The sequence below is a fragment of the Vicingus serpentipes genome (assembly GCF_007993035.1).
Classification (GTDB): Bacteria; Bacteroidota; Bacteroidia; order Flavobacteriales_E; family Vicingaceae; genus Vicingus; species Vicingus serpentipes.
In genome coordinates this window covers 403,699-461,369 of the sequence record NZ_VOOS01000001.1, presented here as the reverse complement: position 1 = coordinate 461,369, position 57,671 = coordinate 403,699, and the positions used below count along the sequence as shown (strand labels likewise).

46 protein-coding genes and 1 pseudogene (2 of these 47 only partly in view) are annotated in these 57,671 nt (G+C 30.9%); 20 read left to right on the top strand and 27 right to left on the bottom strand.

What is annotated here, in order from left to right:
- The 5 genes from FRY74_RS02040 to FRY74_RS02020 form a co-directional block, all read left to right on the top strand.
- Nucleotides 1–1,035: the 3' portion of an SGNH/GDSL hydrolase family protein gene (locus FRY74_RS02040; protein ID WP_147098115.1), read on the top strand. It extends 276 nt beyond the left edge of the window; only the last 1,035 of its 1,311 coding nucleotides appear in the window; its start codon lies beyond the left edge, outside the window; its stop codon occupies nucleotides 1,033–1,035.
- A 22-nt stretch (nucleotides 1,036–1,057) separates the two neighbouring features.
- Complete coding sequence (locus FRY74_RS02035) at nucleotides 1,058–1,825, top strand: T9SS type A sorting domain-containing protein (protein ID WP_147098114.1); 768 nt, start codon at nucleotides 1,058–1,060, stop codon at nucleotides 1,823–1,825.
- Between the two features lie 22 nt (nucleotides 1,826–1,847).
- On the top strand, nucleotides 1,848–3,131 hold the full coding sequence (locus FRY74_RS02030; RefSeq protein WP_147098112.1) for an OmpP1/FadL family transporter: 1,284 nt from the start codon (nucleotides 1,848–1,850) through the stop codon (nucleotides 3,129–3,131).
- A gap of 26 nt (nucleotides 3,132–3,157) precedes the next feature.
- Complete coding sequence (locus FRY74_RS02025) at nucleotides 3,158–4,597, top strand: SGNH/GDSL hydrolase family protein (protein WP_147098111.1); 1,440 nt, start codon at nucleotides 3,158–3,160, stop codon at nucleotides 4,595–4,597.
- A gap of 85 nt (nucleotides 4,598–4,682) precedes the next feature.
- Nucleotides 4,683–6,002: an SGNH/GDSL hydrolase family protein gene (locus FRY74_RS02020; protein WP_147098109.1), complete on the top strand. Its 1,320-nt coding sequence runs from the start codon at nucleotides 4,683–4,685 to the stop codon at nucleotides 6,000–6,002.
- On the opposite strand, the gene FRY74_RS02015 is transcribed toward FRY74_RS02020, so the two are convergent.
- The 4 genes from FRY74_RS02015 to FRY74_RS02000 are packed head-to-tail and all read right to left on the bottom strand — an operon-like array spanning nucleotide 5,999 to nucleotide 9,453.
- Nucleotides 5,999–6,919: a DUF368 domain-containing protein gene (locus tag FRY74_RS02015; RefSeq protein WP_147098108.1), complete on the bottom strand. Its 921-nt coding sequence runs from the start codon at nucleotides 6,917–6,919 to the stop codon at nucleotides 5,999–6,001. The two genes, FRY74_RS02020 and FRY74_RS02015, sit on opposite strands and share 4 nt — an antisense overlap.
- Nucleotides 6,920–6,925: 6 nt before the next feature.
- Nucleotides 6,926–7,228 carry a rhodanese-like domain-containing protein gene (locus FRY74_RS02010; RefSeq protein ID WP_147098106.1) on the bottom strand — a complete coding sequence of 101 codons (303 nt, stop codon included), beginning with the start codon at nucleotides 7,226–7,228 and terminating at the stop codon, nucleotides 6,926–6,928.
- A 25-nt stretch (nucleotides 7,229–7,253) separates the two neighbouring features.
- A complete protein-coding gene (locus FRY74_RS02005; RefSeq protein ID WP_147098105.1) occupies nucleotides 7,254–8,036 on the bottom strand; it encodes a phosphosulfolactate synthase in 783 nt (260 codons plus the stop codon).
- Nucleotide 8,037: 1 nt separating this feature from the next.
- Complete coding sequence (locus FRY74_RS02000) at nucleotides 8,038–9,453, bottom strand: tetratricopeptide repeat protein (protein WP_147098104.1); 1,416 nt, start codon at nucleotides 9,451–9,453, stop codon at nucleotides 8,038–8,040.
- 162 nt (nucleotides 9,454–9,615) lie between these two features.
- On the opposite strand from FRY74_RS02000, the gene glmM reads away from it, so the two are divergent.
- From glmM to FRY74_RS01985, 3 genes are all read left to right on the top strand, one after another.
- A complete protein-coding gene (glmM, locus tag FRY74_RS01995) occupies nucleotides 9,616–11,001 on the top strand; it encodes a phosphoglucosamine mutase (RefSeq protein WP_147098103.1) in 1,386 nt (461 codons plus the stop codon).
- A 90-nt stretch (nucleotides 11,002–11,091) separates the two neighbouring features.
- On the top strand, nucleotides 11,092–12,231 hold the full coding sequence (locus FRY74_RS01990; protein ID WP_147098101.1) for a cysteine desulfurase family protein: 1,140 nt from the start codon (nucleotides 11,092–11,094) through the stop codon (nucleotides 12,229–12,231).
- A 3-nt stretch (nucleotides 12,232–12,234) separates the two neighbouring features.
- Nucleotides 12,235–12,996: an MBL fold metallo-hydrolase gene (locus FRY74_RS01985; RefSeq protein WP_147098099.1), complete on the top strand. Its 762-nt coding sequence runs from the start codon at nucleotides 12,235–12,237 to the stop codon at nucleotides 12,994–12,996.
- 18 nt (nucleotides 12,997–13,014) lie between these two features.
- Here the strand turns inward: FRY74_RS01985 and FRY74_RS01980 are convergent, their stop codons facing one another.
- The 7 genes from FRY74_RS01980 to clpB all read right to left on the bottom strand — a co-directional run bounded on the left by FRY74_RS01980 (nucleotide 13,015) and on the right by clpB (nucleotide 21,799).
- Nucleotides 13,015–14,859, bottom strand: a complete 1,845-nt coding sequence (locus FRY74_RS01980; RefSeq protein ID WP_147098097.1) for a PLP-dependent aminotransferase family protein — start codon at nucleotides 14,857–14,859, stop codon at nucleotides 13,015–13,017.
- 118 nt (nucleotides 14,860–14,977) lie between these two features.
- Nucleotides 14,978–15,616, bottom strand: a complete 639-nt coding sequence (locus FRY74_RS01975; RefSeq protein ID WP_147098094.1) for a hypothetical protein — start codon at nucleotides 15,614–15,616, stop codon at nucleotides 14,978–14,980.
- Nucleotides 15,617–15,662: 46 nt separating this feature from the next.
- The gene (locus tag FRY74_RS01970) at nucleotides 15,663–16,343 is read right to left on the bottom strand and encodes a class I SAM-dependent methyltransferase (protein ID WP_147098092.1); all 681 of its coding nucleotides are present in this window, start codon (nucleotides 16,341–16,343) and stop codon (nucleotides 15,663–15,665) included.
- Nucleotides 16,344–16,407: 64 nt separating this feature from the next.
- The gene (locus tag FRY74_RS01965) at nucleotides 16,408–17,499 is read right to left on the bottom strand and encodes a fatty acid desaturase family protein (protein ID WP_170227920.1); all 1,092 of its coding nucleotides are present in this window, start codon (nucleotides 17,497–17,499) and stop codon (nucleotides 16,408–16,410) included.
- Entirely contained in the window at nucleotides 17,489–18,586 is a 1,098-nt protein-coding gene (locus tag FRY74_RS01960) for a fatty acid desaturase family protein (protein ID WP_147098088.1), read from the bottom strand. The genes FRY74_RS01965 and FRY74_RS01960 overlap by 11 nt, the downstream gene beginning before the upstream one ends.
- 153 nt (nucleotides 18,587–18,739) lie before the next feature.
- Nucleotides 18,740–19,111, bottom strand: a complete 372-nt coding sequence (locus FRY74_RS01955; protein ID WP_147098085.1) for a hypothetical protein — start codon at nucleotides 19,109–19,111, stop codon at nucleotides 18,740–18,742.
- 81 nt (nucleotides 19,112–19,192) lie between these two features.
- Nucleotides 19,193–21,799: an ATP-dependent chaperone ClpB gene (clpB, locus tag FRY74_RS01950; protein WP_147098083.1), complete on the bottom strand. Its 2,607-nt coding sequence runs from the start codon at nucleotides 21,797–21,799 to the stop codon at nucleotides 19,193–19,195.
- A 197-nt stretch (nucleotides 21,800–21,996) separates the two neighbouring features.
- On the opposite strand from clpB, the gene FRY74_RS01945 reads away from it, so the two are divergent.
- A complete protein-coding gene (locus FRY74_RS01945; protein ID WP_147098081.1) occupies nucleotides 21,997–22,836 on the top strand; it encodes a prohibitin family protein in 840 nt (279 codons plus the stop codon).
- A gap of 1 nt (nucleotide 22,837) precedes the next feature.
- Nucleotides 22,838–23,284 (top strand): hypothetical protein, encoded by a 447-nt coding sequence (locus FRY74_RS01940; protein ID WP_147098079.1) that lies wholly within the window; start codon nucleotides 22,838–22,840, stop codon nucleotides 23,282–23,284.
- A 5-nt stretch (nucleotides 23,285–23,289) separates the two neighbouring features.
- On the opposite strand, the gene FRY74_RS01935 is transcribed toward FRY74_RS01940, so the two are convergent.
- The 7 genes from FRY74_RS01935 to FRY74_RS01905 all read right to left on the bottom strand — a co-directional run bounded on the left by FRY74_RS01935 (nucleotide 23,290) and on the right by FRY74_RS01905 (nucleotide 33,545).
- Nucleotides 23,290–23,901 carry a fumarylacetoacetate hydrolase family protein gene (locus FRY74_RS01935; RefSeq protein WP_147098077.1) on the bottom strand — a complete coding sequence of 204 codons (612 nt, stop codon included), beginning with the start codon at nucleotides 23,899–23,901 and terminating at the stop codon, nucleotides 23,290–23,292.
- 6 nt (nucleotides 23,902–23,907) lie between these two features.
- Nucleotides 23,908–25,029, bottom strand: a complete 1,122-nt coding sequence (locus FRY74_RS01930; RefSeq protein ID WP_147098075.1) for an NAD(P)/FAD-dependent oxidoreductase — start codon at nucleotides 25,027–25,029, stop codon at nucleotides 23,908–23,910.
- 4 nt (nucleotides 25,030–25,033) lie between these two features.
- A complete protein-coding gene (locus FRY74_RS01925; protein ID WP_147098073.1) occupies nucleotides 25,034–25,801 on the bottom strand; it encodes a 3'-5' exonuclease in 768 nt (255 codons plus the stop codon).
- 37 nt (nucleotides 25,802–25,838) lie between these two features.
- Nucleotides 25,839–27,374: a PD40 domain-containing protein gene (locus tag FRY74_RS01920; RefSeq protein ID WP_147098070.1), complete on the bottom strand. Its 1,536-nt coding sequence runs from the start codon at nucleotides 27,372–27,374 to the stop codon at nucleotides 25,839–25,841.
- 69 nt (nucleotides 27,375–27,443) lie between these two features.
- Nucleotides 27,444–29,759: an OmpA family protein gene (locus FRY74_RS01915; protein WP_147098068.1), complete on the bottom strand. Its 2,316-nt coding sequence runs from the start codon at nucleotides 29,757–29,759 to the stop codon at nucleotides 27,444–27,446.
- 3 nt (nucleotides 29,760–29,762) lie between these two features.
- A complete protein-coding gene (locus FRY74_RS01910) occupies nucleotides 29,763–32,144 on the bottom strand; it encodes a PD40 domain-containing protein (RefSeq protein WP_147098066.1) in 2,382 nt (793 codons plus the stop codon).
- A gap of 78 nt (nucleotides 32,145–32,222) precedes the next feature.
- Nucleotides 32,223–33,545, bottom strand: coding sequence for a dihydrolipoamide acetyltransferase family protein (locus FRY74_RS01905; RefSeq protein ID WP_147098064.1), 1,323 nt, complete (start codon nucleotides 33,543–33,545; stop codon nucleotides 32,223–32,225).
- A gap of 127 nt (nucleotides 33,546–33,672) precedes the next feature.
- Here FRY74_RS01905 and FRY74_RS01900 point away from each other — a divergent pair, with 127 nt between their 5' ends.
- The gene (locus tag FRY74_RS01900; protein ID WP_147098062.1) at nucleotides 33,673–34,284 is read left to right on the top strand and encodes a DUF6973 domain-containing protein; all 612 of its coding nucleotides are present in this window, start codon (nucleotides 33,673–33,675) and stop codon (nucleotides 34,282–34,284) included.
- Between the two features lie 230 nt (nucleotides 34,285–34,514).
- Here FRY74_RS01900 and FRY74_RS01895 read toward each other — a convergent pair whose 3' ends face one another.
- The 5 genes from FRY74_RS01895 to sppA form a co-directional block, all read right to left on the bottom strand.
- On the bottom strand, nucleotides 34,515–35,177 hold the full coding sequence (locus FRY74_RS01895; RefSeq protein ID WP_223265798.1) for a hypothetical protein: 663 nt from the start codon (nucleotides 35,175–35,177) through the stop codon (nucleotides 34,515–34,517).
- A gap of 103 nt (nucleotides 35,178–35,280) precedes the next feature.
- Complete coding sequence (locus FRY74_RS01890) at nucleotides 35,281–36,456, bottom strand: class I SAM-dependent methyltransferase (RefSeq protein WP_147098061.1); 1,176 nt, start codon at nucleotides 36,454–36,456, stop codon at nucleotides 35,281–35,283.
- Nucleotides 36,457–36,462: 6 nt separating this feature from the next.
- Nucleotides 36,463–37,140, bottom strand: coding sequence for a DUF4159 domain-containing protein (locus FRY74_RS01885; RefSeq protein ID WP_147098059.1), 678 nt, complete (start codon nucleotides 37,138–37,140; stop codon nucleotides 36,463–36,465).
- On the bottom strand, nucleotides 37,133–37,837 hold the full coding sequence (locus tag FRY74_RS01880; protein WP_147098057.1) for a 16S rRNA (uracil(1498)-N(3))-methyltransferase: 705 nt from the start codon (nucleotides 37,835–37,837) through the stop codon (nucleotides 37,133–37,135). The genes FRY74_RS01885 and FRY74_RS01880 overlap by 8 nt, the downstream gene beginning before the upstream one ends.
- A gap of 83 nt (nucleotides 37,838–37,920) precedes the next feature.
- Nucleotides 37,921–39,729 (bottom strand): signal peptide peptidase SppA, encoded by a 1,809-nt coding sequence (sppA, locus tag FRY74_RS01875; protein WP_147098055.1) that lies wholly within the window; start codon nucleotides 39,727–39,729, stop codon nucleotides 37,921–37,923.
- 84 nt (nucleotides 39,730–39,813) lie between these two features.
- On the opposite strand from sppA, the gene folK reads away from it, so the two are divergent.
- Together folK and FRY74_RS01865 are read left to right on the top strand one after the other, a co-directional pair.
- On the top strand, nucleotides 39,814–40,326 hold the full coding sequence (gene folK, locus FRY74_RS01870) for a 2-amino-4-hydroxy-6-hydroxymethyldihydropteridine diphosphokinase (RefSeq protein ID WP_147098053.1): 513 nt from the start codon (nucleotides 39,814–39,816) through the stop codon (nucleotides 40,324–40,326).
- Nucleotides 40,327–40,420: 94 nt separating this feature from the next.
- Nucleotides 40,421–42,139: a TPR end-of-group domain-containing protein gene (locus FRY74_RS01865; protein WP_147098051.1), complete on the top strand. Its 1,719-nt coding sequence runs from the start codon at nucleotides 40,421–40,423 to the stop codon at nucleotides 42,137–42,139.
- Nucleotides 42,140–42,204: 65 nt separating this feature from the next.
- Here the strand turns inward: FRY74_RS01865 and FRY74_RS01860 are convergent, their stop codons facing one another.
- Nucleotides 42,205–42,738 carry an RNA methyltransferase gene (locus FRY74_RS01860; protein ID WP_147098049.1) on the bottom strand — a complete coding sequence of 178 codons (534 nt, stop codon included), beginning with the start codon at nucleotides 42,736–42,738 and terminating at the stop codon, nucleotides 42,205–42,207.
- A gap of 145 nt (nucleotides 42,739–42,883) precedes the next feature.
- Here FRY74_RS01860 and mutS point away from each other — a divergent pair, with 145 nt between their 5' ends.
- The gene (gene mutS, locus FRY74_RS01855; protein ID WP_147098046.1) at nucleotides 42,884–45,493 is read left to right on the top strand and encodes a DNA mismatch repair protein MutS; all 2,610 of its coding nucleotides are present in this window, start codon (nucleotides 42,884–42,886) and stop codon (nucleotides 45,491–45,493) included.
- Here mutS and FRY74_RS01850 read toward each other — a convergent pair.
- The 3 genes from FRY74_RS01850 to tsaD are packed head-to-tail and all read right to left on the bottom strand — an operon-like array spanning nucleotide 45,490 to nucleotide 48,100.
- Nucleotides 45,490–46,116 carry a class I SAM-dependent methyltransferase gene (locus tag FRY74_RS01850; RefSeq protein WP_147098045.1) on the bottom strand — a complete coding sequence of 209 codons (627 nt, stop codon included), beginning with the start codon at nucleotides 46,114–46,116 and terminating at the stop codon, nucleotides 45,490–45,492. The two genes, mutS and FRY74_RS01850, sit on opposite strands and share 4 nt — an antisense overlap.
- Nucleotides 46,113–47,072 carry a pseudouridine synthase gene (locus FRY74_RS01845; RefSeq protein WP_147098043.1) on the bottom strand — a complete coding sequence of 320 codons (960 nt, stop codon included), beginning with the start codon at nucleotides 47,070–47,072 and terminating at the stop codon, nucleotides 46,113–46,115. The genes FRY74_RS01850 and FRY74_RS01845 overlap by 4 nt, the downstream gene beginning before the upstream one ends.
- A 2-nt stretch (nucleotides 47,073–47,074) precedes the next feature.
- Complete coding sequence (gene tsaD, locus FRY74_RS01840; protein WP_147098041.1) at nucleotides 47,075–48,100, bottom strand: tRNA (adenosine(37)-N6)-threonylcarbamoyltransferase complex transferase subunit TsaD; 1,026 nt, start codon at nucleotides 48,098–48,100, stop codon at nucleotides 47,075–47,077.
- 273 nt (nucleotides 48,101–48,373) lie between these two features.
- Here tsaD and FRY74_RS01835 point away from each other — a divergent pair, with 273 nt between their 5' ends.
- The 6 genes and pseudogenes from FRY74_RS01835 to serS form a co-directional block, all read left to right on the top strand.
- Complete coding sequence (locus FRY74_RS01835) at nucleotides 48,374–52,576, top strand: translocation/assembly module TamB domain-containing protein (protein WP_147098039.1); 4,203 nt, start codon at nucleotides 48,374–48,376, stop codon at nucleotides 52,574–52,576.
- Between the two features lie 4 nt (nucleotides 52,577–52,580).
- A complete protein-coding gene (locus tag FRY74_RS01830; protein WP_147098037.1) occupies nucleotides 52,581–53,234 on the top strand; it encodes an HD domain-containing protein in 654 nt (217 codons plus the stop codon).
- 127 nt (nucleotides 53,235–53,361) lie between these two features.
- Entirely contained in the window at nucleotides 53,362–55,707 is a 2,346-nt protein-coding gene (locus FRY74_RS01825; RefSeq protein ID WP_170227919.1) for a TonB-dependent receptor, read from the top strand.
- 80 nt (nucleotides 55,708–55,787) lie between these two features.
- A pseudogene (rplU, locus tag FRY74_RS01820) lies at nucleotides 55,788–56,231 on the top strand (50S ribosomal protein L21); the annotation flags it as partial.
- Nucleotides 56,232–56,279: 48 nt separating this feature from the next.
- The gene (gene rpmA, locus FRY74_RS01815; RefSeq protein WP_147098032.1) at nucleotides 56,280–56,543 is read left to right on the top strand and encodes a 50S ribosomal protein L27; all 264 of its coding nucleotides are present in this window, start codon (nucleotides 56,280–56,282) and stop codon (nucleotides 56,541–56,543) included.
- A gap of 116 nt (nucleotides 56,544–56,659) precedes the next feature.
- Nucleotides 56,660–57,671, top strand: partial view of a serine--tRNA ligase gene (gene serS, locus FRY74_RS01810; protein ID WP_147098030.1) — the 5' portion only. Its footprint extends 260 nt past the window's final position; only the first 1,012 of its 1,272 coding nucleotides appear in the window; it begins with the start codon at nucleotides 56,660–56,662; the stop codon falls past the right edge of the window.

Here is a 57,671-nt window from a genome sequence, read left to right as displayed (position 1 = left end):
TCTGGTCATATCCATTTGGAATTTAGAGATGGTAAAATTGAAATCATTAAAAAATATGATCCAGAAAGCACAACTAATGATCCATCTGCAATAGGACTAGATCCTAGTTGGTTAAACTTTGGAGATCATTCTGTTAGGTATAATAATTTAGGTGTTTCTGGTATTAAGTTAGCACATACTTCTGGAGGAGGAGAAAGTGATGCGGATTTAAATTACTTTTTTACTTATGTAAATGAATTTGCAAGGTTTTTAGATTGGGGGACTGTTGCAAACAAGATAACTTACCTTGACCATGTAAAAGCAAGTAATGCTACTTTTTTCACTAATTGGTTAGGTAATAATGATGTTTTAGGTTGGAGTACTGGTGGAGGTGATGATGGTTATAGAGAAGATTTTAACCGTTATTTTTATAAATTAACAGACCCAACTGAGTTTAGAAATAAATATGATTCTGTATTGACTGCATTTAAAAATATGGGAGCTCAGGGAATTTGTGCAACTATCCCAAATGTTACTACTATTCCATTTTTTAACACTGTAACGCTTGAGTCAGTTGGTGCTGATGTTTGGATTACTGAAGGGCCTTATTCAATCAATCCAGGTCTAGTTCGTAAAGCAACAACTGATGATTTATTATTACTTACGGCTCAAGATTCATTAAAGGTAGGAATAGGGTTAATGGAAGCAAATCCACTTTCTCATACAAATGTATTGGATAAAGATGAAAAGATTTTAGCCCAAAATAGATCAACAGCTTACAATGAACATATTAGAGCTTTAGCTGCAAAACATGGTTTTGCGTTTGTGGATATGTATTCTTATTTAGATGAGTTAAAATCAGGACTTACTTTTGATGGTGTTGATTTTTCAACAAAATACATTGAGGGAGGAGCCTTTTCACTTGATGGTGTGCATCCAAATACAAGAGGCTATGCGATAATTGCAAATAAGTTTATTAAAACTATAAATGAATATTATGGTGCAAAAATTCCACCGGTTATTGTATCTAATTATAATGGGGTAATATTGCCTTAACACTTAACTTAAAAATTTAAATATGAAAAAAACTTTACTTTCTTTAATAAGCACATTTGCTGTGACTTTATTAATGGCTCAAAATTGTACTCCTGACGGAGCATTTACTGCTGTTGGTGTTTACCCTGATAGCGCTACAAATATGGCAGTTGCATACGTTGGACAGGCTTATTCACAAACAATTACAGTTATTGCTCCTGCTGATACATGTGTAGAAATAATACCTGGTTTTCCATGCACAGATGTCCCAATTGATAGTATAGTTGTTGAAAGTGTAACTGGATTACCTCCTGGATTTACAATTATGGCTGAAAACTTTAATAATTTGAATTTTCAATTCCCTGGAGGAACTACAAGCTGTATGATTGTTCAAGGTACTGCTCAGTCAGGAGATGAAGGAACTTACCCAATTTTAGTTTCGGGTACATCATACGCAACTGTTGCTGGATTACAACAAAGTCAACCTTACTCTGTAGATTATTATTTTATTGAAGTTGTTAACCCTGTTGGTATTGATGAAGTTGATGATTTAACTTTTTCAATTTCTCAAAACATACCTAACCCTGTAAAGAATTATACAACTATATCTTACAATATGCCAAATTATGGTAATGTATCAGTTCAAATTAGAAACATATTAGGAGAAATGGTAGTCAATGATGTGATTAGTGCACAAGAAGGTAAAAATACATATAGAATTGATGCTACTAATCTATCAAATGGGCTATACTTTTATCAATTTAGTTTAGATAACAAAGTAGTAACTAAGAAGTTTATAGTAAACAAGTAAAAAATAAAACAAATAAATATTTATGAAACGAATAATTTTATCGGCAATTATTGCTGCTCCGATGCTTTGTTTAGCTGGAGGATTCCAATTAAATGTTCAAGGAGTGAAAGCAATTGCTATGGGTGGAGCTTTTACTGGAATTGGCTCTGATGCAAGTACTGTGTTTTTTAATCCAGGGGGGATGAGCAATTTACAAGGACATAATGTAACTGCAGGATTTAGTTTTATTACTCCATCTGTGTCTTTACAAACACCAGAGACAGCAAACATAAATCAAACATCACCAAACGCAACACCGTTTCATGTTTATTATTCTGGGCAATTAACAGATAAGATTACACTAGGTTTCTTAGTAAACAATCAATTTGGTTCTGTTTCTTCTTTTGAAGATGATTGGCAAGGTAGAAATATTATACAAAACATTTCACTTAAATCATTCATGTTTCAGCCAACAATAGCTTATAAAATACATGATAAAGTAAGTGTTGGAGCTGGTTTTGTATACGGACTAGGAACTTTTTCAACTGAAAAAGCAGTACCGGTAGGTTCTGCTACTACAACTGAAGGACAAGCAAGGTTAGAAGGTAGTGGAGATGGAGTTGGATTTAATGTTGGTGTGTTTTCAAATATTTATTCTATTAAGAAAGAAACATCTACAACAGACTTTAAATTAGGAGTTAGTTATCGTTCAAAAATAGCTATTGATTTAACCAATGGAGAAGCAGTCTTTAAAGATATACCAGTTTCTTTACAAAGTAAATTTCCAGCTAAAACAGGTTTTGTATCTAAGTTAACATTACCTTCTGTTTTTACTGCTGGCTTTAGTGTAAAACATACAAAAAATGAAAAATATTCGATAGAGTTTGCTTATGATTTAAATCTTACAGGATGGTCTTCTTATGATACATTAGCTTTTGATTTTGAAAATAGCGATACACCAGACTCTAAAACTACAAAGGACTGGCAGGATGTATTAACTCATCGTTTTGGTGTAGATTTTACATATAAAGAAAAATATAGTGTTAGATTAGGAGCATATTACGATAATTCTCCGATTAAAGATGGTTATTTAAGTCCAGAATTACCTGATGCAACTCAATTGGCTTATACTGCAGGTTTAGCATATAAAGTAAACGACATGGTTTCTGTTGATTTTGGATATATTCGTCAGAGTGCAGAAAGAGAATCATCTCTTGATGCAGCTGGATTTACTGCAAAATATAGAAGAAAAGTGAATGTTTTTAGTTTAGGTGTTAATTTAAAATTTGGAGCTCCCAAAGCGCCTAAAATTGAAGACGCTAATTAATTACTTAACTTAAAATATTATAAATTATGAAATCATTAAAATATATAGGTTTAGGTATAGTAGCATTAGGACTATTTTCTTGTACTAAAACTGAATATGAAGAGTTTGATGCAACCAATGGAGGTGCTGCTAATTTTACAACTTATATTGCTGTAGGTAATTCACTTACTCAGGGTTATCAAGATGGAGGTTTGCATAACGAGTATAACCAACAAGATAATTCATTTCCTGCTATTATTGCAAAACAAATGGGAACAAGTTTTGTTCAACCAACAGTTAAAAGTGCAGATGGTTCTGGATACAGAAAATTATTAAGTCTAGCTCCAAATATTACAACTGTCGCAGGAGTTTCAGGTTGGAATAATTGGGATAAAAATGCTAAATACAATAATCTTGGTATAGCTGGTGTAAAATTAACAGATTGTGTACCAACAGCTGGAGATCCATTTTCACCAACAATTAATCAGGTAGTTACAAGTGGTAATCCATTTGGAAACTTTTTAGAGTTTGGAGTTCCTCTTTCTACACCTCCTGTTTCTTATTTAGAATATGTAAAACAAAGTTCAGCAACTTTTTTTACTTGTTGGCTAGGAAATAATGATGTGTTGGGTTGGGCTACTGCTGGTGGTGATAATGGAACAACAACTATTCCTGGCTTAGGAACTTTAAACTTATCAGAACTAACTCCAGTGAGTGTTTTTAGAGTTAAATATGATTCTATTTTAGATGCATTTCAAGCAATGGGAGCTAAAGGAGTTTGTGCAACTTTACCAGATGTAACTTCTATTCCTTACTTTACTACAGTACCTCATAATCCTATTCCTATGGATGCAGCTACTGCATCTCAAACAAATAGTGCTTATACTTCATATAATGGAGGTTTAGATAGTTATCAAGCAGGAGGAGCTATTTCTGCAGCTGAAGTGAGTCGTCGTAAAATTAATTTTACCGCTTCTAGTTCAAATGCAATAGTTATCGAAGATGAATCTCTAACAACTTTACCAGGATTACCAAACATTAGACAAGCAACTGCAGCAGATTTAATTATTTTACCTGCATCTTCTGATATTGGAAGACAATTAGACCCTAGTAATCCAGCTTCAATTTATGGTGTAGGAGTTGCATTTGCTGATTCATTGGTTTTAACAGAAGCTGAGGTTGCTGAAGTTCAAAGTCATACTAATATGTTAAATAATGAAATAAGAACTTCTGCTTCAAATCATGGTGTAGCATTAGCTGATATGTATTCTTATATGTTTGAATTACAAGCAGGAATGACATTTGATGGAGTTGAATATGGTGCAAAATATATTGAAGGTGGAGCATTTTCTCTTGATGGAGTTCACCCTAATACTAGAGGGTATGCAATTATTGCAAATAAATTTATTGAAACAATAAATTCATATTACGGCTCTAATTTAAAACCTGTACCAGTTCAAAATTATAGAGGAATAATATTTCCTTAAAAATGATTTTTAAATGATAAAATAAAAAGAGGTGGTTACTGAGTTTTTCTCAATTCTACCTCTTTTTTTATAAATATTTCTAAAAATGAAAAAGCCAATTTACCTTATTCTGTCAGTTGTTATATTAACAGTTACTTCTTGCATGAAAACCGAATTTAATGATTTTGAAACTTCATCTGGTACGGCTGATTTTACAAATTTTATCGCTTTGGGAAATTCATTTACACAAGGGTTTCAAGATGGAGGATTGCATAATGAATTTGGTCAACAACAAAATTCTTACCCATCTATAGTAGCAACTCAAATGGGAACAAGTTTTATTCAACCATTGGTTTCGGGTACAGGATCTGGTTATATGCATTTAGAATATAGAAATGGAGAAATTACTGTGATTAAAAACTATGATCATAATATATCAAATAATGATCCTCAAGCAATAGATTATGACCCTTCCTATTTAACATGGGGAGATAAAACTGTTAAATATAATAATCTTGGTGTAGGAGGTTTAAACGTTAGAAATATAATTTCTAGAAACACAACAGAAGCATTGGAGTATCATATTTATTTAGGTTCCAGTGCTCCTGCTCCATTGGCTTGGAATGGTGTTTCAGGAGAACCTATTAGTTCTTATGGAAGATTTTTAGACTTTGGTACAATTAGTAATCGTATTGAATATATTGAGCATGTTAAAAATAGTAACGCTACATTTTTTACAAATTGGTTAGGAATTAATGATGTTATGGGATGGGCAAAAAGTGGGGGAGATGATAAAAGTGGAGCTGCAGCTTTAACTGATGTTGCTGAGTTTAGAGAAAAATATGATACATTATTAGATGTTTTTCAGAATATGGGAGCAAAAGGAGTTTGTGCCACTATTTTTGATTTTACTGAAAGTCCATTATTTACTACCATAACTTTAGAGGCTTTGGATAAAGATATTTGGATTAAAGAAGGTGCTGATACTACGATAATTAGAAAGGCCTTGCCAGAGGACTTAATTTTATTATCTGCTTTATCCTTAGTGAAAGAAGGTACTGGTTTAACACCTTCAAACCCTTTGCCACATCAACAAGTTTTAGATAAAGATGAAGTGATTATTACTAAAAGCCATATTAACATGTTGAATAATGAAATAGTACTATCCTCAAATGCTCATGGATTTCCTATAGTTGATATGTATAATTTTATGAGTAAATTAACTTCAGGGATGAGTATTGATGGGGTTAACTATACTACTAAATTTATTGAAGGTGGTGCTTATTCTTTAGATGGGTTGCATCCCAATACCAGAGGAAATGCAATTATTGCAAATGAGTTTATACGAGTTATTAATGAAAATTTTAATTCAAGTTTAAGACCAGTTGCAGTAAATAATTATAAAGGAATTATTTTTCCGAATTAGTTATTTTTTGAAGCTACCTTTTCCATTAAAATTATAATTGCTAAACCTACACAAGCCATTAAGATTGCCATTAATAGTTGCGGATTTCCATCGTAATTAAAAGGTAAAATGTTTTCTTGTAAAAAAGGAACCTCTTCACCATGAGAGTTTATTCGAAAACTTGTTGTTAGTTTCCATGGCCAAATCTTATTTAAAGAACCAACCAAGAAACCAGTTAATAAAGCAATTGTTAAATCGTGGTATTTCTTAAACATCCAACTAAGAAGTTTAGAAAACGAAAGTAAACCAACAACACAACCAATTCCAAATACTGCTATCGTAGAAATTTTTAAATCTTTAATCGCAGACAAAACTAGTTCGTAAGATCCAAGTAGTAATAAGATAAAACTACCTGAAATACCTGGCAATATCATTGCGCATATAGCAATTGCTCCAGATAAGAAAACAAACCAGAGTGCATCAGGATTTTCCATAGGAGGTAAAATTGTTATATAATATGCAATAGCACTACCAATAAGTAGTGCTAAAAATTTTATTGTATCCCATTTTTTTATCGTTTTTCCTACTAAATATATACTACTTAATATTAGTCCAAAGAAGAATGACCATAGTAGTATGTCGTGATGTTTAAGGAGGTATGTAATTAATTTTGCTAATGAAGCTATACTAATTCCAATACCTAAAAGTAAAGCGACTAAAAAACTTCCATTTATGTGATTCCAAAAACCTTTAATACCATCATTTTTTAAAACCTTTAGGCTTTCTATATTAACAGAACTAATGGTGGAAAGTAATTCTTCATAAATACCTGTAATAAAAGCTATTGTTCCACCAGATACTCCAGGAACAACATCTGCAGCTCCCATTGCTATGCCTTTAGCACTAATTAATAAATAATCCTTTAAGGAACGTTTCATAGTAAGTTAAGCCTCTATTTCAGTATAATAATTTGTAACTCCTCCAACTAAGGAATAGATATTATCTGAGTTTAATTTTTTGGTAACAGCAATTGTAATTGCTCTAGATTTTTTTCCTGAATTGCAGCAAAAAATTACTGGTTTTGAAGTGTCAATTTTGTCTAAATTATTCATTACTTCACCAAGAGGAATATGTTTTCCATTGATATTGTAATCTTCATATTCATAAATTTCACGAACATCAATTAGTTCAAAATCTTCTTTGTTGTCTATTTTAGCTTTAAGCTCTTGAGGTGTAATTTGTTTCATCCTAAAAATTTAATAAAGCATAAATTTATTTAAATTCTTGAATCAATTCTTCTGGTAAATTATCAAAAAAGGTATCTCCTCGTAATCCTAACCTTAAACATTCTAAAGGAATTACTTCATTGTGAGCAATATTTCCTAAGTTAACGTTTGGTCCAAATTGTTTAATAAACCATACTTGTTGTGATTTTTGAGGAGCTTCCCAAAGGATGTTTTCAACCTTAACGTTTGATATGATTTTGTTTACTAATGCTACATGAGCAGTTCCATTTGGTCTGTAAATTCCAACATTTCCACTTTCTCTAGCTTCTGCAATTACTTTCCATGATCCAGCAGCTAATTCATTTTGCATCATTTTTATCCATTTCGATGGACTAATTAAAATACCAGCCTCTTTTGAACCAACTTCAGAAAAAACAGTGAAGTCTTTAGCTAAGTTAGATATGTATTCACATTTTTTTTCATGAGAGATAACAATAGAACCATCAGAAACTTCACAAGTATCTAATTTAAATTTATCCATTAGTCTTCTATAATCATCAAACATTCCACGAGCTATAAAAGCTTCAAATAAAGTTCCTCCAACATAAACTTTTTGTCCAGCAGCTTTATAAATATCTATTTTCTTTTGTAAATCTTTAGAAACATAAGATGTTCCAAAACCTAGTTTAACAACATCAGTAAGATGTGCAGAACAATCAACAAAATTTTCGGCTTGTCTCCAGCTTAATCCTTTGTCCATCATCATTGTTAATCCAACTTGTCTAGGATTTTGACCTCTTTGAGGGATGTGTGGTAATTCGAAATTCATTTTATTTTTTATAATTTTCTAATGTTTCTACAATTGCAGGAAATAAAATTGCATTAGGGTAGTATTCAATAAGTTCTTGAGCAAGTTCTTTATTTGCTGATAAAGCTATATTTAAATGGTCTACAGCATCATTAGTTTTGCCTAGTTCTAATAATAACGCAGTTAATCGAGTGTATATAGCATAATTTTCAGGCTGTTTTTCTAATCCTTCGTAAAGAAATAAAATAGCTTTATCAATGCTTTCATTTTTCTTTACTACTTCTGATAAATCAAGCCAAACTTCTTCATTATCAGCGTCAAGTTCCATTACTTTATAATAAGCAACAACAGCATCTTCAGTAGCTTCGGTTTTAGCTAAAATATCACCATAGATATACCAAAATTCAGAGTTTGTAATTTCTAAATCTATAGCTTTTTTAATAAATTCAAGTGCAGTTTGATCTTTGTTTTGGTATTCGTTAACTACTGCTAAACCTGCTAAAGCATCAGCACAGTAGTCATCAATTTTAATTGCTTTTAAGTAGTTTTTTTCTGCATTAGGGTAATCTTCTAATTTTTCATAACATTCTCCAATGTAATAATAAGTAGAAGAGTCCGGTTCTTCAATTTTAAATGTTTCTTGAAACATTACAATTGCTTCATTGTATTTTTCAAGTAAAGCTAGTGAGTTTGCTTTATTGAAATAAGCAGCAGCAAAATCTTCTTTTATAGCAATGGCGAAATCATAAGCATCAACAGATTTCTCATATAATTCAGCTTTGTTATATGCTATTCCTAAGTTAAACCAAGCAGTATAACTATATGGATAATCATTAAGAAATTCGTTAAAAAATTTTATGCTACTTTCAGTATCGTTTTTTAAGTTGTAACAAAAAGCTATTTCATAAAGTACGGTTTCATTTTCAGGATTATCTTTCAATAATTCTTTTAAAATGTTAATAGCTTTATTAAACTGATTTAAATTTTCGTATTCAAAAGCGATGTTAATATAAATATTTGCTTTTTCGTTTTTATCATCAATTAACTTAACTGCTTTAAAGTAGTTTTCTATAGCTTTATTATGTTGACGAATCTGACTAAAAATATTTGCCTTTGTTAAATAAATTTCAGAATTATAAGGTTCTAAATTTTCTGCAGCATTTAAAATTTCTAATGCTTTATTAGGTTGGTGTGTCTCAGTATAAAACTGAGCCTGTTTAAGCTTTAAAGCTGAAGAAGACGGGTGTTGAGTTAATGAGAAGTCAATTACTTGTTTTGCCTTTTTAGTATCGTTTTGATCCAAATAATAATCAATCAGATTTTCAAATTCTTCAACATCAAAAAAGTAATGGTCGTTCTTTTCGAGCATACGCTCAAAACGACTAGACAATTCTACATCATCATTGTCATCAAAATATGGGTCAAAATCTTCTTCCATCTCTACTTATACAAAGTTAACCCTTTAGTTGTACCACATTTTTTTTTTAAGAATTATTTTCAACATTTATTTAACAATTAAATCACTTACTAAACTGAGCTTTTGTATTGTAAATTGGGTTAATTTCAACTAAATTTGAATTCTTAAAAAAATATCAAATCAATGACATTAATAAAATCAATTTCAGGTATAAGAGGAACAATTGGAGGTAATCCAAATGAAGGTTTAACTCCTTTGGATATAGTTAAGTTTACTTCTGCTTTTGGTTCATGGATAAAGCAAAGAAACAAAAACGGTAAAACCAAGATTGTGATTGGTAGAGATGCTCGTATTTCTGGAGAAATGGTTCAGCATTTAGTTGTAGGAACTTTACAAGGATTAGGAATTGATGTTGTTGATTTAGATTTTTCAACAACACCAACTGTTGAAGTTGCTGTATCAATGGAAAATGCTAATGGAGGTATTATTCTAACGGCTAGTCATAATCCAAAGCAATGGAATGCCCTAAAACTTTTAAATGAAAAAGGCGAATTTATTTCAGGTGAAGATGGTGAAGAAGTTCTAACAATGGCAGAGCAAAGTGCATTTAGCTATGCTGATGTTGATGATTTAGGAACTTACATAAAAGATGATACCTATTTACAAAAACACATTCAAGCAGTTTTAGACTTGCCTTTAGTAGATGTTGATGCAATTAAAAGTAAAAACTTTAAAGTAGCAATTGATTGTGTAAACTCTACAGGAGGAATCTTTTTACCAGCTTTATTAAAAGCATTGGGTGTTGATAATGTTTTAGAAATTTTTTGCGAACCAAATGGTCAATTTCCTCATAATCCAGAACCATTACCAGAGAATTTAACTGAGATTGCTTCACAAATAAAGGCTCAAAAAGCTGATGTAGGATTTGTTGTTGATCCAGATGTTGATCGACTAGCTATAGTATCTGAAAACGGTTATATGTTTGGAGAAGAATATACATTAGTAGCTGTCGGTGATTATATTATGAAAAACACACCAGGTAATGCAGTATCTAACTTGTCATCTACAAGAGCATTAAGAGATGTAACGGAGAAAAACGGAGGTACTTATTATGCATCAGCAGTAGGAGAGGTAAATGTGGTAAATATGATGAAAGCCCAAAATGCAGTAATTGGAGGAGAAGGAAATGGAGGGATTATTTATCCTGAATTACATTATGGAAGAGATGCTTTAGTTGGAATTGCTTTATTTCTAACACACTTAGCAAAATCAAACATGACTTGTTCGGAATTAAGAAATTCTTACCCAAACTATTTTATTTCTAAAAACAAAATTGAATTAACACCAGAAATTAATGTTGATGATATTTTGGTTAAAATGGAAGAGAAGTACAAGAACGAACAAGTAAATACAATTGACGGGGTAAAAATAGATTTTGCCAGCGAATGGGTTCATTTACGAAAATCAAACACAGAGCCTATTATTAGAATTTATTCTGAAAGTAATTCGATGGAATCAGCAGATGCTTTAGCAAATAAAATTATAGCTGATATTAAAGCGATAATTTAATTTTTGAAATCCAACTTAGGTTTAAAAAAGAGCTCTTTTATTAAGATTAAAAGACTTTTTTTGCAAATAGAAATAAGCAATTAAAAAAGAATGAAAATATATTTAGATAACGCAGCAACTACTCCTATCGATCCTCAAGTTGTACAAGCAATGCTTCCAATTTTAGAAAATAATTATGGGAATCCATCTTCAATTCACTCTTTAGGAAGAGAGAGTAGAGTTATTATTGAGCAAGCGAGGAAAAAAGTAGCATCATTTATAAATGCTGCGCCCTCAGAAATATTTTTTACAGCTGGAGGTACCGAGGCAGATAATATGGTTTTAAGAAGTGCTGTTAACGATTTGGGTGTTAACCATATCATTACTTCACCATTAGAGCACCATGCAGTAATTGATACTGCTGAACATCTAGGCAGTGGAGAAACTGTTAAATTAAGTTTGGTTAAGCATGATGCAAAAGGTCATGTTGATTTAGTTTATTTAGAAGAACTTTTAGCCGATAATAAAGACAAGAAAACATTGGTTTCATTGATGCATGCTAACAATGAAATAGGAAATAAAATATCGCTTGAAAAAGTAAATGCTCTGTGCAAAAAATATGGAGCCTATTTTCATTCTGACACAGTACAAACAATGTGTCATTATAAATTTGATGTAAGAGAGTTGGGTGTAGATTTTTTAACTTGCTCTGCGCATAAATTTCATGGGCCTAAAGGAGTTGGGTTTTTATTTATAAACCAAGATGTACAAATAAAACCAATAATAACAGGAGGAGCCCAGGAAAGAAATATGCGCGCTGGAACTGAAAATATTTATGGTATTGTGGGTTTAACTAAGGCAATGGAAATAGCAAATGAAAACATAGAGGAACATCAAAATCATATACAAGGTCTAAAAACCTATATGATAGAACAACTAGAAAAGCAAGTTCCAGGAATTTCATTTAATGGAGATCCAAAAGGAGAGAGTTTATACACTGTTTTAAATGTAACTTTTCCGAATAGCGAAATGGATGAAATGCTTTTATATAATTTTGATATAGAAGGAATTTGTGTTTCTGGAGGTAGTGCTTGTTCTTCTGGAAGTAATATTGGTTCTCACGTATTAAGAGGAATTAACGCAGATATGACCAAACCAGCTGTTCGTTTTTCGTTCAGTAAATTCAATACAAAAGAAGAGTTGGATATAACATTGAATGTAATAAAGGAATTATTTTCCATAAATGCTTAAATGATGAAAGTTACGTTTTTAGGAACAGGAACATCACAAGGAGTACCAGTTATTGCTTGTGACTGTGATGTGTGCCTTTCTGAAAACGAAAAAGATAAACGATTAAGAAGTTCTATTTTAATCGAAGAAAAAAATCAAACGATTGTTATTGATACTGGACCAGATTTTAGACAGCAAATGCTTCGTGAAAATGTTCAGCAATTAGATGCGGTAGTTTTTACTCATGAGCACAAAGATCATATTGCAGGTTTGGATGATGTTAGGGCATTTAATTTTAAGCAAAAAAAGGATATGCCAATCTATGCAACTGATGAAGTTCAAGAGGGATTAAAAAGAGAATTTTTTTATGCTTTTGCAGATAAAAAATATCCAGGAGTGCCTTTGTTGGAGTTAAAAACTATCGGTTCTGAATCTTTTAGAATTGGAAATGTTGAATTTATTCCAATTGATGTTTGGCATTATAAAATGCCAGTAAAAGCATTTCGTATAAACAACTTTACATACATTACCGATGCTAATAGGATAGAAGAGAGTGAAAAAGAAAAGATAAAAGGTTCGGAAATTATTGTAATAAATGCGTTGCGAAAAGAACCTCACATTTCTCATTTTACGCTTGATGAAGCTATTGAATTGTTAAAAGAATTAAATCCTAAAAAGGCTTATTTAACTCATATTAGTCATTTACTTGGTAAGCATGAATTGGTTAATCAAGAATTACCCGAATTTATTGAGATAGCTTATGATGGTTTAATCATCGATTGTTAAAGAATTGACGATTATAGTTTAAATACTTTCAACAAAATCAGAAAATACTTTTTTGTGCATATCTAAATCCATATTAGAAGAAAGAGCTACACGTGCAATATAGTCTTTATCACCTTCTTTAGTTGTTCCTTGAGTAGAAGTTGCTGGAATTGTCCAATAACACCCTTTAAGTTGCCCATAACTTACACAATACTTACTTTCATTAGGTATTTGGGTAATCATTAAGTTGATTAATTTTAAATTTAACTCTCTTTTATAGGTTTCTCTTGCTTCATCGGTACTACCCTTTGTAGGAAGGTCTAATGAAAATACTGATGGAGTAAATCCTTGTTCTGCTAATTCTTCTGAAACAAAATTAATTTTAGCCGTTGGTAAAGTTTTCTTAATAAAGTTTACAAATTCACGAGTATTTTTATAAGCATCATGTATTCGTTTATTCATAGATGGCAATTGGTTAGCCAATATTTCATATTGAAGATTAGTAGCCTCATTATCGCAAAGATTTAGATGTAACTCTATTTTTTCCATCAAATCTTCTGTTTTTTTATTTCCAACACAATAGCCTGCTGTGCACATTCCGCCACTCGGAAATTTAGAACCACTTGCGTAAGAAATAGTTCTTACTGAAGAAAGTATATCATCTTCTCCTAAAAAGTGAACATTAGGGCAAAATGTTTGATCTAAAATAAAAACTGGATCAATAGCAGTTTCACCACTTGCAGTTACACGAGTTTTACTAAGTACATCTCTTAATTTATTTAGGTCAGGAACTTCAACTCTAGGGTTAGTTGGTATTTCAGCGATGATGTAGGGGATAGCATCTTCGTTGGCAATTTTTGCTAAAACAATTTCAATGCTTTCTACCATGTTATGGTCACCATCTACTGGTAAATCTACCACTTCAACATTACTAATACAGGCAGCTACTCTTCTTGCTTGGTCATTTGTACCACCATAGCAGTTTGGAGGCACAACAAATTTTATTGATTTTCCTTTATGATTTTCTTGGGCATGGTCTATTAATCCCATCATTATAGCATATTGTATAGATAACCCACTAGAACCAACTAATGCTTTTGTAGCTGCATTAGTAATTTCATGAATAGAATTTAAAACCGATACTTTATTTGTTTCAACATTACTTTTTTTATTGTCAAAAGCAGTTTGATTAGTAAGTATTCTTAATGCTTCAAGACAATTAGCAGGGGTCATGGCAATGGTTTCTCTTCTTCTTACATGCTGAATTTCTGAGATATAAGCTTCATTTTTTTCACCATTAACAACTAAAATACTTCCTAGATTATCATTTACATTTATGAAAAAGTCAACGTTGGGAGTAAGTTTAAAATTATGAATGTCTTCTTGTTTTGAAATGAAAACAGTAGTTCCGTTAAATTCCGAAATAGAAGATGGATTATCAACTTGTTTTAATTCAAAGTTATAACCATAAACACGCTTTACTAAATCAGCATCAAAAAATACAGGTAATGTTCCAGTATAAAGGATTTGGGTGCTCTTATTCGTTAATAAATTCTTTCTTAGAATAGCTAAAATAGGAGTTGTTTTGGATGAGAAGCTAATTACATTATCAGCCTTTAAATTATTTAAATTGGCAATTCCCCATTCTAGCAAGCAAGATAGAGGGTGGCCAAGGCGAATATAGTCGTAAGCAGTTGGTAATTCATTTAAAGCTGAAGGTTCAGAATTATTAGTCTTAAACAAGTTTTCTAGTTGTTCTAAGAATTGAGTTTTGGCTAATTTTTCTTCATAAATATCTAAACGATGTGTAGTAATGCTCAACCATCCAGTTGGCATATTTTTTAAAACATCTTTAATAAAATTTAGCAATTTACTAGCTTCCATAATCTTCAATTTTAGAGAAGTCAAAAGTATACATTAAATCCATTTATTTTAAATGAGATACTGCACGTTTTATAACTAAATGGAGTAGAGGGTGAAGGAAAAAGTAGTTCTTTCTTAATTATCTCAATCTAAAAGAGACTCCAAGTCCAGCATACCAAAAATCAGTATCTATCCAGCCTCCGTTTACATCAAACTGAATATCTCTTTTTGGAATCCATGTAAATCCACTATGAATTCTATTTATAAGTGGATCGTTGTAATACTCAGCGAAATAAGTAAACTTTTTACTCAGCGGAACACCAATTAGGGCTATATTATAAATAGCTCCATTGTAGCCGAAATTATATGTAATAAATATGCTTTTAAAACTTTTAGTCATAGCAACCCTATAATCATCAGCATTTTTTATTAAATCTCTATTGTAAATAAAAGAAGCACCTATTCCTAATGCTGAACCTTCAGGCTCCATTACTATAAATTTAGCTCCGACAGTATTTAAATCTGTATAATCTGTAAAAGCTCTTAATTCAACTCTACTTGATACTGATCCTCTAACAAATGTTCCAGAACTTACAGTTTCCGAATTTTCATAATAATCAACTCCATTTTCAAACTGAATCATGTTTGGAATTATTATAGAATATGATTCAGTTAATGTAGGTCGTTGTGCATCAATTGTACCTTTGTCATCAACATTTTGAGAATAGCCTATAAAAGTTGTTGTTATTAATACAATTAAGATTATTATTCTTTTCATGAGTTATAGGTTAGGTAACATGTTCTTTTTTTGGAGATGATATTTTTTATTTTGCTTTTATTATGTATTGATAAGGAAGTAAGTCAACATTAACTTCAAAATTGATATAGCCAGCTTTTTTAAGTTCAGCTATTACTTCATCTATAGAAACTTTATGATTTGTAGGTGGTCCAACAGGGACATCTGTTTTAAAAAAATCAATAATCACCAATTCACCATTTGCCACAATACCTTTTTTAACTTTTGAAAAATACTCGCTTCTATTTTCTATATGATGATAAGTATTTACTATTAGAGCTATATCTACTTCATTGTTCGCTAAACTAGGGCTATCATAAGGTATTTTTCTAAGCTCTATGTTTTGGAGTTTATTTTCTTCAATTCGATTTTTTAGTGCAGCTTGTAATTCATCACTAACATCTGCAGCAATTACTATGGCACCTTGTTTGGCTAATTTTACTGAAAAATAACCCGAACCTGCTCCAATATCTATTACTTTTTTACCTTTTAATGGTTCAAGATAATTCAGAACTTTTTCAGGTTGCTGATAAGCGTCACGCTCTGGAGATTCAAATCGCTTAATCAATTCTTCGGTAGAAGATTGATGCATGTGTTCGTTAGCTAAATTTGTTGTGTTATTTTCATCTTTTTTATGGTGATGTTGCTGAGCAAATACAGTAGATGAAACCATTAAGGTAATTATGCTTGAAAGGATGATTGTTTTCATTTTACATTTACTTTGAATTTTTATTAACGTTCCGGCTAAAAAGCGTTGCTGTCCCGCAGGGCAGCTATGATTTTTTAGCTATTGTTGTAAACTGTTTTTCTTTTTTTAAACCTCTTAATTTCAACAAATTAATATGTGATAAAATTCCACCCCAATACGAAGTTTGATTTGGGGTTATGTTGTTTCTTAGCAAAATATCGTACAGAATTCTGTTCAATTTCGGATAGTAAATATGGTGGTAGTGCGGAAATATATGGTGAGCAATATGATTGTTAAAACCCCCAAGAATAAAATTTGCTGTTTCGCTGAATGGATGCATATCATTTGAGCTTTTAACCTGATTCATCAACCAACTTGTACGAATATATCCATTCTTATCAGTCTCTGGGTATTCAGTTTTTTCAACATGATGTGTCATGAAAAAAGTTAGAAGAAGAAATAAAGACTGTATCAAATGCATCAGGATAAAAGCGATTATAACGATTTGCCAAGCTTGGTTTGAAAAAAGAATAGGCAGTGCAAGGAGATAGCTTAGATAAACAGCCTTTTGCGTCCAAAAAGATAAATGGTAATTAAAATCCTTCTTTTGGTTGTAAGTGTCTTTTGAAAAAAGGATAACGAAGTCTTTGATAAATATCCAATACATTGAGTAAGATGTGTAGGCAAATGGAGCGTAGAAATGCTGAAAACGATGATACCAATGATATTCGCTTTTAGGAATTACACGAATGAGCGAAGTGATATTTAAGTCAGAGTCATAGTCTTTTACGTTCGGAGCATAGTGGTGAGAACCTACATGTCTTTCTTTCCATGCTTCTGCATGTGCCCCAACAAGTGTATAAATAAGTGTAAAACACAGGTTGTTGAGTTTTTTACTCTTGAAAATAGTATTGTGAGAGAAATCATGAGAGAAGTTAAAGGCGAATAATAGGACAGTCAGCCCGTAAAATATGAAGTAGCTAATAAATAGGTATGGGTTGTTGGTTTGGAATAGTAAAGTATAAAACAGCACTGAGAAAGAGCTGTAAAAAATGAATTTACCCCATATTCTTAACCTAAAGGCAGATTGGTTTACTTTCAATTTCTCATCAACTTCTCTATAAATGGTCTTTAAGAGTTCGCTGTGCTCTGGGATATGTAAGTGCTTATCTCTCAAAGGGAGCAGGTGTAAATGATTGATTTGTGCCCATTCTTTTTAAAAATCTAAAGTGCGAAGCCAAGGATTTTCGGTAAGGCATCTCCATATAGACTAATCCATGCTTTTTAGCTAAGGCACGAAAAACAGGAAGTATCTCTAAGTAGTGAACATGGCAAATATTAGGTAGCAAGTGATGCAGTGCATGAGCATTGAAACCGCCTAAAGTCCAATTGAAGAAAATGCTGCCTGCATTATAGTCAACAGAAGTGCACATCTGCAATTTTGGCCAACTCATATTTAGTTTATTATCGTCATCGGCAACAGGGTGTTCAACATAATCTGACAAATGGGAGACTCCCAAAACACCTACAAATAATAGCGAAACCATAAAGTGATTTAGCAAGAAAGCCAAAAGAACTGTCCCCCATCCAAAAGGCAAGAGGTAGACTGGCAGAAAAATCATATATCCAATGTACAGAAGTTTATAGATTATGAGTTTAGCCACTTCTATTTTCGGTATTTCTATTTTGATAGTTCTGCTTGAATAGTTAAATAACATTGAAGTTTCACGCAGGAAAAACCAATTGATAGAGTATAGCAAATACAAAAATGGAGCATATAGAAACTGATAACGATGAAACCATTTTAAATCTTGGCTTTCTGTCATTCTGAACAAAGGATTATTTAGAACGTCAATATCACTTCCTTCTACATTGGTATATAAATGGTGTGATTCGTTATGGTTCTTGCCCCATACGTAAGCATTGTTCCCCTGAAGGTTAAAACTGAGAGAGAATAGAAGCTTATTCCAAAACTTGCTTTTAACAGCAACTCCATGGGCAGCATCGTGTGAGATATTAAATGCTGTTAATAGCACAGAAAGTCCCATCAATAAGTAAAACACGTAAAACCCCAAACTGGTAGTACTGGTAATCATAAGCGTGTAGAACAGAATATCAAGACTGAAATACAAAATGATTTTGAACATCATTTGTTTATTTCCACTTCTGGCAATTCCTTTTTCAACGAAGTACTTTTCTACTTCGCTGTTCAGTTCTTTATAGAACTCTGAACCTTCGTCTTTCGAGAACTTTAATTTATTCACTTCTGGTTCTTTTAATAGTTTACAACATCCGAATAAACACTATTGTGTTTATTAACGTTTGTAGTCGTTTGTAAATATTTGTACTTAAATAAAAGTAGTAAAAATATAAAAGCCATACACTTAGTATGGCTTTTATAGCATAAATTTAAGTGTTTATTCTGCTGGTGAGCTCATAAACTCACCCGTTTCATTTTGCTTTACTAATGTCCAACCATCGCTTCCGCTAGTTTCTAACCACACATTATTTTGTTTTCTAAACACTTGTGCATGTACGCCAAACTTTTCTTCAAAAGCTCCTTCAACTTCACTAACTAGCATTTCAGCATTTATTATTAAATCGCCTTCATTGTGTTTTTGTCTAATTTCTCCCAAGGTTTTATTTTCATCAATCATATCTGCTTTAGCAGAAGGTTCTCCAACTTGGTGAGGTTTGGTAAAAAACTCCAACTTTAAAAATTCAAACGAATTGGTAAATTCATTTTTTATTGCCTCAATTGTTTTGCTATCATCAATATGTAATTTCATAATTTGTTGTTTTTAATTTTGGTATAAATTACGGTTACATTTTTCTAAAAATCTATGATATTTGTTAGTTTAAGCAATCATTTACACTTTTTCAGCGGTTTTATTTCTAAACACAAATTGTCCTTCAAACTGGTCTAAAACTATATCCGATTCAGGTTGAACTTTTCCAGCCAATAATTGTTTAGACAGCTCATTTAAAATGGTTTTCTGTAAAACTCTTTTTACTGGTCTAGCACCAAATTGTGGGTCGTAACCGATTTCAGCAATATGAGCAACAGCTTCATCTGTATAGCTTAGTGTAATATTGTTTTTAGTTAACAATTTGGCTAAACTGTTCAATTGTAATTTTACTATTGCTGTAATGTCATTCTTTGTTAAAGGAGTAAACATTATTGTTTCATCAATTCTATTCAAAAACTCTGGTCGAATTGTTTTTCGTAATAAGCCAAACAGCTCTATTTTTGTTTTTTCAATTACACTTTCTCTATCAACATCACCTAAGTTTTCAAAGCTTTCTTGTATAATGCTTGAGCCAATGTTAGATGTCATTATGATTATTGTATTTTTAAAGTTGACTACTCTACCTTTGTTGTCGGTTAATCTTCCATCATCTAACACTTGTAACAAAATATTAAACACATCAGGATGAGCTTTTTCTATTTCATCCAACAAGACAACCGAGTAAGGTTTACGTCGAACTGCTTCTGTTAATTGTCCGCCTTCATCATAACCAACATAACCCGGAGGCGCACCTACCAATCTTGAAACAGAATGTTTTTCCTGGTATTCACTCATGTCAATTCTAGTCATGGCATTATCATCGTTAAACAAATATTCGCTTAATGCTTTAGCTAGCTCCGTTTTACCAACTCCAGTTGTACCTAAAAATATAAATGAACCAATTGGTCGTTTTTCATCTTGTAATCCAGCTCTACTTCTTCTAACTGCATCAGCAACTGCAGTAATGGCTTCTTCTTGTCCAACAACTCTTTTATGCAATTCGTCTTCTAATCTTAGCAATTTTACTCTATCGCTTTCTAACATTTTAGTTACCGGTATACCAGTCCATTTAGAAATTACTTCAGCAATTTCTTCAGGGGTAACTTCTTCTTTTATCATTTTAGAAGTTGATTGAATTTCAATTAATTGAGCTTTAAAGTCGTTTAGTCTATCTTCGGCTTCTTTAATTTTTCCATATCTAATTTCAGCAACCTTACCAAAATCACTGTTTCGTTCAGCTTGTTCGGCTTCGTATTTTAATGCCTCAATTTCATCTTTCGATTTTTGAATTCCATCAATAACATCTTTTTCGGCTTGCCATTTTGCAGTTAAGCTTCCTTTTTCTTCGTTTAGGTTTGCTAACTCTTCTTTAATTAAGTTTAGTTTTTTCTCATCTTTTTCACGTTTAATGGCTTCACGCTCAATTTCTAGTTGCATTATTCTGCGTTCTATTTCATCTAAAGCTTCAGGTTTAGAGTTAATCTCCATTCTTAGTTTAGAAGCAGCTTCGTCAATTAAATCAATAGCTTTATCTGGTAAAAAACGATCAGAAATGTAACGCTGAGATAGTTCAACAGCGCTTATAATTGCAGAATCTGTAATCTGAACTTTATGGTGCGATTCGTATTTTTCTTTAATTCCTCTTAAAATCGAAATGGCATCTTCAGTATTTGGTTCATCAATCATTACTTTTTGAAAACGACGCTCTAATGCTTTATCTTTTTCAAAGTATTTTTGATACTCATTAAGAGTTGTTGCACCAATTGCTTTTAACTCGCCTCGAGCCAAAGCAGGTTTTAAAATGTTGGCAGCATCCATAGCGCCATCTCCGCCACCAGCTCCAACTAAAGTGTGTATTTCATCAATAAATAACACAATATTGCCATCAGCACTAATAACTTCTTTTACTACTGCCTTTAGTCGTTCTTCAAATTCTCCTTTGAATTTTGCTCCAGCAATTAAAGCACCCATATCTAAAGAAAAAATTTGCTTGTCTTTTAAGTTCTCTGGAACATCACCCTGAATAATACGGTGTGCTAAACCTTCTGCGATAGCTGTTTTACCTACACCAGGTTCACCAATTAAAATAGGATTGTTTTTAGTTCTTCGAGATAAGATTTGTAATACTCTTCTAATTTCTTCATCTCTACCAATAACAGGGTCTAATTTATTTTCTTTAGCTAATTCGTTTAAGTTTTTAGCGTATTTATTTAATGAGTTGTAAGTTTCTTCTTGACTTTGTGAGGTTACTTTCTCGCCTTTTCTTAACTCATTAATAGCAGCTTTCATTTCTTTTTCTTTTACTCCATTATCTTTCAATAATTGAGCAACTGAATCTGACCCAGCTAATAAGCCTAATAATAAATGTTCTATTGAAACATATTCGTCTCCAAACTCTTTAATTAAGCTAGTTGCTTTTTGAATGGCTTTATTTGTGTTTTGTGATAAGTACTGACTTCCACCAGAAACTTTTGGGTATGATTTTATAATGCTATCTAATGTTTGTTTTAAGATAGAAATGTTTACGCCCAATTTCTTTAAAATAAAAGGGGTTACGTTTTCATCTACTTCTAAGATTCCTTTTAAAACGTGTCCTGTTTCTATGCTTTGGTGTTCAGAACCTAATGCAATTTGTTGGGCTTGTTGAATAGCCTCTTGCGATTTAATTGTGAAATTATTTAAGTTCATAATTGTATTGTTTTTAGTTCATTAATGTTGCATCAATTTATAATCCAATAAGAGATTTAGCCCTTTTTTATGATAAAATGGCAGCTTAATTTAATTTTAGCTGATAAAATGGCAGTTTCTAAAGTGAATTGAAATTATAAGTTTTACTTAATGATAAATGACTAACTTCGTTATAAATTAAAAAAAAGATATATAAGATGGAATACGAACAAATGAAAACTCCTGAATTTCCTAAAAATGGATTAAAAGTAGTATTAACAGTTGCATTGGGATTTATTTTTCTTATTGTGATGTGGAAGAGTTCAGTAACAATTAAAGCTGGTGAAGGGGGAGTTTTGTTTAAAACATTTGGTAATGGTATTGAATTAGATAATGTTTACGGTGAAGGTTTTCATATTATGGCTCCTTGGAACAAAATGATAACTTATGAAGTTCGTCAACAAGAAGCAATGGAAAAAATGGCTGTTCTTTCATCAAACGGATTAGAAATTTCAGTTGAGGTTTCTACGTGGTACCAACCTTTATACAATAAATTACCACAATTACATCAAGAAAAAGGGCAAGATTATTTAAATAGAGTAGTTCGTCCTTCTATTCGTTCAGCTACGAGAAGTGTAATTGGTCGTTACACTCCGGAAGAAATTTACTCTTCAAAAAGAGATGTAATTCAGTCTGAAATATATGAAGAGACAAAGAAAATTTTAGACAAGCAATTTATTCAAATGAATGAAGTACTGGTTAGAGATATTACTTTGCCTGCAACAATTAAAACTGCAATTGAAAGTAAATTGAAGCAAGAACAAGAATCTTTAGAATATGAGTTTAAGCTTCAAAAAGCTCAAAAAGAAGCTGAAAAAGTAATGATTGAAGCTAAAGGTAAAGCTGAGGCTAATAGAATCTTAAATGCTTCATTAACTCAAAATATACTTCAAGAAAAAGGAATTGAAGCTACGTTAGAATTAGCTAAATCACCAAATTCTAAAGTTGTTGTTGTAGGAGGTAAAGATGGATTACCTTTAATATTAGGAAATAATTAAAATGAGAATATTATTTATAACTATTAGTTTTTTGTTTTTGGTTGGATGTTCATCTGATCAAAAACAAAAAATTAATGATGCAAGTGTCTCAGGTAATGATACTTTAGTATTTTATAACGAGGCTAAAGAAGAAGCTAATTCTTTTCAGCAATTATTAAAAGTTGTTTACACTTCAGATTCCACAATATGGTTTGCTTTAGATTTTGTGAATTCTTCAGGAAACAAAACTTTAGTGGGAGAGGGGATAGATTTATATTATAATCTTGATCCAGAAATTGATGAAATTAATGGTGAAGCTCAACCTGTGTTAGAATTTGAGACAACAGATTCAAATAAAGGTTTATTTATTCGAGTGGATATGATGGAGCAGAAATTTGCTAAAATTTTAACAAGTCCAGATTATACTTCAAAAGAAATACCTTTGGATGTTGTTTTAATGAAAAGGTAACTCCTTTATTTCACTTTAAAACTTAGCAGTTTTTTATCTTCGATATAACAATCTACTTTATCATTTCGATGAATAGGTCCAACTCCAGCAGGTGTTCCTGTAAAAATGTAATCTCCAATTTTTAATGTAAAAAATTGAGAAACATAGGCTATAATAGTATCTACATCAAAAAGCATGTTTTTTGTGTTTCCTACCTGTCTAGTTTCTCCATTTATTTGAAGACTAAAATTTAGATTATTTAAATCATCAATTTCATCTAGTGTAATAAAATTTCCAGTTGGTGCAGAACCATCAAAGGCTTTCGCTTTTTCCCATGGTAAACCTTTTTCTTTACATTGTTGTTGAATATCTCTTGCTGTAAAATCTACACCAACACTTATTTCATTATAGTATTTATGAGCAAATTGTTTGTTAATGTGTTTTCCTAATCGATTAATTTTAACAACTAATTCTACTTCATAATGAACATCTTGACTAAAGCTAGGAATTACAAAAGGGTTTCTTACGGGTATTAAAGCTGTATCTGGCTTTAAAAAGAAAACAGGTTCTTTTGGAACTGGATTATTAAGCTCTTTAGCGTGATCAACATAATTACGACCGATGCAAATTATTTTCATAAGTTATTAATTTAAAAGTTCAGCAGCTTCTTTTCCTATTAATGAGCCTATTGCAACACCCATACCACCCATTCGAACTGCACAAACAATATTTTTTGAATAATGTTTCACAATATTTTGTTTAGTATCGCCAACTCCCATAATTCCTGACCAAGTATATTCAATTTCATACTTTGTGTTAGGTAAAATTACTTCTTTCAGTAGTCTTTTTAATTCATCAATAATCAACGGAGTATTTTCTAGATTAGTTGTTTTTTCTCCTTCAAAATCTAAATTTCTTCCACCACCAAAAAGCACTCTATTGTGAATATTTCTAAAGTAATAATATCCTTTATCGTAATGGAAAGTACCTTTAAAAGGTAAATTTTCAATTGGTTTAGTAATAATAACTTGAGCTCTTGCTGGATCTACATTAAGTTCTAAAAGTTGCTTTGCAAATCCGTTAGTTGCTACAACAACTTTTTTAGGGTATAAATTCGGTGTTGAGTTTGTAGTTATCTCAACATTATTTTCATTATCATTAATGCTAGTAACTAGTGTGTTATTAATGATTATGATACCTAACTCTTGAGCTAAACGTGTTAGAGAGGTCATCATTTTGCCAGTATCAATCTGACCCTCGTATTTGTTTTTTATAACCCCATTAATATTGTTAAATCCATAAGTGTTAGAAACATTCGAGTAGGTTTCAGCACCAACTATTGAAGTTAAATTTTTATTTAAATAGTTAATTTTATCTAAGCAGGTATTATATAGCTCTTGGTCGTTATTAGTAAATAATTCTAACCCATAATTATTTTGAAAATCTAAATTTTTATCGCCAATCAATTGTCGCAATTCTTGTAACCCTTTCCATCTTTTATCAACCAAAGAAAAAACGTTTTCTTCAGAGTTTGTTGTTAAGTCATCAAGTAATTCACTTACACTTCCAAAACAAGCAAAACCAGCATTTTTTGTACTAGCTCCGTTTGGTAATACACCTCTCTCTAGAATGAGAACTTTAGCAGTAGGATTCTTTTTTTTGAAATTTATTGCAGTATTTAAACCAACGATTCCAGAACCAACTACTAACAAATCAATTGAATTAAAATAGCTGTTGTTTTCCCAATAACTAAATTTACTTTGCATGATGTTAATTTTTCAATGCTCTTAATCGAATTGCAGTCAAAACTTTTTTAGTGTATAATGGAAAGTCTCCATTCATCATCCAATTATAATAACCAGGTTCTCTAACTAAAACTTGTTCAACCGGAACATCTTTATGTTTTCCAAAATTAAAAACTTCAACTCCGTCTTCGTTATAGATTATTCGACCTAATAAATCAGCATTATTAGTTCGTTGAGAAAATTCAGCTAAAAATTTGACATCATTTTCTAACTCATCATATTTTTCAATTTGTGCTTCTAAAATTTCGTAAGTAGCCAATGTGTCTGCTTCAGCACTATGAGCATTGTCTAAATTTTTATCACAATAGAACTTATATGCAGCAGATAAGGTTCTTTGCTCCATTTTATGGAAAATATTTTGAACGTCAACTAACTTTCTTTTAGAAATATCAAAATCTACATCAGCTCTTAAAAATTCTTCAGCAAGAAGAGGTACATCAAATTTGTTTGAATTAAAACCACCTAAATCACAACCTTCAATAAATGCAGAAAATTCTCTAGCAACTTCTTTAAATGTTGGTTTGTCAGCTACATCGGCATCTGTAATGCCATGAACGGCTGATGATTCTATCGGAATTGGGATAGTAGGGTTAATTAATTTTGTTTTGATTTCTTTCCCTCCATCAGGAAGAATTTTCACAATTGAGATTTCTACAATTCTGTCTGTAGCGATGTTTATTCCAGTTGTTTCTAAATCGAAAAAAGCAAGTGGTTTACTTAATTTTAATTTCATTTAAATTTAAAGGGTAATTTGTTTATTGATAATAAGATTAAGGTGTAACAGTAAATTCTATAGTAGTAAATGGAACGAAGTCACTTTTACCAATTACATAAACATCTTGATTTTTTGGTGCAAATCCAGGAGCGTCAATTAAAATATTATAGCTACCAGGTTTTAATATCATAACAAAGCTACCATTTTTAGGGTTTGGAGTGTATGTTCCAATTTCTTCTTGCGTTCTATTGTCAATAACACTTACAAAAGCATCAGTAACTGCTTCTGTAGAACCAGAAGGAATAATTTTTGATTTATATACGGTTTGTCTTGTATCAATTTCATTAAATGTAACTCTATAAATATCTTTATCACCTTTGCTGTCTGGTCTCCAAGCAGAAATATAGGCACTTGCTTGGTCTTCTAAAAATGAAATACAAATATCATCATCAGGAGTATTTAGTGGGTATCCTAAATTTTCTGGTTTAGACCATGAATTAGTTTCAGTATTCCATGTAGACTTAAAGTAATCGAATCCACCCATACTATTGTGTCCCTTTGATGAATAGTAAAGTGTTTTTCCGTCATAAAATAGATTTGGAAAATCTTCATCATATGGAGTATTGATATTTTCACCTAAATTTTGTGGTTCGGCCCATTCTCCAGTAGGAAGTTTTTTAGTCATATAAATGTCTTTTTTGCCTAATCCTCCATCCCTGTCACTTGCAAAAAATAAAGTATTTCCATCAGCAGAAATTGATGCAGAACTTTCAAAACCTTTAGAATTTACATTTTCTCCCATTTTCACCTTCTTTTTAAACTTAAAATCTTTGATATCTGCTTCGTAAATATCACCTACATTATTGATGTCATCAAAATAGATAAATAATTTATCTGCATTATATGACAATCCTACAGCCTGATCATCATAAGTTGAATTTATTAAAGAACTTGCTTTTTTGGATTTATCAAACTGTCCACTATCTACTTTACTATAATAAATAGCAGAAGGGTAGTATCCATCAAATTCTCTAACACCACTTTTACGTCTAGAGGTAAATACCATGAAAGATTCGTCGGGAGTAATAAAAGGATAGTAGTCCGGATATTCTGTATTTATTTCATCGCCTGCATTTTCAAAAGTAATGTCAACAGGAGCATTAACTAGCTTTTGAGCATTTTTAACCATTTCAATTTCACGGTCAACTTCATTTTGTCTAGTACCTTCTCCAGAAGATTTGTATTTTTCATAAGAATCTAACGCTTCATCTAACTTTAAATTAAGATGGTATGCCTTGGCTAAGAAAAAATTAACATCTGGGTCAGATTTTCTTTCTGAAGCTATTTCTAAAAATTTAACAGCTTCTCTTTTATCTCTATCTGTAAATAAAACACACAATCCTGCTTTATATGGATAGTCGATATTCTTAGGATCTTTCTCGATTAATTTCTTATAAACTACTAGAGCATCAATATAATTCCCAAATTTAAAATGTTCTGCAGCATCTTCAGGTATTGCTTTTTGTGAATAACCATAAAAGGATAAACTAAAGCAAGTAAGGAGTAATATGTAATTTTTAAACGGTTTCAAAAAAGTAAAATTTCTAAGTTATAGGCAAAGTTTATACCAAAACATAAATATATTACTTTTTAGTAAATATTACAGCACGTTTGCATTGCTAAATGAAAAAGAAACTCGTCTGTTTTTAGCTCTATTAACAGGATTATCAGAACCGTCTGCATTAGTGTTAGGTGCTACAGGATTTTCTTCTCCTTTGTAATTAACTGTAATTTTATTTTTATCTATCCCTTTACTCGTTAAGTATTTAACTGTATTATCTGCTCTCTTTTTTGATAATTCAATATTGTACTCTTTACTTCTTTTTTCAGATGCTTCAATAGTAAATGGTACTTTACGTTTTGCAAATATTTTATTATTCAATTCGATATCACGTTTTCCATCAGTATATCCGTTAATAGTTATATTAACAGTTTTACCATTTTCAGACTTTAAGAAATCGATAATTTTATTTAACTCTTTTTTACTATCTGTTTTCAAAGATGATTTATCAAAATCAAAATAAATATCTTCAAAAGATGGTATTTCAACTCCAGCAATAATTTCTATTGGCTTTTCAGTTTTAATTGTATCAGAAACAACAATATAGTTTAGTTCTGTATTGTTAGGATCTATTGTTCTAGATAATGCTAAAATTTCTTTGTCAGGATCTAAAACAAAAGGAAGTTCATTAGTAATTGAACTAGTTTCTAAAGCACCACTTTTTTTATAGTTATCAACTTCTTTGGTTACATCAAAAAATGAATTCTTAACTGTTGCAACTTGATAGTATTGAGAATCAATTTCTATTTGTTCTAAAGCAATTTCACTATACTGTTGAAAATATTCACATTGTTTAGGTAAGTTGATTGAAATTGAATGTTTTTTGAAGCCCTCAACTTCAATAGCTAAAGTATATTCATTTTCAGGTTTTGTTACTAACAAAAATGTCCCATCTTCGTTTGATGTAACTGTATTCACTAGATTGTTGTCTTCAATAGATGTAAGAGTTAGTTTTCCAATTAAAGGTTCTTTTGTTTTATTGTTGTATGCTATCCCTCTAATTTCTGTGTTTTCTAGATTGTCACAGTCAAAACTAAAAGAGTATAAATCCATATCTCCATTTCCTCCTTCTCTAGAAGAAGAAAAGAATCCGTTTTTTTGTTCAACGTCAGCAGTGTAATAAATATCATCAGCAGGAGAATTTATTGGGATTCCTAAATTAGTAGGTGTTGTCCACTCCTCATTTATTAATTCAGATTTAAAAATATCGTAACCTCCAACACTAGTATGTCCCTTTGAAGAAAAGAAAAGCGTTTTACCATCTTCAGTTAAATATGGAGCATCTTCATCTTTACTTGAGTTAATATTTGTACTTAAAATTACAGGATCACTCCATTCTCCATTACTAGATTTTATTGATTTGTAAATATCCTTACCACCAATTCCATCTTTTTTCTCAGCAACGAAAAAAGCAGTATTACCATCTGCTGTTAATGTAACACTAGGAACATTGAATTTACTTGCATTTACATTATCGTCTAACTTTTTTAAACCACTCCAAGTACTTCCATCATAAGTCGATTCCCAAACAGCATCATTCTTATAAGTATATAAAGTTTTTTCATCTAATGAATAAGTAATACTAGCATCATGTTTTTTTGTATTTACATTATCTGGCAAATATTTTTTAACCTCATTTTGGTCTGTTACCATAACCCAACCATTCTCTGTTTTTTTGGCTACATAAATATCTTCGTATGGAAGTAAATCTCCTTTATCTAATCTATTGCCATTAATTTTTCTTCTAGATGTAAATAATAAAACATTGTCTGTTTTATATAACACAGGAGCATACTCTCTATCTATTGTGTTTATTGTACTTCCAAGGTTAGAAATTTTAATGTTTGGATCAATTTCGTTTGTATACTTTATTCCGTTTTCATTATAAGTAGTTTCATCAACAATTTCATTTTTGAGTTCATCACCAACTTTTTTACCATAAATTATGTAAGGATCGAACTTAGTAAAAGTCTTACTAGATTTATCAAACTCACTATTTAATTGGTAAGATTTACCAAGATAATAATACATTTCAGGAATTGTATCTCCCTTTAAATTTTCAATAGCAGCTTCAAATAAAGGTGTAGATTTTCCTCTTTCAAAAGTTGAAAAATAATAACTCAATCCAGCTTCAAAATTATAGATGCTATTTGATGGAGAAGCATTTACTAATTTCAAGTACTTTTCTTGGGCATCTTTATATTTTTCTTTTGTTAAACTTTTTCTAGCTTGACGTAGTATTTTTTTTTCTTTTATGCTCTCTTGAGCATTACTGTTAAAATTTAATACTAACAAGAAAATGCAAAAACCTCTTAAAAAGAGGTTTTTGATAATGTAATTCAAAATTCGTTTCATCGATTATTTTAATCTAATAATAACGTATTGATATTTTTCATATATTGACTTATTCTCATAGTCACCATTATACTTAGGTCCTTGAACTAAGCTCTTAGCTTTTTTAAACGTAATGTTACTTTCACTAATGCCATTATCCTTTAATGATTTTAGGATAACATTTTTAGCTTCTTGAGCTCTATTTTCAGCTAAGTGTTTATTTGTTTTGTAAGTTCTTGTTGGAACTTTCGATGCACTGGCTTCTATTTCAATAGTAATTTTACTACCAATTTTTGCCTTATTGATTAAATCAATATACTTAGTATTAGAAGTGTTAATAGTTTTAATATTATAGTTGAAAAATTCTTGATATGAAGCTAATTCTTTATTATTAGTAGAAATATCATTTATTGAAGGATCATTTGTTGAATTATCTTCATTAGTAGCTATTTCAGTATCATCGCTTTCGTTTAATATTGGTAATTTATCTGCTGCGCCAGCTGGTAAAGCTTTAAATAACCTTCTATTTTTATTCTTTTTAATAGCTAGCATTACTTTCTCACCATTAGAATTAACAACATATACTTTAGCATTATTAACGAAATCATCATCTACACCATCTAGTTTAACTAGATAATATTCGTCAGGTTTTAAGTTTTTGAATTCAAAAAATCCTTTATCATCAGAAGTCGTTGATTCTAAAAGGTTGTCATTTTCATCCAATAAGCTAATTTTAGTTCCTGATGCTAATAATTTTTTATATTCAATGAATCCTTTCAAATAAGTTATCATATCATTTTGTTCACCAAAAACAACATCTTGTAATTCAATTCCTCTATTAATTTCTTTAAATGAAGATACTGGAGGTACATATAAATCTTCCTCTTGTGTATATTCAGCTGCAGCATAAACTATATGATAGTCCATATTAGGCTCTAATATGATACTGAATTTACCATCTCTTTTTCTAGGCTTGAAAATTCCGATTAAATTTCCTGTAGCATTGTCAGTAACGGTAATTTGAGCATTCTCAGGTAATGTTTCTTCTCCAATAACTCTAATAATACCAGTTAACAAGGTTAGTGGTTTTTCCTCTGCATCTACAAGTGAAATCATATAGATATCTTTTTCTCCCATTCCTTTATCTTGTGTTGATGAGTAATAACCTCTTTTTCCATCAGCAGAAGTAACAAAAAATACGTCATCATCAGTTGAATTAACTGGGTAGCCTAAATTAACAGGAACTCCCCAAGTTTCTGTTTCTTCATCAAACTCAGAGTAAAAAACATCAAAGCCACCAATACTTGTATGTCCTTTTGAACTGAAGTATAATGTTTTCCCATCTGGGTGTATGAAAATACCATCTTCATCATACTTTGTATTTATAGCAGTACCTAAATTTTGAGCTTTAGCCCATTCTCCATTAGGTAATTTTTTACAAAAATAAATATCTTGACCTCCGATGCCATTTTCTCTATCACTTACAAAATAAAGGATTTTTCCATCTGGGGAAATTGCTGCATGAGTTTCATCTGCATCTGAATTAATATCAGATCCTAACAATGATGGAGTTGTCCATTCACCATCTACATTATTTGAAGAGTATAAGTTTCCGTTTCCATTATCGTCTTTGTAAATAAATAAAGTTTGTCCATCCATAGACATATTAATCGTAGCTTCATGGTATTCTGTATTAATCGATAATGGTTGTGGATCACTCCATGTTCCATCAATATTTTCAGACATAAAAATATCTTCATAATACATTCCATCATTTTCATCTTTAAAGAAATAATTTGAGCTATCTGGTCTTAATCTTCTTGAAGTGAAATAGATTATTGACTCATCTAATGAAAGAATAGGACTGTATTCTGGGTATTCAGTATTTATTTTATTACCTAAGTTATTTACAATAATATTTACTGGGTTTTTAACCGCTAATTGTGCATTTGCACATTGTTGTTTATAGTGCTCTAACTCATCAAAAAGATAGTGCTTCTTAGAAATTTTTCCTTGAAAAGTTGTATAGTTTTCCATGGCTTTATCAAGCTCATAGTTAAGATGGTAAGCCTGAGCTAGATAAAAATAAGATTCAACTGGAGCTTGTTTTTCTCCATTTGAAAATGGATCGTAGTTGTTTGTTGTATTTTCTGCAGCTTTTACTAAATATGGTAATGACTTATTTTTTTCATTTGCAGAATGCATATAACAAACACCAATTTTATAATTAACATTATTGTTGTCAGGCTGCTCAAGATTTAACTCTAGCCATATAGGTAGAGCTAGGTTATAAGTACTCTCTTCCATTAAAGTATTTGCTTCAAGAAATTTCTCATTAAAAGAATCTTGAGCTTTAGTTAAGGTAACGCTTAAACAAACAAGTAATAGTAGTAATATTTTTTTCATCGGTTTTTCTCTATAATTCTTACAAATATATTTTATTTGAAGTACTTAACAAAATTTATAATTTCAACTACCAATTAACTATATTTCTCGATTAACATCAAATTCTTCAAGATAATCAGCCACTCTTCTTACAAACATACCTCCTAAAGCACCATCAACAACTCTATGATCGTATGCGTGTGATAGGAACATTTTGTGTCTTATTGCAATAGCGTCTCCTTGCGGAGTTTCAATAACAGCAGGTATTTTACGAATAGCTCCTAAGGCTAAAATTGCAACTTGAGGTTGATTAATAATTGGAGTACCCATTACATTACCAAATGTACCAACATTTGTAACTGTATATGTTCCACCTTGAATATCGTCTGGAGCTAATTTGTTATTTCTAGCTTTGCTGGCTAGCCCATTTACTTGTTTTGTAATTCCAACCAAGTTTAATTGATCTGCGTTTTTAATTACAGGAACAATTAAATTACCACTTGGTAAAGCTGTTGCCATTCCTAAATTAATGTTCTTACGTTTAATAATGTTATCACCATCAACAGAGACATTTATCATTGGAAAATCTTTAATTGCTTTAACAATTGCTTCCATGAATATAGGAGTAAACGTGATTTTTTCGTTTTCTTGTTTTTGGAATTTATCTTTTACTTTGTTTCTCCACATTACAATATTTGTAACATCTGCTTCTACATAAGAAGTAACATGGGGAGAAGTATGTTTAGACATTACCATATGTTCAGAAATAAGTTTTCTCATTCTGTCCATCTCAATAATTTCATCACCTTCCATTACAGGAACGCTTGCTTTTTTAACTGGAGCAGCAGCTGATTTTTCAACTTGTGGAGCAGCAGCTGGAGCAGGAGTTGACGCAACTGTTGGTTGAGCAGCAACTTGTCCATTACTTCTGTTAGGTAAATAATTTAAAATATCTTTTTTAGTAACTCTGCCCTCGGCACCAGTTCCATTTATACCCTCTAATTCACTAATAGAAATTCCTTCTTTTTCGGCTATACTTCTTACTAAAGGAGAGAAAAATTTATTTGAAGAAGATGCAGTAATTTTCTCTGTTGAAACAGATGCAATAGTAGGAGTGGTAGCAACCTCTGCAGCGGGAGCGGCTGCAGGAGTACTTGAAGCTACTGGTTCTGCAGTATCACCTTCTGAACCAATAATTGCAATGGCTTGCCCTACTTGAACTACATCACCTTCATTAAATAATTTTTTAATTAAAATACCTTCGCTTGTAGATGGTACTTCAGAGTCAACTTTGTCAGTCGCTATTTCTACAACTGCTTCATCTGCTTCAATCGTATCTCCAACTTCTTTTAACCAGTTTGTAATCGTTGCTTCTGCAACACTCTCGCCCATCTTAGGCATAATTAATTCTACTTGTGCCATGCTATATTGTTTTATGTAAGTCTAGTTTTTTTCTGAAAGTCACAAAAATAGGGTAAAAATTCTATTTTTCCATAAATAAAAAGCTGTATTTTCGTTTTTAAATTACCCTTGGTACAACTACTTGTAAATGCTTTTTAAATTCCTTTTAATAACTAGTTTTTTTGTTCAAAGTTTAACGCTTATAGGCCAAAAAAATGCCATAAAGAGTTTTAAAAAAATAAGTTGCCCTGAAAAATGGTGGGTTATTACTCATCCGTTTGTGGCAAAAAAGGCATTAAAAGTTTCTCAAATAGCTCGTTTAAAAACAGATTCAATTAAAACAAACAATATTTTAAAAGGTGTTGGTAATGGCGATCAATTAGATGCATTTAGACATACTTATTGGATGGCAAGTTTAACTCAAATTATTGGACAGCGAAAAGCAAAACGATTGGGCATTGCACATGAAAAAGGGAATAAAAGAGATTTTAAAAATGGGAATAAAGAGGAGGGAAGTTTGCCAGATAAAATAAGTTCTGAAATGGATTTATTTAATAATGAAGTAGGTCTGAAAATTGGAAAAGAGAGTCCAAAAAATCTAGAGCAACTGATTGTGAAGGAAATAAAAAAAGGCAGTTGTAAAATAATTAAAAAAGACGAAAATGGTAACTTTTTAGATTGCGATGCTAATGTAATTTCAACGGAAAGCTTAATAGGAAAGTGGGATAATAAAAAGTGTTTGGTAAGTAGTAATGAGTGATTTCGTTTAACGTTTTGTGTATGGACAGTAGGGCAGGTTCGAAACACTTCACTTTCGGATTACCACTTAGCCAAAACAAACGTTTTTACTTTTGATTTTCTTTTTGTTAAACGTCAAAACTTTGTTTTGGCGTTGCCTGCTCAAAGAACAGGACTTCAATTTATCGCTAATTGCCCTATTGGCTATACACCTTGTTGGCAACTGGCTTTTTTAGTTAGTATTATTAAAGATTAATCGGGTCTTTCAGGAATATAAACAACATCAACTTCTATATTATTTCCATATGTTATTACTATTGAACATAATACAGAAACACTTTCCCCATTTTGGGTAGCAGGTTTCATCACAGGTGTTTTTCTAAGCACTCTTAAGATTTCTGCCTGAACAGTTACTTCTGAATCCCTCACTTTCATACCAGTTAAATTTCCTTTTTCGTTGATTATAAAAAATGCTTCTACCTGTTTTGGCTCTGAAAGATTTAAATCTTTAGATACACTCAAGTTAAACTCTCGCTTAATAAATGTCGATACTTTTTCATTAAAACATTCTCTTGTTTCTTCTATTGAGAGATCTTCACAACCATTATACACTGGGGCAAGTTCTACATCTTTTAATATCATACTATTGTCACTAGTATAAGTTGCTAAACCGTCATCATGCGAAACTATGCTACATAAACTTAATAAAGCCTGTTCCTCTTCTTCCGTCATATTTCCTTGTGCCATAACTTGTTCCTGAACAGCATTTATTTTCATCATTAAATCACTTTCTGTGTTTTTTTCCGAGTTGGATTCTTCCTTACAGGAAAAGAATAATAGAACCATAAAAATGGTTGAAACGACTATTAAATAATGTGATTTAAATTTTGTTTTACGATGAAATTTATACTTCATAAGTTTTTGTTTTTTTAGCTTGTTGCCAACGTTGTTCTTGGAAACGTTTTAATGTTTCTTAAAACATTTTGTTAAACGAAGTTCGAGAATTTTAGGGATAAAGTCAAGCTTTGTTAGTAACTATAATAATAGGATTGTCATTTAAATCTGTAGCCGCAAAAACATAATTGTTACCGCCATCAGTACAGTTTAGTTTCTTTTTAATTTGAGCTACAGAATCTATAAAATTTCGACAAGTAATATTGGCTTTTTTTATACCTAATTTTTTAAAAGCTTTAGGTTGGTAGGGCAAAACGGTATTTATTTTAAAGCATCTACCAGGGAAATTTCCCACTAAATTTTCTGAAGTATAAAGATGTGTATGTTGAGCTATTTTTTTGAGTTGGTATTTTTGGGCAATACTTTTAAAAGCTCCAGCTTTTAAAATGGAAGTGTTTGGTTCGTAAAGGTAATTTAAAGGTTCAGAAAAGTGGGTACTACAATTTTCTTCATTGGTATAATTAAAAGAAAATACTTGATTTATTTTTCCAATATTAATAGTGTTAATATTAGGTTCTGATGGCGTTTCTTTATCAACTAAATATAATACTTCTTTGCATTCGTTGTTTAACGATACAACCCATATTTCACTAACATTTTCTAATTCTTTTATAGATTGTTTTATGTCTAAAATTGGTGAGGTTTTAATTAAAATTTTATCAGCAATTTTTAAAATTTCCTCTTGTAAATCAATTATATTAGGAATACAATCCGAGAGCATAAATACTTTTTCACTTTCATTTCTTCGGCTAGGGTCAATATAGGCAATATCGAAATGTTGTGTGTTGTTGTTTAGAAAATCTTCGGTAGTAGTATTTTTAAAATTAATGTTTATTGCACCTAAAGTTTTAAAGTTTTGTTGAACCACATTAAATAATTCAACATTTGGTTCAAGATAAGTTACCTCTTTAAATTGTTTAGAAAAGTAGTAAGTATCTATGCCAAAACCACCGGTTAGGTCAATTAAATGAGATTCAGGGGTAAGCCCTGAATGACGTATGATTTTAGTTTTAAAAGTGGCAGTTTGTTCGCTTGAACATTGCTCAATACTAATTGTTGCCGGGTAAATTATGTTGTTATTTTGGTAAAACTCAGGAAGTTTTTTTTGCGCTTTTTGTAATCCGTTTATTTGGTTAATGATAAAATTTTTATCTAATTCGGGATGTTTGCTTAATGTTAAAGCGATTTCTGGTAACGATTTTGTTTTGTTAATTTCAATAAAAGCAATTTCTTTTTCCATCGCTAATTATTGAGTAAAGGCATAACTAATAATATTTGCACCCATTTGTAAGGCTTTTGTTCTTTTTTCTTCAGAATCGTTATGCACTTCCGAATCTTCCCAGCCATCACCTAAATCACATTCAAAATCGTAAAAGCAAACTAATCGGTCTTCGTAAATTATACCAAAACCTTGAGGTGATTTGTCATCGTGTTCATGTATTTTCGGTAATCCTTTGTTAAAATCATATTTCTGATGATAGATAGGGTGAGAATAAGGTAATTCAACAAATTCTAACTCAGGGAAAACCAATTTCATTTGAGAGCGAAGAAATTTATCCATTCCATAATTATCTGATATGTGTAAGAATCCGCCTCCAATTAAATAGTTTTTTAAATTTTCAGCTTCTTCGTTATTAATAATGATATTCCCATGACCAGTTAAATGGATAAAAGGATAGTTAAATAATTCTGGACTGCTAAGCTCTACAATTGCTTGTTCGGTATTAATATTTGTTTTTAAGTTTTGATTACAAAACTTGATAAGATTAGGTAGTGAGGTTTCTAAATTAGCATACCAATCTCCACCACCATTATATTTAACTACTGCTACTTGATAACTACTTGTTTGAGCAAAAAGTGTACTTGGATTAATGAAAATCACAAGAATGAGAATAAATAATATTTGGTTTAAAAACTTACTCATTAATTAAATTTAAGATATTACATGCAACTAGTCCTGCTGTTTCCGTTCTTAATCTACTTTTTCCTAACGAAATAGGAGTAAAACCATTGTTTAAAGCCAATTCAACTTCTTGTAAACTAAAATCTCCTTCTGGTCCGATTAATACCACGCAATCTTTGCTTCCTGGGTAGATTTCTTTTAAATGTTTTTGGTTTTCATTATAGCAATGAGCGATATATTTCTCTGTTGTTTCGGGGATAGAGTTTACAAAGTTTTTAAAGTTTATTGAATCATTAATTAAAGGTAGAGTAGCTTTTAAAGATTGTTTCATTGCCGAAATTGCTCTTTTTTCAAGTCGTTCCGTTTTCAAAAATTTTCTTTCTGAATGGTCACAAATAATCGGACTAATTTCAGAAATTCCAATTTCAGTTGTTTTTTCGATAAACCATTCAAGTCTATCGTTGTTTTTTGTAGGAGCTATTGCAATATGAATTCTCGGCTTATTGTTTTCCTCTTTTTCGTGCTTAATAATTTTAACCTCACATTTTTTTTGGTGGGCATTATTAATTTCAGCTATGTAAAAAGACCCTTTACCATCTACTAAGCAAATTTCATCACCTTGGTTTAGGCGTAATACTTTAATAGCATGTTTAGATTCTGTTTCATCTAAAACAAAGGTATTCGTGTTGGTAATATTTGGTGTGTAAAAAATATTCATCTTAATGTAAAGCGAAGGTAAACATTTGCAACAAAAAAAGGAGCTAAAATATTTTAGCTCCTTTTTTTGTTACCAATAATGAATTAATGTAATTCTATGTCTAAAGGCATACGGGCCATTACACCCGACTGATGACTAATATCTTGTACCTTTTTATAGTACTTATATTCGTTGCCTAAAGTTTTTGTTAAAATTTTAGCTTCAATGTTACTAGTTAGTTCTTCCATTATTTCTTCAAATGGATCTTTTCTTTTTGGATAATCAATCAAATTGTAATCATCTAATTTTGCTGAAGTTTTTGCAATTTCGATTGCTCTTTCTAACCCGCCAATTTCATCTACTAATCCAATTTTTAAGGCATCTAGTCCAGTCCAAACTCTACCTTGTCCAATAGCATCAACTTCTTCTTTAGTCATACCTCTTCCTTCAGCTACTTTTGTAATAAAGTCGTCATATATTTTTTCAACTCCTATTTGTATAATATCTCTTTCTTCGGCAGTTAGAGGTTTAAAAACGGACATAATATCACCATGTTTATTTGTTTTAACTCTGTCGAAAGTAATGCCAAGTTTATTATTCATAAGTCCTTGAGCATTAGGAATTACACCAAATACACCAATAGAACCTGTAATGGTTTTTTCATCAGCAACAATTTTATCAGCAGCACAAGAAATATAGTAACCACCACTTGCAGCAACATTACCCATTGAAACAATTACTGGTTTTGCTTGTTTAGCCAATACAACTTCTCTCCACATAATGTCAGAAGCCATAGCACTTCCTCCAGGAGAATTAACTCTTAAAACAATTGCTTTTACATTTTCGTCTAATCTTGCTTCTCTAATTGCTTCAGAAATAGTTTCAGAACCCATTACATCATTTTTGCTTTTCCCACTGTTAATTTCACCGCTAGCATAAATAACAGCTATTTGGTTGTCTGATTTTTTTTCTTTCTTAGGAATAAAAGGATTTTTATGTGCTGATTTACTGTATTTTTTCAAGCTTACACTCTTAATTTCTTCATCAGCTTCAATTTTTAATTTCTCTCTAAGTTTCGCAAGTAATTCGTCTTTAAATAAAATATCATCAACTAAACCTTCTGCTTTAGCTATTTTTGCATCTTGTATAGTCATGTTGTCAGCTAATTCATTCAATTTTTCTACGCTTATATTTCTACTTGCAGCAACATCTTTTGTCATGCTTCCCCATGCTGTATTTAAAAGTAATTCGTATTGCTCACGGTTAGCATCACTCATTTTTTCAAGTATGTAAGGTTCTACAGCACTTTTAAATTTACCATGACGAATAATTTGCATTTCAACATCTAATTTTTCTAATGCATTTTTAAAAAACATTAATTCAGACGATAAACCTCTGTGCTCAACAATTCCTGCAGGGTTTAAGTAAACTTTATCAGAAACAGAAGCTAAATAATACGTTCCTTGCGTATAAATTTCAGAATAACTGATTATCCATTTACCAGATTTTTTAAAATCTAAAAGAGCGAGTCTAATTTCTTCTAGAGTAGCCATACCTCCATTAATGGTAGTTAAATCAAGGTAAATTCCTTTTATTTTATCATCAGTTTTTGCTTTTCTAAGTGATTTTATAATTTTATCTAAACCAGGACCTTCATTAGATTCGAATGATGAAAAATCGAAACTTTCGAAAGGATTGTTTGATGAACGATCGTTTATTGGATAATCTAATTTAATGTGTAAAATTGAGTTTGCTTCCACTTTTTCAATTTTATCTTTTTTTCCTTCAGATGCCGAAGATATCAGAGAGCCAATCATTCCAAAAAAGATGACCATTGAAATAATACTAGCAAGCATAATTGTGATAAAAGTACCAATCATACTTGCAAACATGAATTTAAAAAATTGTTTCATAACTATTGTTTTGTTATTTGTTTAAGTAATATAATTTTACAAATGTAATTTAACATTAATGCACTAAATAGATTAAATACACCAATGGCATTAACTATTGATAAACGGATAAATAATACCTTAATACTTTCTTTAGGTGGTAATGTTGGCGATGTTAAGGCTCTATTTATTAAAGCCATAAGTAGAGTTGAAGAAGAATTAGGAACTATTGTTAAAAAATCTTCTTTATACGCTACTGCAGCATGGGGAGTAGAAAATCAACCAGACTTTTTAAACCAAATTTTAGAAATAGAAACCGAGTATAAGCCTGAAAAATGTTTAGAGTTAATTTTAGCATTAGAGATTGAATTAGGAAGAATCAGGACTGGAAAAAAATGGGGAGAAAGAGTAATTGATATTGATATTTTATTTTACGGAAGTGAAATTATTGATTCACCTCATTTAAAAATACCACATCCTTTTATTCAAGATAGAAATTTTATATTAATACCGTTAGCTGAAATATGTAGTGATTTAATTCATCCTCAATTAGATAGGCTTATTTCAGTTTTAAAAAATGAATGTAATGACCCACTTGAGGTAACTAAGGTATTTTAATCGTATTAATTTCTTTTATATCTGAAAAACATTGATTATCATTGCAGTTAAAAAAATTAAGAAACACAACCTTTTAAAGAATAATTCTATAAAAATGAAAAACCAAGAAGCAAAGTTATTAGCGTTAGCAGTTGTTACATCTACAGCCTTTATGGCTTGTAACCCATTAGCTAAAATGATAAAAAGACAAGGAGAAGTAAACTATGAACTAACTCCTAATCCAGTAGAAATGCATGGAGATAGTATAGCAATTTCTATCAACGGAAGTTTTCCAGAAAAATATTTTAATAAAAAAGTTTCTGCAAAAATTACTCCTGTAATTGTTTATGGTGATAATAGTGTTGAGTTTGAAGCTTTTAATTTAAAAGGTGAAGATTCAGAAGCAGAAGGGACAGTGATCAATTATGAAAAAGGGGGAAGCTTTTCTCATACAGCTAAAATTCAATACAAAGATGGTATGGGCTTAGCTACTGTAGAATTAAGAGCTACAGGTATGTATAAAGAAAAAACTAAAGATTTAGATCCAAGAAAAGCTGCTGATGGAACAATTATTACTCCACTTGGCGTAATGTCGGCTGATAAAGCTATTATGGGTGCTGATCAATTCAAGAAATTTACATTAGAAGATAATAATGTTGAAATTCACTATTTAGTAAACAACTCTTCTGTTAGAGGAAGTGAAATGAGTGATGCTGATATCAAAGATTTGAAAGCTAAAATGAAAGCTTACAAAGAAGATGTTAAAATGGAATTTAACAGTATGGTTATTGATGCTTATGCATCTCCAGAAGGTGAAATTTCTAAAAATGATAACTTAGCTAATGAAAGAGCTGAGTCTGCTTCTAAAGCTATCATGAATTTATTTAAATCTGCTAAAATTGAAACTACTGCTGATTTTGCTAAATTAACAGGTAAAGGTGAAGATTGGGGTGGATTTAAAACATTAATGACTAATTCAGATGTTAAAGACAAAGAATTAATCATTAGAGTTTTAGAAACTTATTCTGACTTAAACAAAAGAGAAGAAGAAATTAAAAATTTAGCCGCTACTTATACTGAGGTTGCTAAAAAAATTCTTCCTCAATTAAGAAGATCTCAAGTTAATGTGATAATGAAGCATCATAACTTAACTGACGAAGAAATTAAAGTTTTAGTTGATTCTAAAATTGACTCTTTAGATGCTGAGCAAATGTTATATGCTGCTACATTATATGATGATGAAGCTAAAAAAGAATCTATATTCAAAAGCTTTGTAGCAAAATTTCCACAAGATTGGAGAGGACCAAATAACATTGGTTACTTATATGTAGGTCAAAACAAAATAGCTGACGCAAAAGCTGAATTTGATAAAGCTGCTGGAATGGCTGCAACTAATCCTATTGTAAATAATAACTTAGGTGTTTGCGAAAGATTAAACGGTAACTTAGATGCTGCTATGGAATATTACGAGAAAGCTTCAGGAGCTGGATCAGAAGTAAGTCAAAACAAAGGTATCATTAACATTATTAAAGGTGATTATGCCTCAGCAGTATCAAACTACTCAGGTGTAAATTCATACAATGCTGCTTTAGCTAACTTATTAAATGGTAATAATGCTGTTGCAGCAATCATTGATGGTTCTGCTGATAAAGACGAAGCTCAAGCTTATTACTTAAAAGCTATTGCTGGAGCAAGAAGTGGAGATAACGATATGTTGATTAACAATTTAAAAACAGCTGTTTCTAAAAATGCTAAATTGAAAGAATACGCAAAATGGGATGCTGAATTTATTAAGCAAAGAGAAAATGCAGATTTTCAAGCTGCTGTAAATTAAGATATAATTATAGAATTAAAAAAAAGCCCCGATGTTCATCGGGGCTTTTTTTATAGATTAATATATTAGACTCTATATTGTTTCTGCAATTCCCAAATTACTATCCCAGCCGAAACAGAAATGTTTAACGAATGTTTGGTGCCATATTGAGGTATTTCTATCACTACATCACTATTATTAATAACTTCTTGTTCTACACCTTTTACTTCATTTCCAAAAACAATAGCTAGCTTTTCATTTTTGTTTACGGTGTATTTATTTAGCATTACGCTATTTTCGGTTTGTTCAATGCTTGCTATTTTATAGTTCTCTTGTTTTAAATCTTCAATGGCTTTAGTAGTAGATTCAAAATATTTCCAAGTAACCGATTCGGTAGCTCCTAAAGCTGTTTTTTGAATATCACGATGTGGTGGTTGAGCTGTAATACCACATAAATAAATAGCTTCTAATAAAAACGAATCGGCAGTACGAAAAACAGAGCCAATGTTGTTTAAACTTCTAATGTTATCCAAAACAACTATAATTGGTGTTTTATCTTGGACTTTAAATTCTTCAACAGATATTCTGTTTAATTCTTCGTTTTGTAGTTTTTTGTGCATAGTTTTTTAATTGATTTCGAAATTAGTAAATCATAAGTTCTCTATCAACAATTGTCTAATTTCTGTTTATAACTAATGGATTAAAAAATGGGCAGTTTTTAGCCTTTCAGTTAAGTTTGTGTGAATACTTAATTAAACTCGAAAAGTGTCAAAAACCAAAGATAAAGAGACTCCACTAATGAAACAATACAACACTATTAAGGCGAAATACCCTGATGCGATGTTGTTGTTTAGAGTGGGTGATTTTTATGAAACTTTTGGTGCAGATGCTATTAGAGCGGCTAATGTTTTAGGGATTACACTTACAGCTCGTAACAATGGAGGTTCTAAATTAGAATTAGCAGGTTTTCCTCATCATTCTTTAAATACCTATTTGCCTAAGTTGGTAAGAGCAGGAATGCGAGTTGCTATATGCGATCAACTAGAAGCCCCAAGTAAGGATAAAAAGATTGTTAAACGAGGAGTTACTGAATTAGTAACACCTGGAGTTACGTTAAACGACCAAATACTTGACCATAAATCGAACAATTTTTTAGCAGCAGTTCATTTTGATAAAAAAGGAGCTGGGGTTTCTTTTTTAGATGTTTCAACAGGAGAGTTTTTAGTTGCTCAAGGAGATGTTCAATACATCGATAAACTCCTGCATGGTTTTAAACCAACAGAGGTTTTGTTTCAACGAAACTATAAAAAACAATTTGTAGAAAATTTTGGAGAGCAGTTTTATACTTTTTGTTTAGACGATTGGGCTTTTACACAGGATTTTGGTCAAGAAATTTTAAATAAACATTTTCAAACGGCATCGCTTAAAGGTTTTGGAATAGAAGATTTACCTTATGCTATTTCGGCTGCAGGAGCAGCATTACATTATCTTTCGGATACCCAACACGATAAAGTTCAACACATCACTTCACTTTCAAGAATTGAAGAAGATAAATACGTTTGGCTGGATAAGTTTACAATTCGAAATCTCGAATTAATTTACTCGCCTAACGAAAACGCTAAAACTTTAATTGATGTTTTGGATCAAACCATTTCACCAATGGGTTCGCGTATGCTAAAACGTTGGGTAGCTTTGCCTTTAAAAGATATTCAACCAATTAACGACCGATTAACAGTTGTTAGTCAATTGGTAGATGATGTGGAATTGTCTGATGGATTAAAACGAAACATAAATGAAATAGGAGATTTAGAACGCTTAATTTCTAAAGTTGCAACTTCAAGAATTAACCCAAGAGAAGTGGTTCAATTAAAACGAGCTTTGTCGGTTATCGAACCCATAAAAGAAGTTTGTTTAAACCCAAAAAATGAATCCCTTCAAAAAATTGGAGATCGTTTAAATCCTTGTGTAATTATTAGAGATAAAATTGCACAACAAATACAAGATGAACCACCAGTACACATCAATAAAGGAGGAGTAATTGCAGAGGGGGTTAATGATGATTTGGACGGACTTCGTAAAATATTAAACTCTGGTAAAGATGCCCTAGTTGAAATACAAGAGCGAGAAATTGAAAACACAGGGATTCCAAGCTTAAAAATTTCGTTTAATAATGTGTTTGGCTACTACATTGAAGTTAGAAACACGCATAAAGATAAAGTACCAGAAAACTGGATTCGTAAACAAACTTTAACACAAGCAGAACGATACATTACGGAAGAGCTAAAAGAATATGAAAGTAAAATTTTAGGTGCAGATGATAAAATTTTAACACTTGAAACACAATTATTTAACGATTTAGTGTTGGAACTTTCCGATTATATTTCACCAATTCAATTAAATGCTCAACTAATAGCTCAATTGGATTGTTTGTTGTCGTTTGCAACTATAGCAAAACAGTACAATTACACTAAACCAGAAGTAAACGACACAAAAATTATTGAGTTTAAAGATGGTCGCCACCCAGTTATTGAACAGCAATTAGCTGTTGGGGATGAATATGTAGCTAACGATATTTATTTAGACGATTCTACACAACAAATAATGATGATTACAGGCCCAAATATGAGTGGTAAATCTGCATTATTACGACAAACAGCTTTGATTACTTTAATGGCTCAAATAGGAAGCTTTGTACCTGCAAAGCATGCTAAAATTGGCTTAGTAGATAAAATATTTACAAGAGTTGGAGCTTCTGATAATATTTCGCAAGGAGAATCTACATTTATGGTAGAGATGAACGAAACGGCAAGTATTTTAAATAACTTATCAGATAGAAGTTTAATTTTGTTGGATGAGATAGGAAGAGGAACGAGCACTTATGATGGAATTTCAATAGCTTGGAGTATTGCTGAATATTTACATGAACAACCTAAATTAAGAGCAAAAACATTGTTTGCAACGCATTATCATGAGTTAAATGAAATGACAAATGCTTTTAAGCGAATTAAAAATTATAATGTTTCGGTTAAAGAAATTAATAACAAGATTATCTTTTTAAGAAAATTAGTTGCAGGAGGAAGTAACCATAGTTTTGGTATTCATGTAGCTAAAATGGCTGGTATGCCTAAAAAGATGTTGAACAGAGCTCATGAAGTTTTGGCTCAATTGGAAAGCTCTCATGCAGGACAATCAAACAATAAAGCTATAAAATCAGAAAAAACAGAAGATTTTCAACTAAGCTTTTTTCAGTTAGATGACCCGGTTTTGGAAAACATTAAAGATGAACTAATCAGTATTGATATAAATACACTTACTCCAGTTGAGGCTTTAATGAAGTTAAATGAGATTAAGAAAATGGTTGGAGGTAAAGTTTAAACCTTAGTTTTTATCTCAAAACAAGCAAAAGTGAAATTTTGAGTGGTGTCAAAAGGTGTTGAGTGTTCTATTGCTTTCGATTCAATTAAGCGTAATTCTCTAAATGTTGTAATTAAATCTTCTGTATTGTATTGGGTTATTTCTATGCCGCTACATTTTAATGGGCCATTTTTAGAAAAAGTTCCTAAAATAACATAGCCATTTAAGCTTAAACTTTGAGTAATTATTTTAGTGTAATGATTAATCTCTTTTAGGTTAGTTAAAAAATGAAAAGCAGCTCTATCATGCCATAAGTCATATTTTTCTGTTGGGTTAAATGTTGCAATGTCAGAAGCAATCCATTTTACTTTAGTTGAATTGTTTCCTAGCCTTTCTTTAGCACGTTCAATTGCCTTTTCAGAAATATCTAATACCGAAATATTGGTATAACCTAAAGCTAATAAATTATCAACTAAAAAACTATCTCCTCCTCCAATATCAATAATACTAGCATCTTTAGGTAAGTTTAATTTTTTAATAAAATCAAGAGAAGTTTCAGGAGTCGGTTGATACCAACTTACTTCATTTAAACTTTTTGTAGAATAAATGTTTTCCCAATGTGCTTTTCGTTCGGTATTTGTCATTTTTGGTTAATTAAAAATTTGGTGGGTAAATCAGCAGAAAATGTAACCTCTTTGTTCTTGTACTTAAAACTGATAGCCTTTGCGTGTAAAAATAAACAATCATCAGAATAAGTAAGTGGATTGTTTTTGAAATAATTAGGGTCTTTGTAGCCAATATCTCCGACAATTGGAAAATTCAGATCGGCTAAATGTAAGCGTATTTGATTTGTTCTTCCACTATGTGGCGTAACTGATAAAAGTGCTCGTTTTTTTTCAGAATATGTTTTAATTACTTCAAATTCAGTATAAGCATCAATACCATTATTACTAATTTCTCTTCCGCCTGCAGGTGTTTTCTCTAAACTGATTTGAGTATTTGATGAAAAATATTTTTTATTCGGTAATCCTTCCACTAAAGCTAGATATTGTTTTTTAGCTGTTTTTTCTTGTAATTGTTTACTAATAGAATTTGCAGATTCATTTGTTCTACCTAATATAATTACGCCTGTAGTATTAGCATCTAAACGGTGTATTATTTTAAAATCTTCTGAAGGGAAGGCTAGTTTTAGGATTTCAGTTAATGAGTTTTTATTAAACCGACCACTTGGGTGCATTGGAATTGGTGCAGGCTTATTGAGTACTAAAATATTTTCATCACAAAAAATAAATTCAAATTCTGTATTAATAAATGGTTCTGTTTTTGGTTCGGAAAAATGAGTAGTGATATTTCCCCCATAAACCTTAGAAGAAATTTTTGCCGGTTTATTATCAATAAATAGATTGTTGTTTTCGATTTTTTCTATCCATTTTTCTTTAGCAACCATAGGAACGGTTACAGCAAAAAAATCAATAATATTAAAGCCATTGTATTTTTGTTTTACAGCTAGCTTATATGGTGTTGGTGCAGGAATACTTCCAGGTAATGGATCGCAAACTTTTGCTAAGGCAAGTTTAAATTGCTCTTTTGTAATTGTCATGATTAAACTTTCATTCGAGCATTTGGTACTGATTGTTGTGTGCCAAAATTTTGTTGCAAATAATGGTGATATCCTGTTATTGCAATCATTCCTGCATTATCGGTGCAATATTCAAATTTTGGAATATAAACTTTAAAATTTTCAGCCGTTAAATCTTGGAAACGTTTTCTCAATTCGGAATTAGCAGAAACACCTCCAGCAATTGCAATTGCATTTATGCCAGTTTGTTTAGCAGCTTTTTTAAGATTTATCATTAAAATGTCCACTATCGTTTTTTGAACTGAAGCACAAATATCGTTTAGGTTTTCAGTAATAAAGTTTTCGTTTTCAGCTAATCCTTTTTTCAAAAAGTAAAGAACTGAAGTTTTGAAACCACTGAAGCTATAATTTAAATCTTTAACTCTTGGATGAGGAAATTCAAATCTTGCTGGGTTTCCTAGTTGAGCGTATTTATCTAATAAAGGTCCTCCGGGATAGGGTAAACTCAACATTTTAGCAACTTTATCAAATGCTTCCCCAGCAGCATCGTCAATTGTTTCTCCAATTATTTCCATTTTAAAATAATCGCTAACTTTTACAATTTGGGTATGTCCACCACTAACTGTTAAGCATAGAAAGGGAAACGAAGGTTTATTGCCTCCACCTTCACTTTCCTCAATAAAGTGAGCTAATATATGGCCATGCATGTGGTTAACTTCAATAGTAGGAATGTTTAATCCCATAGCAAATGCCTTTGCAAAAGAACTGCCAACTAATAAGGAACCAAGTAATCCAGGTCCATTAGTATAAGCAATAGCAGAAATATCTTTTTTATCGATATTAGCTTTTTTTAAAGCTGCATCTACTACCGGAACAATATTCTGTTGATGGGCTCTAGAAGCTAACTCAGGAACAACCCCACCATAAGCTTTATGAACATCTTGATTTGCAATTATGTTGGCAAGAATTTTGCCGTCTTTTATAATAGCAGCAGCAGTATCATCACAAGAAGATTCAATTCCTAAAATTATAGTTGGTGATTGCTGCATTAAATGTATTTTTGTTAGTTCTCTTAGTCGTTCAAAATTATCAAAAAAAGAAGAATAATATGGGGCCTTTTAGCAGTATTTCTATTACTGCTTGTCGCTTTTGGTGTTGCTACAACCAAAAGTTCAAATTTTCAATCTTTTTTAATTCAAAAATATTTATCAAGTCTTGCTAAAAAGTTAAAAACCACAATTACTGTAGAGTCTGTTGATGTCTCTTTTTTTAAAGGAGTTTCGCTTCATAAGTTGTATGTTGAAGATTTACATCAAGATACTTTGGCATATATTAATTATTTAAATGTTGATATAAGTCAATTTTCATTAAAAGACAAGCGAATATTTTTGGATGAAGTAATATTAGAAGATACCTACTTTAATCTTAAAAAGTATAAAGAAGATACGACGGTAAATTTAACTTTTATCATTGATCATTTTAAATCTACAGACACAACATCAAATCCTAGTAGTTGGCAATTTGGTTTAGATAAAGTTACTATTTCTAATGGTCGATTTGATTATAACAATGAGGATGTGGCACCTTTTTTAACAGGGGTAGATTATAGTCATGTTGGTATTCAAGATTTAAATTTAAAAACGAGTAAGATCGAATTTATCACTGCAGGAGTAAATTGTAATATAGAGGAATTAAGTTTAGTCGAAAAAAGTGGTTTTGTGTTAAATGACCTCAAAACGGAATTTAATATTTCTCCAAAAGGAATAATAGCACAACACTTAAAAATAAAAACTCCAAATTCAAAAGTTGACGGTGATGTAACTTTTATTACAAATGAATATATTGATTTAGCAAATTTTATTGATGATGTGAAAATCAAGTCATATTTTGAAAAATCAGAAGTAAACTTTAAAGATATCTGCTTTTTTGCTCGAGGATTAGACTGTTTAAATAAAAAGGTAACCCTAACAGGAGAAGTTAAAGGTAGGATAAGTAATTTGAAAGGTAGAAAACTTGATTTAAGGACAGAAGATGGGACAATATTTAAAGGTAATGTTAAAATATCTGGTTTGCCAGATGTAGAAAATATGTTTATGCATATTAATGTTGACCAATTAATAACATCTAAACGTCAATTAGAACAGCTTCCTCTTTTTCCTTTTTGTGATGATAAAAGGTTACAGCTAACCAATAATTTTAATCATTTAGGCAAAGTATATTTTAAAGGGAGTTTAACGGGGTTTTATTATGATTTTGTAGCGTATGGAAAATTTAACACAGCTATAGGTTCTGTTTCTACAGATGTTTCTTTAAAAACAATTAATAATGAAATAAAATATAAAGGAAAAATTGAAAGTAATCATTTTCATTTGGGTAAATTTTTTGAAATACCTAATGAACTTGGAGAGATAACAATGAATGTTGATGTTGATGGAAGCGGAACGGATTTACAAAAATTGAAAATAAAACTAAATGGAAATGTAGAACAAATTGTAGTAAAAGATTATGAATACAATAATGTTAAGGTTAAAGGAAATTTAGCAAATAAAATCTTTAAAGGTTATTTAGCTGTTGAGGATGAAAATATTGATTTTGATTTTAATGGATTTGTTGATTTTAGAGATCAACTTCCCATTTTTAATTTTATTTCAAATGTTAATTATGCTAAACTTCAAAACTTAAATTTAATCCACCTTGAAAAAGATTTGAAGACACGTTTGTCAACTCAACTTCAGGTTAATTTGGTTGGTAATCATATTGATAATATTGAGGGAGATATAATTTTTAAAGATTTGAATTATGTTGATGTTAAGGATTCGATTTATGTTACTGATATTAATGTTAAATCTCAAAAAATAGGTGAATTAAAAAAATTAAGTGTTACTTCTGCGATTTTGGAAGCTGAAATAGAAGGTAGATATTATTTTAAAGAATTGCTCGGAGCAAGCACAAACAACCTCGTAAAATTTATCCCTTCTCTACATCAAGAAGATTTAAAGCAAGTAAAATTATCAAACGATTTTAATTTTGATATTAAGGTTTTAAATACCGACTTAATCTCAAAGTTAATTTTATCAGGAGTAGAATTAGGTGAAAATTCAAGACTTCTTGGAGCATATAATTCAACTTTACAATCGCTCTCGTTAAATGCTTATTTCCCTTCGGTAAATTCTGGTTTAGTTAAAGTTAATAATTTAAAGGTTGATGGTAAGACTTCTTTTGAAACACTTTATTTAGATGTTTTTGCTGAAAAGATTTATCAAACGGATAGTATTTACTTAGAGAACTTTAAAACTTCCTCAGTTGTTCATAATGATTCTATCTTAACAAATATTAAATGGGTAAATAGTGATACAATTTCACCAACAAAAGCGGATATTAATTTCAATACTTATTTTAGAGGGTTAAATGATTTTACAACGCAATTTTATGATTCCTATTTTCTGGTGGATGATACATTGTGGAATGTAAATGAAAATAACCAAATAGATTACTTTAAAGAAGATACCCTTGAACTGAGTGTAAAAAACTTAGGGTTTAAAGCAGGAAATCAGAGTATTTTAATTGATGGTAAACTCTCTGGAGATGAGAATGATCAAGTAGATGTGGCTTTGCAAAAATTTAATTTAGCTATAATTCAAAAATTTATTCCTTCTAATATAGCTACTGTTAAAGGAATGGTAGATGGTGTTTTTTCAATAAAGAAAGAGAAAGAAGAATTGATTTTTACTTCAGATATAACTTTTAATGATTTAGCTATTAACCAAAGTAATTTAGGTTCAGGGGAAGTTAAATCGGTTTGGAGTACAATTGAAAAAAAATTATACCTAGATGGTCAATTTTATAAGGGACATTTGCCTTCTATTATATTTAATGGGAATTATTATCCCTTTAGAGAAACAGAAAGTTTAGATTTAGTTCTTCAGCTACAGCGTACAGATTTAAGTATAGTTAATAATTATACTAAAGATTACATTGATAATTTAAGGGGATTAATTACTGCGGATATAGCAATAACAGGAACAACAAATAAACCTGAGTTGAACGGTTATATTCAATTACAAAAAACAAGTTTTGAAGTAAATTATTTAAAAACAGGATTTTCAACTCCTTTTTGTAAAATTAATGTTACTCCTGATATGATAAGTTTTGATAACGTTCAGTTTTTTGATGGTACAGGAAAAAATACCGCAATTACCAATGGAACAATATTTCATGAATGGTTTAAAAATTTCAACTTTGATGTTGGGTTAGATGCGAATGATTTTTTAGCGATGAATACATCTGTAAATGATAATAATTTGTATTACGGTAAAGCCTTTATTTCTGGGTTAGTTAATATAGGAGGTTATGGAAATAAATTAAGTATTGATTTAGATGTTAAAACTGAAAAGGGAACAGTTATTAGTATTCCTCTATCAAACAGTGATGAGATTTCTGAAAATGATTTTATAGAATTCGTAACAAATGACACTGTAAAAAAAGTAGAAGAAGAAATCGATTTATCAAACTTCATTATGAATTTTGATTTAGAAGCAACTCCTGATGCAGAGGTAAGATTAGTATTTGATGAGCAGATTGGAGATGTTATGAAAGCTAAAGGAGAAGGTAATTTAGAGTTTAGAATTAATCAGCAAGGAGATTTTAACATTTATGGAGATTATAAGGTGAAAGATGGAGATTATCTTTTCACACTTCAAAACATTATTAATAAACGATTTGATTTAGAGGAAGGTGGGGTTATTAAATGGAATGGTGATCCTTATGATGCTCAACTAAACCTAACTGCAGTTTATCGTTTAAGAGCTCGTTTATATGAATTACTTGCAGGTACAGAAGATAGTACAGCTAATTTAGTTTATAAAAAAAGGACACCAGTTAATTTAAAATTGATAATGACAAAATCAATGTTAAATCCAGATATAGCATTTGATATTGATTTACCTACCGCAGATGAAACAACTAAAAGTAAAGTTAGAAGTGTACTTTATGTTAGCGACGAACAAGAAAATATTCAAGAGTTAAATCGGCAGGTTTTTTCGTTGTTAGTGTTGAATCAATTTTTGACTCCTACAGGTAGAGAAGGGGTGAGTTATACGGGTAATGTTGCAGGTACCACTTCATTTGAGTTAATGTCAAATCAGGTAAGTAATTGGTTGTCAAAAATTAGCAATGACTTTGATGTTGGTTTTAATTACAGGCCAGGAGATGAGTTGTCGGGACAAGAGATTGAATTAGCACTTTCAACTCAAATATTTAATGACAGATTGATTTTGGATGGCAATTTTGGGGTTTCAGATAATAAAGAGGTTTCTTCAGATTCACAAAATGCGAATAATATTATTGGAGATTTCTCTATGGAGTATAAAATTACTGAAGATGGTAAATTAAGGGTTAAAGCATTTAATGCATCTAACCAGTCTTATATTGAGAGAACAAGTAGTAATTATACTCAAGGAGTTGGTTTGTTTTACCGTAAGGAGTTTGATAATTTTAGTGACTTATTCAAAAAAGGCTTGAAATAAAACGATGGAAAATAAAAAGCATCAGATAGAACTAACTACTCAATATGTTAAATCTTTTCATCAAAATGAAGCAACAGGACATGATTGGTTTCATATTAATCGGGTTAATAATTTAGCTAAAAAAATAAGTAATAAAGAAGGGGGCGATCTTTTTAAAGTTGAATTGATTGCATTGTTACATGATGTTGCAGATCATAAATTGAACGATGGAGACGAGAAAATTGGATTAAAAAATGTAGAAGATTTTTTATTGTCAATAAATATTGAAGGAAATTTAATAATAGATATCCTTTCTGATATCGAAAATATATCTTTTAAAGGGGCAGGAGTAGAACAAAAAGAATTGTCTCTAGAAGGAATGATTGTGCAAGATGCTGATAGAATAGATGCGATTGGAGCAATAGGTATTGCACGTACATTTGCCTATGGAGGTAATAAAAATAGAATGATTTATGATCCAGAGTCTAACCCAGAAATGCATACTGATTTTGTTAAGTATAAAAGCAGTAAAGCACCGACTATAAATCATTTTTATGAAAAATTATTATTACTAAAAGATAGGTTAAATACTTCTTCAGCTAAAGAAATTGCTGAGAAACGTCATCAATTTATGGAGATGTTTTTGTGTCAGTTTTACAAGGAATGGAATTGTGACTAACAAAATATAATATACAGTCGGTTTTATAATTTGATAAACGGTAATAAAAAAACGTTTCATTTAGCTACTTTTGGAAACTTATTGTATTTGGTTTTGATAAATTTGAAGCCTTAATTAAAAATTGATGATGAATTTGAATAAATTATTAATCATTATTGTTGGGTTATTTTTAACAATAAATGTATTTGCTCAAGGGACAGTAAGAGGTTTTGTTTATGATGAAAAATCGGGTGAACCTGTAATATTTACCAATGTATTTTTAAAAGGAACAACAATTGGTGCAGCTACTGATGTGAATGGATTTTATTCTATTAGTAAAATCCCAGCAGGAAGTTATACTCTTATGGTAACTTCATTAGGATATGATACAGCTCAAGTTTCGATTAAAATTACAGGTAATGAGTTAATTAATCAAAAGCTATTCATAAAAGAAGGAATGATTCAAATGGAAACATTTAATCTTTCTGCAGAAAAAGCTGAAGATAAAACAGATGTGAAAATGTCTGTAAATAAAGTTACCCCTAAAGAAATTCAGTCTATGCCTTCTATTGGTGGGGATCCTGATTTAGCACAATATATACAGGTATTGCCTGGCGTTACTTTTACTGGAGATCAAGGTGGTCAATTATATATTAGAGGAGGTTCTCCAATTCAAAATAAAGTTTTATTAGATGGAATGATTATTTATAATCCTTTTCACTCTATTGGTTTGTTCTCAGTTTTTGATACAGACTTAATGCGTAATGCGGATGTTTATACTGGAGGTTTTAATGCTGAATATGGAGGGAGAGTATCCTCAATTATGGATATAACAACTAGAGATGGTAATAAGAAAAGATTAAGTGGTAAATTGTCTGCAAGTACATTTGGTGGTAAAATATTATTAGAAGGGCCACTAAAAAAAGCAAAAGAAGTTGGTGGAGGTAGTAGTTCTTTTGTGATTTCAGCAAAACATTCTTACCTAGAGCAGTCATCAAAAATGTATAAATCATACTTTGAAGGGTTAGATTCTGAAAATGCAAGAGGAATTGATTCTACTGGTTTACCTTATGGATTTACTGATATTTATGGTAAAATATCTTTAAATGGAGAGAATGGAAGTAAAGTGAATTTTTTCGGATTTAATTTTAGAGATAGAGTTAATTTTTCTGACGCATCTAAAATACAATGGGATTCATATGGTGGTGGTTCAAACTTTGTATTGATACCTGGTTCTTCAAAAACCTTAATTGAAGGTGTATTTGCTTACTCGAAATATGCAGTTGAAATGCTTGAAGCTGATGGTAAGCCAAGAACAAGTGAAGTAGGTGGTTTTAATGCAGGTATGAACTTTACTAGTTTTTCTGGAGATAACGAGTTTAAATATGGTTTTGAGGTATTAGGAATGAGTACAGATTATACTTTTCAAAATGATGTAGATTTAATTATTCAGCAAAAACAAAACACTACAGAAATAAGTGGATTTTTATTGTTTAAATGGAATATTGGGAAATTAGTGTTAGAACCAAGCATCAGAACTCAATATTATGCTTCTTTATCGGAATTTTCTCCTGAACCTAGACTAGGAATGAAATTTAATCTTACCGATTGGTGGAGAGTTAAAGCAGCTGGAGGATTTTATTCTCAAAACTTAATAAGTGCAAATTCAGATCGTGATATTGTTAATTTATTTTATGGGTTTTTATCAGGGCCAGATAATTTGCAATCAGAATTTACAACTAAAGACGGCGATGTGCAAGAAGTTACTTCTAAACTTCAAAAAGCAAGACATGCTATAGCTGGTTTTGAGTTTGATTTAACAAAATCAATTACATTAAATACTGAAGGTTATTATAAGAAATTTACACAATTAACTAATACAAATAGAAATAAAATTTATCCTGATACTGATGATTTTGAAAATATTAGTGATGAATTGAAGAAAGATTTTATTATTGAAACAGGTGATGCGTATGGACTTGATTTTAGTCTGAAATATTCTTCAACTCGTTTAAATATATGGACAATTTATTCATTATCAAAAGTAACGCGTTGGGATGGTATTCAAGAATATTCTCCTGTATTTGACAGAAGACATAATGTTAATGTAGTAGTTGGTTATGTGTTTGGTAAAGATTTCAATTGGGAATTTGATGCGCGTTGGAACTTTGGCTCAGGTTTCCCTTTTACACAAACTCAGGCATTTTATGAAGGACTTGATTTTAGCTCTATTAGCCAAGATCCTACATCTGCTAATGGAAATTTAGAAATAGCTTATGCAGAAATTAACAAAGGAAGATTGCCATATTACCATAGGCTAGACTTAACTCTTAAAAGAAAGTTTGTTTTGGGTAAAAATACAGAGCTTGAATTATCAGGAAGTGTTACTAATGTTTACAATAGAGAAAATATATTTTACCTAGATAGGGTAACAGATCAAAAAGTATATCAATTACCAATTTTACCAAGTTTTGGTATGACCTTTACTTTTTAAAAACAAATAATAGAACAAGATTGTAATCTTATAAAAAAAAAGTGTAAGTTTGCAGCCGTTAAAAATTTAAATTAATAAACATGTACGCAATCGTTGAAATAGCAGGGCAGCAGTTTAAAGTAGAAAAAGATCAACAACTTTTTGTACATCGATTAGAAGGAAAAGAAGGTGCGAAAGTATCTTTTGATAACGTTCTTTTAATTGATAATGCAGGAAAAGTTAATGTTGGCGCCCCAGCTGTAGCAGGTGCTAGTGTATCTGCAAAGATCCTAGAACACCTTAAAGGTGACAAAGTAACCATCTTTAAAAAGAAAAGAAGAAAAGGATATAAAGTAAAAAACGGACACCGTCAAGCTTTTACTAAAATCCAAATTGAAGGTATTTCTGAAAAAGGAGCTGCTAAAAAAGCTGAACCTAAAGCAGAAGTAAAAGATGCACCAAAAGCAGAGGCAGCTGAGAAAAAAGCTCCAGCAAAAAAGCCAGCTGCTAAAAAAGCTGCACCAAAAAAAGAAACTAAAAAAGAAGATTAATTAAGTTTTAACTTTAGGGTTATAACATAAAAAAATAGAATCATGGCACATAAGAAAGGAGCAGGTAGTTCGAAAAATGGTAGAGAATCACATAGTAAACGTTTAGGCGTTAAAATATTTGGTGGTCAAGCTGCAATAGCAGGTAATATTATTGTTCGTCAAAGAGGTACTAAGCACAATCCTGGTGTAAATGTAGGAGTTGGTAAAGACCATACTTTATATGCATTAGTTGATGGAGTTGTATCTTTTAGAAAAAAGAAAGACAATAAATCCTTTGTTTCGGTAGAACCTTTTACTGAAGCTTAGTTTATATACAAAATTGTTGAAACTCCTGTATCTATAAACTATAGATACAGGAGTTTTTTTGTTTATATCAGCCTTAGTTTTACTAAATTTGTTTATATATTTAATAGCATAATACAATGTTACAAACCAGTTATATTAGAGATAATAAAGCGCTTATTATTGAGCGACTTAAAAAGAGAAATTTTGAAGCGGAAACAATAATTTCACAGATTATTGAATTAGATGATAATAGAAAAAAAACACAACATGAGCTTGATGCATTATTAGCTGAAAGTAATCAATTAGCTAAACAAATTGGTGATTTATTTAAGTCGGGTAAAGCAGCTGAAGCAAATGAATTGAAAACAAAAACTACCGAATTAAAGGAGCAATCAAATAAGTTAAAAGAAGATCAAAATTTAATTAACGACGAGTTATTGCAATTACTTTATCAAGTGCCTAATGTGCCTAATGATATTGTGCCAGCTGGCAAGTCTGATGCTGATAATGAAATTGTATTTAATGAAGGAGAAGTTCCTGTTTTGCATGATAAAGCTGTTCCTCATTGGGAATTAGCTAAGCAATATGATTTAATTGATTTTGAATTAGGTGTGAAAATTACTGGTGCTGGTTTCCCAGTTTATAAAGGTAAAGGAGCAAGATTACAACGAGCTTTAATCAGCTTTTTTATTGATCAAGCTGTTGAGAATGGATACGAAGAAATTATACCTCCATTAATGATAAATGAAGCATCTGGGTATGGTACAGGACAGCTACCAGATAAAGAAGGGCAAATGTATTATATGCAAGCAGATGATTTGTATATGATACCAACCGCTGAAGTTCCAATTACAAACTTGTACAGAGATGTAATGTTGAAGGAAAGTGATTTGCCAATTAAAAATGTAGGTTATACTCCTTGTTTTAGAAGAGAGGCTGGTTCTTATGGAAAAGATGTGAGAGGGTTAAATCGTCTACATCAGTTTGATAAAGTAGAGATTGTTCAAATTCAACATCCAGATAAATCTTATGAGACATTAGATGTAATGGTAAATCATGTAAAGAACTTATTAAACAAATTAGAATTGCCTTATAGAGTTGCTAAACTTTGTGGAGGTGATTTAGGGTTTACATCTGCATTAACTTTTG

Bases quoted from the DNA above. Each gene is read 5' to 3' on its own strand.
- FRY74_RS02035 (WP_147098114.1), top strand. From the start codon at position 1,058: ATGAAAAAAACTTTACTTTCTTTAATAAGCACATTTGCTGTGACTTTA.
- FRY74_RS02030 (WP_147098112.1), top strand. From the start codon at position 1,848: ATGAAACGAATAATTTTATCGGCAATTATTGCTGCTCCGATGCTTTGT.
- FRY74_RS02025 (WP_147098111.1), top strand. From the start codon at position 3,158: ATGAAATCATTAAAATATATAGGTTTAGGTATAGTAGCATTAGGACTA.
- FRY74_RS02020 (WP_147098109.1), top strand. From the start codon at position 4,683: ATGAAAAAGCCAATTTACCTTATTCTGTCAGTTGTTATATTAACAGTT.
- FRY74_RS02015 (WP_147098108.1), bottom strand. From the start codon at position 6,919: ATGAAACGTTCCTTAAAGGATTATTTATTAATTAGTGCTAAAGGCATA.
- FRY74_RS02010 (WP_147098106.1), bottom strand. From the start codon at position 7,228: ATGAAACAAATTACACCTCAAGAGCTTAAAGCTAAAATAGACAACAAA.
- FRY74_RS02005 (WP_147098105.1), bottom strand. From the start codon at position 8,036: ATGAATTTCGAATTACCACACATCCCTCAAAGAGGTCAAAATCCTAGA.
- FRY74_RS02000 (WP_147098104.1), bottom strand. From the start codon at position 9,453: ATGGAAGAAGATTTTGACCCATATTTTGATGACAATGATGATGTAGAA.
- glmM (WP_147098103.1), top strand. From the start codon at position 9,616: ATGACATTAATAAAATCAATTTCAGGTATAAGAGGAACAATTGGAGGT.
- FRY74_RS01990 (WP_147098101.1), top strand. From the start codon at position 11,092: ATGAAAATATATTTAGATAACGCAGCAACTACTCCTATCGATCCTCAA.
- FRY74_RS01985 (WP_147098099.1), top strand. From the start codon at position 12,235: ATGAAAGTTACGTTTTTAGGAACAGGAACATCACAAGGAGTACCAGTT.
- FRY74_RS01980 (WP_147098097.1), bottom strand. From the start codon at position 14,859: ATGGAAGCTAGTAAATTGCTAAATTTTATTAAAGATGTTTTAAAAAAT.
- FRY74_RS01975 (WP_147098094.1), bottom strand. From the start codon at position 15,616: ATGAAAAGAATAATAATCTTAATTGTATTAATAACAACAACTTTTATA.
- FRY74_RS01970 (WP_147098092.1), bottom strand. From the start codon at position 16,343: ATGAAAACAATCATCCTTTCAAGCATAATTACCTTAATGGTTTCATCT.
- FRY74_RS01955 (WP_147098085.1), bottom strand. From the start codon at position 19,111: ATGAAATTACATATTGATGATAGCAAAACAATTGAGGCAATAAAAAAT.
- clpB (WP_147098083.1), bottom strand. From the start codon at position 21,799: ATGAACTTAAATAATTTCACAATTAAATCGCAAGAGGCTATTCAACAA.
- FRY74_RS01945 (WP_147098081.1), top strand. From the start codon at position 21,997: ATGGAATACGAACAAATGAAAACTCCTGAATTTCCTAAAAATGGATTA.
- FRY74_RS01940 (WP_147098079.1), top strand. From the start codon at position 22,838: ATGAGAATATTATTTATAACTATTAGTTTTTTGTTTTTGGTTGGATGT.
- FRY74_RS01935 (WP_147098077.1), bottom strand. From the start codon at position 23,901: ATGAAAATAATTTGCATCGGTCGTAATTATGTTGATCACGCTAAAGAG.
- FRY74_RS01930 (WP_147098075.1), bottom strand. From the start codon at position 25,029: ATGCAAAGTAAATTTAGTTATTGGGAAAACAACAGCTATTTTAATTCA.
- FRY74_RS01925 (WP_147098073.1), bottom strand. From the start codon at position 25,801: ATGAAATTAAAATTAAGTAAACCACTTGCTTTTTTCGATTTAGAAACA.
- FRY74_RS01915 (WP_147098068.1), bottom strand. From the start codon at position 29,759: ATGAAACGAATTTTGAATTACATTATCAAAAACCTCTTTTTAAGAGGT.
- FRY74_RS01910 (WP_147098066.1), bottom strand. From the start codon at position 32,144: ATGAAAAAAATATTACTACTATTACTTGTTTGTTTAAGCGTTACCTTA.
- FRY74_RS01905 (WP_147098064.1), bottom strand. From the start codon at position 33,545: ATGGCACAAGTAGAATTAATTATGCCTAAGATGGGCGAGAGTGTTGCA.
- FRY74_RS01900 (WP_147098062.1), top strand. From the start codon at position 33,673: ATGCTTTTTAAATTCCTTTTAATAACTAGTTTTTTTGTTCAAAGTTTA.
- FRY74_RS01895 (WP_223265798.1), bottom strand. From the start codon at position 35,177: ATGAAGTATAAATTTCATCGTAAAACAAAATTTAAATCACATTATTTA.
- FRY74_RS01890 (WP_147098061.1), bottom strand. From the start codon at position 36,456: ATGGAAAAAGAAATTGCTTTTATTGAAATTAACAAAACAAAATCGTTA.
- FRY74_RS01885 (WP_147098059.1), bottom strand. From the start codon at position 37,140: ATGAGTAAGTTTTTAAACCAAATATTATTTATTCTCATTCTTGTGATT.
- FRY74_RS01880 (WP_147098057.1), bottom strand. From the start codon at position 37,837: ATGAATATTTTTTACACACCAAATATTACCAACACGAATACCTTTGTT.
- sppA (WP_147098055.1), bottom strand. From the start codon at position 39,729: ATGAAACAATTTTTTAAATTCATGTTTGCAAGTATGATTGGTACTTTT.
- folK (WP_147098053.1), top strand. From the start codon at position 39,814: ATGGCATTAACTATTGATAAACGGATAAATAATACCTTAATACTTTCT.
- FRY74_RS01865 (WP_147098051.1), top strand. From the start codon at position 40,421: ATGAAAAACCAAGAAGCAAAGTTATTAGCGTTAGCAGTTGTTACATCT.
- FRY74_RS01860 (WP_147098049.1), bottom strand. From the start codon at position 42,738: ATGCACAAAAAACTACAAAACGAAGAATTAAACAGAATATCTGTTGAA.
- FRY74_RS01850 (WP_147098045.1), bottom strand. From the start codon at position 46,116: ATGACAAATACCGAACGAAAAGCACATTGGGAAAACATTTATTCTACA.
- FRY74_RS01845 (WP_147098043.1), bottom strand. From the start codon at position 47,072: ATGACAATTACAAAAGAGCAATTTAAACTTGCCTTAGCAAAAGTTTGC.
- tsaD (WP_147098041.1), bottom strand. From the start codon at position 48,100: ATGCAGCAATCACCAACTATAATTTTAGGAATTGAATCTTCTTGTGAT.
- FRY74_RS01830 (WP_147098037.1), top strand. From the start codon at position 52,581: ATGGAAAATAAAAAGCATCAGATAGAACTAACTACTCAATATGTTAAA.
- FRY74_RS01825 (WP_170227919.1), top strand. From the start codon at position 53,362: ATGAATTTGAATAAATTATTAATCATTATTGTTGGGTTATTTTTAACA.
- rpmA (WP_147098032.1), top strand. From the start codon at position 56,280: ATGGCACATAAGAAAGGAGCAGGTAGTTCGAAAAATGGTAGAGAATCA.